Origin of the sequence: Kitasatospora sp. NPDC088861 (genome assembly GCF_044750105.1) — a bacterium.
Taxonomy (GTDB): Bacteria; Actinomycetota; Actinomycetes; order Streptomycetales; family Streptomycetaceae; genus Kitasatospora.
On the sequence record NZ_JBIVJF010000018.1, the window covers coordinates 1 to 56,224 of the forward strand.

A 56,224-nucleotide genomic window follows, 5' to 3' on the forward strand; every position below is an offset into this window, starting at 1 on the left:
CGCTCGGCTGGGAAACCCCAGCCGAGCGCCTGCATAAACTCATCGCGGCCTGATCAAACCGACCACGTGTTGCAACGACCCCTAGAAACCGCCCCCCGCTCCGGGGGCTCGCGCCTTTGCGCAGGTCGGGGCCGGGGTCTGTGACCCATGGCATACCGGGGTGCTTCATGGCATGAAAAGTCGAGGCGCTAGCGTTGACCTCAGCAGCCACCTGCTCCCCCGGGCGGCGTGGAGGGAGTACAGGCCTTGAACTTCGTGGCGGCGATCGGATCCTCGTGGATCTGCGCCCTGGCGCTCTTCGCCGTGCTCGGAGACGCCCTCCTCCCCTTCATCCCCAGCGGGACACTGGTCATCCTGGCGGTGCTCAAGACGGCGCGGATCGACGGCGCCCCGGTGCTGCTCGGCCTGGGCGTGGCAGTGGCCTCGTTCCTCGGCGACCTCCTCCTCCTGCACCTCGCCCGGCGCGGCGCCCCGCTGCTCCAGCGCCGGCTCGCCCAGCGCCCGGAACTGGCGGCCAGCGTGACCAGGGTCCAGCAGGCCCTGGTCGAACGCCCTCACGGGGCGGCCGCGGCCATGGTGGTGGTCGCCCGGTTCGTCCCGGCCGGGCGGACCGTCCTGGACGTGGCCATCGGCCACTCCCCCGCCCACCCGCACCGCTTCCTGCACTGGTCGGCACTGGCGGCGCTGGTCTGGGCCGCCTACATCGTGACGCTGGGCTGGCTGAACAGCCACTGGTTCGACACCGCCTGGCTGAGCCTCGCGGTGTCCTGCACCGCCGCCACCATCGTCAGCACCGCGATCGCGCGAATAGTGCGCCGCAACCGGCGGCTCGCCGCGCTCTGACCGCTGCGCCTCGGCCTGCACCCCCGGCCCCGGGCGCCCCGGCCGCCCCTCGCCGCGCCCCCGCGATCGGCGAGCTCTGCCCGGACGGGCGACGAGCCGTACCGAGCGATGACGAACTCTGACCCGCCCCGCCGGACCGGCGGTACCGTACTCCCCTGGCGGCGCGAGGAGCGAAGCGTCACAGGACGGCAACAGACCACGAATCCTTGCAGCCCAGCCCGGTCCTGCTGACGTGTTGACTCTCGTAGAGGGTCGACGGCCTTGGTGGCCGCTGCGGCCACATGGCATGCTAACGGCGGAAAATTCATCAATTGCCCGATTTGACCGGTGCGGCCCCGGGCCGCCCTCACCACCGGCATCGGCACCCAGGGGAGACCATGACCAGCATCTCGCGCAGGACGGTGCTCAGTGCGACCGCGGCGACCGCGGCCCTCGGCGCGGTCGCCGCCTGTTCCAGCAGCGGATCCGGTTCGAACCAGAACTCCTCCTCCCCCACGACCGGCGGCAGCCCCGGCACCACCCCGGCGGGCACGACCGACCCGACCAAGACGGGGGTGCCCAAGGGCACTCCGATCGGCGACGGCTCCAACGCCGACACCGGCCCGCAGCCGAACCAGCCGAAGCCCGAGAAGCTCAAGCCCGGCGAGCGGCCGCCGCAGTTCGTGGTGTTCTCCTGGGACGGCGCGGGTGGCACCGACGACGGCCAGTTCCCCCGCTTCCTCAAGCTGGCGGAACAGTACAAGGCCACGATGACCTTCTTCCTCTCCGGGATCTACGCCCTACCCAAGGGCAAGGCCGACCTGTACCACCCGCCGAAGCACTCGGTCGGCGCCTCCGACATCCCGTACCTGTCGGACGGCGCGGTCAAGAGCACGCTCAAGCTCGTCAGCCAGGCGTGGCTGGCCGGGCACGAGATCGGCACCCACTTCAACGGGCACTTCTGCTCCAGCCGCCCGGACAAGAACGGGGTCAACATGTGGACCCCGGAGGACTGGCAGAGCGAGATCGACCAGGCGATCGGCTTCGTGACCCAGTGGCGGACCAACACCGGCTTCACCGACGTCGACCCGCTGCCCTTCGACTACAAGAAGGAGCTCATCGGCGGCCGCACTCCCTGCCTGGAGGGCCAGAAGGCGCTCCTGCCGACGGTCGCGAAGCTGGGCTGGAAGTACGACGCCAGCTCCTCCGGCGGCCTGCAGATATGGCCGCAGAAGGTGCAGGACGGCAAGGTCTGGGACTTCCCGCTGCAGTCCATCCCGTTCCCCGGGCACACCTTCCAGGTGCTGTCGATGGACTACAACATCCTGGCCAACCAGTCCGCGGGCAGCACCAAGGGCGACCCGTCCAAGTACAACGACTGGCGCACCCAGGCCAAGGACTCCTACCTGGCCGGCTTCGACCGCGCCTACAACAGCAACCGTGCGCCGTTCTTCATCGGCAACCACTTCGAGCAGTGGAACGGCGGCATCTACATGGACGCCGTCGAGGAGACCCTCAAGACCATCGCGGGCAAGCCGGACGTCCGGCTGGTCTCCTTCAGGCAGCTGGTCGAGTGGCTGGAGGTGCAGGACCAGTCCACCCTGCGCAAGCTGCGCACGCTCAACGTCGGCCAGGCGCCGAGCGGCGGTTGGGAGACCTTCCTCGGCGCCGCGGGCTGAGACGGGCGGACCGAGCAGGGCAGAACGAGACAGGCGCGGCCGGCGGGGTGGACGGACCCCGCCGGCCGCCGTCGTCGGGGCCAGGCCCGTTACCCCGCGGCGGTGACGTCCGCGAGCAGGCCGCGGACGATGCGCTCGGCCCCCGGCTCTCCCCAGAGGATCGAGTAGTGGTTGGTGTCCGGCACGAGCGAGGCCGGCACCCGCTCCCGGTCCAGCCCGGCCAGTCCGATCCGCTGGTGGTCGTAGAGGCCCTGGGGCTCGTCGAGCAGGCCGCGCTCGGCCCAGAGCAGTTCGGCCGGGCAGGGCAGCCGGTGCACGGCGGTGGCCGCGTCCTGGTCCAGCAGGACCTGGGCACCGTCGGTCTGCACGGCCTCCAGCACGCAGGAGGAGCGCAGTTCGGGCTCGACGCCGACCAGGTCGCGCTGGGTGTAGGCGTCGATCTCCGCCGACCAGGCCGCCCCGAAGGCCGGGTGCCGCTGCCAGAACTCCCGGTACGCGTCCCGGTCCGGGAAGGTCATCGACAGCCGGGCCAGCGCGGGGCCGAGCACCGCGGCCAGCGCGTCCTCCTCACGGATGCCCTCCGGCAGCGGGAAGGTCAGCGCGCCGTCCACCAGCAGCACCCGGCGGACGAGTTCCGGGTGCCGGACGGCGGCCAGGGCGGTGACCCAGGCGCCCATCGAGTGGCCGACCACGGTGGTCGGGCCTGTGCCGAGGGCCGTGATCAGTGCGGCCACGTCGTCGGCGTGCCGGGCCAGCCCGTACGGCCCGGCGACCGCGCGGCTCCCGCCGCGCCCCCGCAGGTCGGGCGCGAGCAGGGTGACCCGCCCGGCGAGTTGGCGGGCGACCTCGTACCAGGCGAGGCCGTTGGCGGTGATGCCGTGCACCGCCACGACCGTCGGGACGTCCGGCTCGGCGGCGGGCCAGCGCAGGACCGCCAGCTCCCCTCCGGGCACGGCGACGGTCAACTCCTCGGGCTTCAGGGGCGACTGGCTCACGCGGGGGTACCTCCGGTGGGACGGGCGGTCCGGGCAGCGGCCGGGGTGCGGACCGCACGGGCGGATCGGGCGGCGCGGATGCGGGCAGGCAGTCTAGCCAGGCCACCGGGCAGCAGGTAGACCACCGCGACGAACAGGGTGCCCAGCAGGAACAGGGGTTGGGAGAGCGGCACCCGCAGGACCGCGGGCAGGTCCGCGATCGTCGTCGAGTTGGCGAGGTCGCCGAGCCGGTGGCCGGCCCAGGTGTAGAGGACACCGCCGAGCAGCGGACCCCAGCGAGTCCCCGAGCCGCCGAGCACCACCATCACCAGCAGGGCGAGCGTGGCGTCGGAGCCGGCGGCCTGCGGGGTGGCGCCGCCGGTCAGCAGCAGGTAGACCACCCCGCCCAACCCGGCGAGGCCGCCGGCGAGGACGAAGGCGACCAACTTGTAGCCGTAGGGCCGCAGTCCGAGCACCTCCACCCGGCGCTCGTTCTCCTTGATCCCCTCCCAGACCCGTCCGGCCGGCGAGTTGACGGCCCAGTGGACCACGGCGACCGTCAGCACCAGGTAGCCGACGGCGATCCAGTAGAGGTTGGCGGTGTTCTCGATCCCGAGCAGGCCGGAGGGCAGCAGGTCGGCCGGGGCGGAGCGGCCCTCCTCTCCGCCGGTGACGCCACCGGGGTTGCGCTGGACGAGGATCGAGCCGGCCTGGGCGAAGGCGAGGGTGACCATGGAGAAGCCGATGCCGGTGACGCGGAGGCTCACCGAGCCGAGCAGCAGGGCCAGCGCGACGGTGCAGGCGACGCCGAAGACCGCCGCGGCGGCGAACGGCAGTCGCAGTTCCAGCATGCCGAGGTCGGTGGCGTAGAGGCCGGTCGCGAAGTAGAGGGCGTGGCCGAAGGAGAGCAGTCCGGTACGGCCGAGCAGGAGGTCGTAGCCGGAGGCGAGGGCCCCGTAGAGCAGGCACAGGGCGAGCAGTTGCAGGCTGCCGGGGCTGCCGAGCGGGCCGTCGAGCAGTCCCGGGACGGGAAGCGCACTGTATGGGGCGACAAGGAGCGTGATCAGCAGGGCGATCGGCCACCAGCGTAGCGCTCTGTGCACCGGTGTCCAGCGATTAGTGACTGAATCACCTGTTCGAGGGATGGCGCCGAGGTCGGTCGTGTGTTCACAATGGGTCCCGGCAAGGCTGGTGTCAGTCCCCCTTGCCACAGTGACGGTGTTGGCGGAGCTGGTGTCAGTCCCCTCTGCCAGCATGGCGGTCATGGCAGGGCTGGTGTCAGTCCCCCCTGCCATGGTGGCGGCGCTGCGGTCGGCCGCGGGGCCACCGGTGCTCGTGATCGGAGTTTCGGCGCTCACGCGAGCCTCCCGGTGAGTCCACGGGGTCGGACGAGAAGCAGCACGGCGAGCAGGACGACGACCGAGAGGTCACCGAGCCCGGCGCCGGTGTAGTAGTTGGCGAACTGCTGGACGAGACCAACACCCACGGAGGCGACGGCGGCCCCGGTGACGGAGCCCATGCCGCCCATCACCACGACGACGAAGGCGAAGATGAGCAGCCCGGTCCCCTGGCCGGGATTGACCGAACCGAAGTAGAGGCCACCGAGGGCACCGCCGAGCGCAGCGGCCGCCCCGCCGATGGCGAAGACGAGGGTGAACGCCTTCCGGACGTCGATGCCGAGCGCCGTGACCATCGCCCGGTCCTCGACGCCGGCCCGGACGATCAGCCCGTAGCGGGTACGGGCGAGGAACAACCGAAGAGCGAGCAGCAGCAGCGCGGCCGCGGCCACGAGCACGAAGCGGTTGACCGGGACGGTCGCACCGAGCACGTGCCAGGTGCCGGAGAGCACGGCCGGCTGGGGGAAGGGGCGGGCGTCCGCGCCCCAGACCCCCATCAGGAGGGCGGGCACGGCGAGCCCGACCCCGACGGTGGCGAGGATCTGATCGCGCGGCCGGCTGTAGAGCGGGCGGATCAGGAAGAGCTCCAGCAGGACGGCGGCGGCCGTTCCGACCAGGGTGCCGAACGGCACCGCGAGCCAGAAGGAGAGGCCGGCCTCGGCGCCTGCCCACCAGGTGGCATAGGCGCCGATGGAGAGCAGGGCGCCGTGCGCGAAGTTGAGCACGTCCATCAGACCGAAGATCAACGACAGGCCGGAGGCGACCAGGAAGTACAGCGCACCAAGACCGAGTCCGGTACAGGAGAGGAGGACGACGGTGTCCATCAGGGCTTCACCTCCGCGGTGACGACAGGGGTGGCCGGAGAAGCGGCGGGCCGGGGTCCGCCGGCGAGCGGGTGACGGGAGCCGACGCCGAGCAGGCGGCGGGCGGCCTCCTCGTCGGCCAACAGCTCGGCGGTGTCGCCCCGGTGGGCGGTACGGCCGTCGGCCAGGACGGCGCAGGTGCCGGCCAGCCGTCGGACGAGGGCGAGGTTCTGCTCGACCAGGAGAACGGGCACGGCCTCGGCCGCTCGCGCCAGCACCTCGGCCACCTCCGCGACGATCTTCGGCGCCAGACCCTTGGTGGGCTCGTCGGCGATGATCAACCGGTTGCGGTTGAGCAGCGTCCGGCCTATCGCCACCATCTGCTGCTGGCCGCCGGAGAGCGTCCCGGCCAACTGGCCGGCCCGCTGCTTGAGTTCGGGGAAGAGCTCGTGGACGAGCGGATAGTTCGGCTCGTCCGCCTCGCCCCCGCCCCGGACGGCGCGCTCGGCGAGGCGGAGGTTCTCGGCAACCGTCAGGCCGGCGAAGATTCCCCGGTCCTCGGGCGCGTAGCCGATGCCATGACGGACCACCAGGTGTGTGGGAAGGGAGGCGAGTTCGACACCGGAGAAGCGGACGCTTCCGGTGCGCGGCACCAGGCCCATCACGGCCTTGACGGTGGTGGTCTTGCCGGCGCCGTTGCGGCCGAGGAGTGCGGTGACCCCGGCGGGGGCCACGTCGAGGTCGACACCGTGCAGGATGTGCAGCCCGCCGATGACCACCCGCAGATCGCGTACGGAGAGGAGAGGGACGGCAGGAGGCGTAGGCACGGCCGCAGAGGTGGAGGTGGAGGTGGAGACGGGCGAGGGGAGCGGAGAGGAGGTCACAGCGCCTCGCCCAGGTAGGCCTGTTGCACGGTCGGGTCGGCCATCACGGCCTCGGGGGTGTCCAGCGCGAGCAGCGTGCCGTGGTGCATCACCGCGAGGCGGTCGGCCAGCCCGAGCAGGACGTCCATGTGGTGCTCGACCATCAGGACGGTCCGGCCCAGGTCGCGGTGCACGGACCGGATCAGCTCGGTGAGGGCCGGTACCTCCTCGGCGCTGACCCCGGCCATCGGCTCGTCCAGCAGGATCAGCCGCGGATCGGAGACGAGGAGGACGGCCAGTTCCAGTTTGCGCTTCTCGCCGTGCGAGAGCGCGCCCGCCAAGGTGTCCGCACGGTGGGTGAGTTCGGTGCGGTGGAGGGTCTCGGCCAGCTGCTCCTGGTACCGGTCGGCACGGCGCCAGAGCCGGTACGAGGCGCGCGGTCCCGCCGCCGCCTGGGCGGCCAGTCGGACGTGGTCGGCGACCGTCATCCCCGGCCAGAGGGAGGAGGTCTGGAAGGTGCGGCCGAGGCCGCGGCGCGCCCGGGCGTGCACGGCCTCGACGGTGACGTCCACACCGTCGAGGTGGAGGCTGCCGTGGCTCGCCGGATAGATGCCGGAGATCAGGTTGAAGAGGGAGGTCTTGCCGGCGCCGTTGGGGCCGATGAAGGCGATGAACTCGCCTTCGCCGACCGAGAAGGAGACGTCCTCGACGATCGGCACCCCGCGGACGGACCAGCCGAGTCCGTCCAGCCGCAGCACCGGGGCGGGCGAGACCGTGGCCGAGGCCGGGGAACCGGCCGGGGAAGGAGTGGGGGCGGTGGGAGCGGGCATCGGGATCAGCCCGCCATCGGGGTGACCGGGGGCGCCACCTCGTCCGCGGTCAGGGCCTTCTCCACCGAGGGCTTGGCGGCGGCCCCGGTGCCGGTCAGCCGGGCCTGGAACATCGGCTGGAGGAGGGCGTGGTCCTCGGCACGCACCGTGGTACGCCCCTTCACCCCGTCGAAGCTCCAGCCCTCCAGCGCCTTGACCAGGTCCGACGTGTCGTCGGCGGAGCCGTGGTTGGCCTCGACGGCGTGCACGATCAGCTGGGCGGCGGTGAAGCCGTCGGGCGTGAAGATGTCGGTCTTCCCGCCGGCGGCGGTGACGGCTTCGTCCATGGCCTTCTCCACCGGGGTGCCGGCGGCTCCGCCGAAGTAGTGGTTCAGGAAGGAGATCTTCTCGGCCGCCGGGCCGAACAGCGGGTAGGAGGCGGCCAGGTCCAGGCCGGTGACGACCTTGGTGTCGGCGAACACGTCCTGCTGGTTGAGCGCCGTCCACAGCGCCGAGGAGGTGTCGCCGGCCCAGGCGACGAACAGCAGGTCGGGCTTGGCGGTCTTGGCCTGGGTGGCGAACGGGGTGAGGTCGGTGGCGCTCGGCGGGGCGAGCACCTGGTCGACCGTCGCACCCTGGGCGCCGAGCACGGCCTTGACGGCAGCCACGTTGGCCTGCCCGAAGGCGTTGTCCTGAGCAAGCACGGTGACCTTCTTGCCCTTGGCGTCACCGATGAACGAGGCCGCGGTGCGGATGTCCTGGAAGGACTGGCGGCCGGAACGGAAGGTGTACTTGTTCAAGCCGGTGACCTTGTCGGCGGCGGCAGGGCCGCTGATGAAGAGCACCTTGTTCTGGGCGGCGATCGGGCCGACCTGGAGGGCGACGCCCGAAGCGGTGGAACCGGCCAGGACCTTGTAGCCCTTGCCGATCAGGTCCTTGGCAGCGGACACCGCCTTGGCCGGGTCGCCCGCGTCGTCCTGCTCCTCGAACTCGACCTTGTGTCCGTCGACCGCGCCGGTGCCCTTGGTCGCGTAGCTCAGCCCCGCCTTGAAGCCCTCCAGGTACTGCTTGCCGTAGGCGGCCAGTGGTCCGGTCTTGGAGTACACCAGGCCGACCTTGACCGGGCTCTTCGCGCCACCGCCGTCCGCCGAGACCGTCCCGGCGGTGCCGGCCTTGGCGCAGCCCGCGGCGAGCAGGACGCACGCCGCGACGGCGGCGAGCTTCCGGGCCGGGCCGCCGGTCAGGGTCTCGCCCGGGCGGGCGCCGGAGGCGGGCCGAGTGGGGGCTGTCGAGCTGCGCATGGTGACCGACTCCTGAGGGTGCGGCGGGGTGGATGCCGGAACCGTAGGTGTGCGGTGGGACTGGCGACATGTGCCCGGGCGACGCATCGGCCCACCGTGATATGGCTCCGGCCGACATACCACCCGGGCGGCGCCGTTCCCCGGACGTTCGGGTGTGGCCAACCGACACGGGCTCGTACCCGCCCATGGCGGGAGCCGCCATGGCTGCGGCGGCCCGCGGCCGGTGACGGTGGAGGGGCTCGGCAGCCGTCCGGCGGCGGCCGCCGGGTCTTCCCGCCGAGCCATCCCGCCGGGCCTTCCCGCCGGGCCTTCCCGCCGGGCCCGGCCCGGGCGTGCTCTCTCCCGTATCCCACTCCTCACGAGGTGATCCCTTGGACAAGGTCCTGGACTCCCCCGCCGACGCGGTCGGGGACATCCCCGACGGCGCGGTGCTGGCCGTCGGCGGCTTCGGCCTCTGCGGCATCCCGAGCACCCTGATCGGCGCCCTGGCGGACACCGGCACCACCGGCCTCCAGGTGGTCTCGAACAACTGCGGGGTGGACGACTGGGGGCTCGGCCTGCTGCTGCGGGCGGGCCGGATCGCCCGGATGACGTCCTCGTACGTCGGCGAGAACAAGGAGTTCGCCCGGCAGTACCTCTCCGGCGAGCTGGAGGTGGAGCTCACCCCGCAGGGCACGCTGGCCGAGCGGCTGCGGGCCGGCGGCGCCGGCGTCCCCGCGTTCTACACCCCGGCCGGGGTCGGCACCCAGGTCGAGGAGGGCGGGCTGCCCTGGCGCTACGCGGCGGACGGCTCGGTGGCGCTGGCCTCACCGGCCAAGGAGGTCCGGGAGTTCGGCGGCCGCCGGTACCTGCTGGAGGAAGCCATCACGGCGGACTTCGCGCTGGTCCGGGCCGAGGTGGCGGACCGGCACGGGAACTGCGTGTTCCACGCCGCCGCCCGCAATTTCAACCCGCTCTGCGCGACGGCGGGCCGGATCACCCTGGTCGAGGCGGACCGGATCGTCGAGGCGGGCGAGCTCGCCCCGGACGCCGTGCACCTGCCCGGCGTGTACGTGGACCGGGTGGTGGCCGCCGATCCCGCGGACCGCCGCATCGAGCGCCGGACCGTCCGCCCCGCACTCCAGGAGGCCTGAACCGATGCCCACCCCGACCAGCACCCCGGCCCCCGCGCCCACCTCGCAGACCGCCCACCGACCGCAGGCCGTCCACCACCCGCACCCCGTCCACCGCCCGCAGCCCGGTCTCGACCCGCGCAACGCCCTGGCCGCCCGGGCCGCCCGCGAACTGCGCGACGGCCAGTACGTGAACCTGGGTATCGGCCTGCCCACCCTGATCCCCAGTCATCTCCCGCCGGGCGTCGAGGTGGTGCTGCACTCGGAGAACGGCATCCTGGGCGTGGGCCCCTACCCGGTCGAGGGCACGGAGCACGCCGATCTGATCAACGCCGGGAAGGAAACGGTGACGGTCGCCCCCGGGGCCTCGTACTTCGACTCGGCCTTCTCCTTCGGCATGATCCGGGCCGGCCGGATCGACGTCTCAGTGCTCGGCGCCATGCAGGTCTCGGCGGCCGGCGACCTCGCCAACTGGATGATTCCCGGCAAGATGGTCAAGGGCATGGGCGGCGCGATGGACCTCGTGCACGGGGCCCGCCGACTGATCGTGGTCATGGAGCACACCGCCCGGGACGGCTCCCCGAAGATCGTCGAGGAGCTCTCACTTCCCGCCACCGGCCGCGGAGTTGTCAACCGGATCGTGACTGATCTGGCCGTGATCGACGTGACGCCGGACGGGCTGCGGGTGGTGGAGACGGCCCCGGGCACGGGGTTCGCGGACGTCCAGGCCGCGACGGGCGCCGCCCTCCTTCCACGGCTCTGACCGGACCGGGTCGACCGGACCGGCCAGCACCAGCCGGACCGGACGCACCGGCCCCGCCCCGCGGCAGCGGCCGGACCTCCGTCGGGGAGGTCCGGCCGTTCGCTTTGCCTCCGAGGCGCCACTACCGCCGCCCCGCCCGCCGAATTCGCCGCATTAGCACCACCGCGGTGCGGATTGGCCGGGAACCGTGGGATCTTCACGCTTGCGCGGTGATCATTTCCCAGACAGGTTGCGATCACGGTTGCCCTCCGGGAGAGTTGGGGGCGCCGTGGATCCCGCGTGCCCGGAGGGGAAGCCGGGAGCGCACCGGGATCCGCATTCGAAGTCCCCGGCAGGCGCGCAATGAATTCCGCTCGCAAACGCCCACCGGCGCGAGCAGACGCATGACGCGAATGACGGCCCGAAAACCGCTTGGAAACAACGGCGGTCCACCGGGCGGTGTTTCACGGGGACGGCTTTCGAGGCAAGAGGCAAGGCGAAGCAAGGCTCCGGGGGGAGCGGACCAGCCCCGCCGAACGCGGCCGGCCAGGCGCGCCGCGGGACGGCGGATCGCATACCCCCGGTCTGAACACGCACCAACGGGCCCGCCGCCACGGCCGGGCCCCGGCCGGGGGGAGCAGACGATGACCATGCCGTTCGCGCGACAGAAGGACGCCGGGACGGCCCGCGGGCGAGGCGCCGGACGGCGGCTCGACGACGACCTGGCCGCCGTTCCCGTACCCGAAGCCCCGTACGACTACGGTCACTTCAGTCGGCTGGCCGGCCCGGCACACGACCCGGACGAGGAGGACGACCTCGGCGGCGGCGTCTACCGGCCCGAGCCCGCCCACCACGGAGCCCCGCCGACACCGTGGCACGCGCACCAGGCCGCACAGGAAACCATGCACCAGGCCACGCAGGAGGCCGCGCAAGAGGCCGACCCCACCGCCCCCTACCGCGTCCAGTACCGCAGCCTGCTGCGCCGCGAGCCGCACCGGATCCGCGCCGCCCTGCTGATGGTGGCGGCCCCACTGGTGGAGGTGGTGCTGCTGGTCTGGCTGCTGCTGCCGGAGCACTGGCCGGAGCGCCCCGGCGAGACGCACGCCCTGGTACTGCTGGGCGACAAGGTGATGATCGGGATCATCGCCGTGGTCGAGGTGTTCCGGCTGGTCAACGTCGTGTCCAACACCCACGCCACGCTCGTCGCCCGCGATCCGATACCGGTGACGCCGGAGTCCGGCACCCGGGTCGCGTTCGTCACCGCCTGCGTGCCGGGCAAGGAGCCGGCGGAGATGGTGCGGGCCACGCTGGTCGCGGCACGCGCCGTCCGGCACGACGGCCCGTACGACGTCTGGCTGTTGGACGAGGGAAACGATCCTGCGATGCGGGCGCTCTGCATCGAGCTGGGCGTCCGCCACTTCAGCCGCTTCGGCCGCCCGTACTGGAACCAGCCCAAGGGCCGGTTCCGCACCGGCACCAAGCACGGCAACTACAACGCCTGGTTGCAGGCGCACGGCGGCGACTACGACTTCTGGGTCTCGGTGGACACCGACCACGTCCCGCTGCCGGACTTCTGCGAGCGGATGCTCGGCTACTTCCGCGACCCCGACGTGGCATTCGTGGTCGGACCCCAGGTGTACGGGAACTACCGCAGCTCGGGATCGGCCGTCACCAAATTCTCCGAGAGCCAGCAGTACCTCTTCCACGCACTCATCCAGCGCGCCGGAAACCGTTACGGCGCGCCCATGTTCGTCGGCACCAACAACGCCGTCAGAATCCGTGCGCTCCAGTCGATCGGCGGGTTGTACGACTCCATCACGGAGGATATGGCGACCGGCCTGGAGTTCCACCGGAGCCGGAACGCCGAGACCGGTGAACGCTGGAAATCCGTGTACACCCCGGACGTGCTCGCGGTCGGCGAGGGCCCGTCCTCCTGGACCGACTTCTTCTCCCAGCAGCTGCGCTGGAGCCGCGGCACCTACGAGACCCTGCTCACCCAGTACTGGCGGGTGCTCTGGCGGCTGTCGCCCGGGCGGCTGCTCAACTACTCGCTGATGGTGGGCTTCTACCCGATGGCGGCGCTCACCTGGCTGCTCGGCGGCCTGTCCAGCGTGCTCTACCTGGTGTTCGGTGCCTCGGGGGTCCACGTGTCCTCCGAGATCTGGATGATGCTGTACAGCGACGCCGCCGCGCTCCAACTGCTGCTCTACACCTGGAACCGCAAGCACAACGTCAGCCCGCACGAGCCGGCCGGCTCCTCCGGGGTCGCGGGCATGCTGATGTCCGCGCTCTGCGGCCCGGTCTACGCGGCCTCGCTGGTGCAGGCGCTGCTGCGGCGGCGCAGCCGCTTCGTGGTGACGCCGAAGGGCCGTTCGGCCAGCGCGGACCGGGTGAGCACCTTCCGCTTCCACCTGTTCTGGACGCTGGTGTTCGGCGGCGCGATAGCGGCCTCCTTCTTCACCGGCTACGACCACGTCGCGATGCGCACCTGGGCCTGGATCGCCCTGGTCCTGACCGTGCTGCCGATCCTGGTGCTGGCCGGCGACGCTATCCGCCGCCGACGCGCCCGGCCCACGGCCACGCTCACCGTCACCGGCGGTCCGGCGGCGACCCCGAGGGTCGTCCTGGAGAAGCGCCGCCCCCGACACGCCCGCGATCCCCGGCGCGGCCCGACCGCACCGACCGCCCCGGCCGCGCCGCCGGGCGCCCCCGCAGTGCCCGACCGGGCGGAGCACACCACCACCCGCTGAAGCCGCCCGACCCGCCAGCACCCCCGAACCTCACGAGCTCCCGAACCTCACGAGGGGACCAACCACCGTGAAGATCCACAAGACCGGCCGGACCAAGCGCTTCGCCCTCGGCAGCACCGTCGCGCTGACCGTCGCCGGGATGAACGCGCCCGCCGTCCTCGGCTTCGCCGGCCAGCAGTACCACCAGTACGTGATCAACCGCCCCGATTACAAGGCGGAGTACGGCCACTGGCAGACCCTCACGCTCCCCGCCGAGTTCCGGGTCAACGCCGTCCACGCCACACTGCTGCGCACCGGCAAGGTCCTCATCGTGGCCGGCTCCGGCAACGACGAGAAGCGCTTCGACGCGGGCAGCTTCCGCAGCCTGCTCTGGGACCCGGCCGCGAACACCTACAAGCTGATACCCACCCCGGCCGACATGTTCTGCGGCGGCCACGCCTCGCTGCCGGACGGCCGCGTCCTGGTGGCCGGCGGCACCCAGCGGTACGAGAAGCTGGCGGGCGTGGTGAAGAGGGCGGCCGGCGTCATGCGGGTACGCAACGAGAGCCCCGAGCGCGCCAGGACGTTCCCCAAGGGCACCGTCTTCGTCGGCCCGAACGGGCGCGAGTACGCCTCCACCGTGCCGGTGACCGTCCCGGCCGCGGTGAAGACGGGCGCCGGCAAGCAGACCGTCGTCACCGCCGGCGAGCAGCACGTGTTCGTCGAGGCGGTCGGTGAGGGCGCCGGCTACGTCACCGACTCCCCCGCCCAGTACCGGATCAAGGGCCTGGCCGGGGTCGACGCCCACAACCTGTACGGGCAGAGCGCGAAGCTGACCCTGGACAAGCAGGAGTACCAGGGCATCCGCTCCGCGTTCGAGTTCAACCCGGACACCGAGCTGTACGAGCAGGTCACCGACATGGCGTACGCCCGCTGGTACCCGACGCTCACCGGGCTGGGAGACGGACGGGTGGTCACCGTCTCGGGCCTGGACGACACCGGGGAGATCCTCAACGGCAACGACAACGAGATCTACGACCCGAAGAACAAGACCTGGTCCAAGGGCCCGGACCGCTACTTCCCGACCTACCCGTCGATCTTCCTGACCGCCTCCGGCAAGCTCTTCTACTCGGGCTCGAACGCCGGCTACGGCCCGGCCGACAAGGGCCGGGACCCCGGGGTGTGGGACCTGTCGAACAACGGCTTCCAGCCCGTCCCCGGCCTGCGCGACCCCGCCCTCACCGAGACCTCGTCCTCGGTGCTGCTGCCGCCCGCGCAGGCGCAGAAGGTGATGGTGCTCGGCGGCGGGGGCGTCGGCGAGTCGCCGCTGTCCACCGCCCGCACCGACATCGTCGACCTCTCCGCCGCCGAGCCCGCCTTCACCCCGGGCCCGGACCTGCCGGCCGGCGGCACCCGCTACCTGAACAGCGTGATCCTCCCGGACGACACCGTGTTCACCACCGGCGGCTCCAGCGGCTACCGGGGCCGGGGCGCCAGCGACCTGCTCAAGGCGCAGGTGTACCACCCGGACACCAACAGCTTCAGCACCGCCGCCGAGCCCGCCGTCGGCCGCAACTACCACTCCGAGGCGCTGCTGCTGCCGGACGGCCGGGTGGCCGTGCTCGGTTCCAACCCGCTGTTCGCGGACAAGGCCGAGACCACACCGGGCGGCTTCGAGCAGCGCATCGAGATCTACACCCCGCCGTACCTGTTCCACGGCGACCGCCCGCAGGTGGCCGCCGCGCCGGGGGCCGCGAAGCTCGGCACCACCGTGCGGATCGGCACCGCCCGGCCGGACGCGGTCGCCACCGCCAAGCTGATCCGGCCGAGTTCGGTCACCCACGTGACCGACGTCGAACAGCGGTCGGTGGCCCTGGACATCAGCGGTCGCACGGCCGACGGGGTCTCGCTCACGCTCCCCGCCAACCCCAACCTGCTGCCGCCCGGCTGGTACATGCTGTTCCTGACCGACGCCGCCGGCACCCCGTCGGTCGCGCGCTGGATCCAGGTGACCGGCTGAGCGAACCGGTGCGTCACGGCCTGGCGCGGAGCCGCACTGGTGCGGACCGGCACTGGTGCGGAGCGGCCCCCTCAGCGGGCGGCCTGCGCCAGGCCGAGCGCGTACGGCAGCCAGAACTCGCCCGCCCGGGGCTCGCCGCGCCCGCACTCGCCGTCCGACTCCCCCGGGTTCTTGATCCACAGGTAGGCGTCGACACCGTCCCGGCCGGTGTCGGCGGTCGGCCGCTCGCCGAGCGCACGGCCGGGCGGGTTGCACCAGGCGTCGCCGCCCAGCGGTCCGTTGCCGTTGCGGCTGGTGTCGATGACGAAGTGCTTCCCGCCCAGGGCGGCGGAGAGCTGGCCGCCGTAGGCCGTGTTGCGGCCGGTGTCGTAGAAGTTGGCGACGTTCACCGCGAAGCCGTCCGCCGCCGCGATCCCCGACTTGCGCAGCGCGGTGGAGAGTTCGGCCGGGTCCTGCGACCAGCCGGGATTGCCCGCGTCCAGGTAGACCCGCACCTGCGGACGCTTCTTCAGCTCCTGCACGGCGAAGGCCAGCAGGCCGTACCGCTCAGCGGCCAGGTCACCCTTGATCCCGCAGCTGTCCAGGGTGTGCGCGACGGCGTCCGGCTCCAGCACCACCCAGGCCTTGCGGTCGCCGAGGGCCTCCGCGACACCGCTGATCCAGGCCCGGTAGGAGGCCGCGTCGGCGGCGCCGCCGGCCGAGTACAGGCCGCAGTCGCGGTGCGGGATGTTGTAGGCGACGAAGACCGCCGTCCGGTCCGCCTCGGCGGCCCGGCGGCTGACCTGTTCGGCGATCTCCTTGGCGCCCTGCTCGCCCAGCCACTGCGAGGAGGGCTGGGCGGCGATCCGCAGCAGCGTGTCGGCCTCCGCCGGCCGGCCCTGGCCGCGCAGAGCGGTCACCTGCCGGGCGGCGTTGGTCTGGTCGGAGACGTAGAAGGCCTGGCCGGGGAGCTGGGCGAGGCTCGCGGGGCCGGTGCCCGGGTTCGCGGCGGAGGCGGTGGGCGCGGCTGTGGGCCCGCCGGCCGCGGCACCGGCCGAGGCACCGCCGCCCGGGCCGCCGGGTGATCCCTTGGCCGATCCGGCGGTCGAACCGCTACAGCCCGCGGCCCCCGCCAACAGCACGACCAGGGCCACCCCCACGGCCCGTCGGATTGCCACTACCCGTCCCACCCGGCGCACGTACCGCCCCTCCCCCAGAGCCGGTCCGGCGACCGGTCGGCACCAGCTAAGCACACCGGCCACCGGCCGCCCGCGACGGGCGGTGAACGCCGGGTGGCCGTGAGCGGGCGGACGGGCGACCCCGCCCGCCCGGACCACCCCTCACCCAACCCCCGGACGCTCAGCCCCGGGTGCTCAGCCCTGCTTCAGGTTGGGCACCTGCCAGTCGATCGGCTCGCCGCCGAAGCCGTCCAGCGCCGTGTCGATCTGCGAGAACGGGCGGCTGCCGAAGAACAGCTTGGCCGACAGCGGCGACGGGTGCGCGCCCTGCACGACCACGTGCTTGGACGTGTCGATCAGCGGCAGCTTCTTCTTCGCGTAGTTGCCCCACAGCACGAAGACCACCGGCTCCTCGCGCTCGCTCACCGCCTTGATCACGGCGTCGGTGAACTTCTCCCAGCCCTTCGCCTTGTGCGAGTTGGCCTCGTGCGCACGCACCGTGAGCACCGCGTTGAGCAGCAGGACGCCCTGCTCGGCCCAGTGCATCAGGTAACCGTTGTCCGGGGCGGGGACGCCGAGGTCGGCGTCCAGCTCCTTGAAGATGTTGCGCAGCGAGGGCGGCGTCCTGGTGCCGGGCAGCACCGAGAAGCTCATGCCGTGGGCCTGGCCGTCGTCGTGGTACGGGTCCTGCCCGAGGACCAGCACCCGGACCTTCTCGTACGGCGTGGCCTCCAGCGCGGCGAACTCCTGGCCGCTCGGCGGGAACACCTGGTGCTGCGCACGCTCGGCCGCCACGAAGGCCGCCAGCTCGGCGAAGTACGGCTTCTCCGTCTCGGCGCCCAGCACCGGGCGCCAGGACTCGGGCAGCTCCAGCCCGCCGCCCTCGCCGGCCTCCACCACGCCCGCCTCGACCGTGTCCGTCACGACATCTACCTCCCACACCGCGGCTGTTGTGCCGCACGCCCTCTTTCACCCCGAACGCTACACAGCCCCACCGACAACTCACTCCGCCGAAGCCGCAGAAGCCGCCGGAGCCGCAGAAGGCAGCGGGGACCCAACAGGCAGCGCGGACCCGGCAGGCGGCACCGGCGCGGGGTCCGCACCGACCGCCCGCACCACCCGGACGTGCTCCACCACGTTGAGCGCCACCAGCAGCACCGCCAGTGCCACCAGCACCGCCAGCGCCGGCAGCCGCACCACCGCCGGCGCCAGCCCCAGCACCACCGCCGCCGCACCGACCCGGGTCGTCGCCACCTTGCGGAACATCATCCAGCGGGTGTACCCGAAGGTCAGCAGGTACAGCCCGCACCCGCCGTACAGCAGCGCCACCGACCCCGGGCCCAACGCCTGCCACGGGTCCGCGACGGTCTCCCCGAAGCCGACCGCCACCCCGATCACCCCGGCGGCCAGCGCCAGGTGCCCGTACTGGAAGATCCGCCGGACGACGTCCCGCCGGGAGTCGGCGACCTCCACGGCGTACCGCATGGCGTCCGCCGCGTACACGAAGTACTGCCACCACAGCCCCGCCGAGATGGTGAACGCGGTGGCCACGGCCGCGAGTTCGGCCACGTCGAGCCGGGCGCCGGCCGCCGTCCCGCCGATCCCGACGATCGACTCGCCGAGCGCCACCAGCAGGAACAGCGCGAACCGCTCCGGCATGTGCGAGGGGTGGTACGCCACCGCCGCCAGCCGCCGCCGGAACACCAGCGGCGCGGCCAGGTCGCAGAGCGCGGCCGCCGTCCACAGGGCCAGCCGCGGCCCGGCCGGCAGCAGCCCGCCCACGACCAGCAGCGGCCCGCTGACCAGCACGCCGACGCCGTACTGGCCGCGCCAGACGCCCGGCAGGCGGATCAGCAGGAGCAGCAGCACCAGCCGGGCCAGCCAGTACGCGGCGCCGAGCAGCACGCCCCGCCCGCCGTACGCGCCCGGGACGGCGAGCGCCATGAACAGGCCGGCCAGCCCGACCGCCAGGATGCCGAGGCGGTCCCGCAGGTTGTCCACGTCCCGGATGTTGGCCTGCACGGTGGTGCCCACCCAGCACCAGTACACCGGCACGAACACCACCAGCGCCCGGACCAGCCCGGTGGCGTCGTGGTGGTGGTGCAGCAGCCCGGAGACCTGGGTGATCGCGAAGACGAAGACCAGGTCGAAGTAGAGCTCGGCCCAGGTGACCCGCTTCTCGTCGGCCTCCCCGCCAACGCCCCCGGCATCCCGCCGCGCCTCCGGCGGCCCCGCATCCCCCGTCGCGCTCATTGCGCCGGCGCCTCCCCACAGGTACGAACCACAGGTACGAAACGGGCCCCGCTCCGGCGACCGGCCGGAACGGGGCCCACGACAGCACCGCAGAGGCTAGACCAGTTCGACCAGGTCCGCGATCGACTTGACCACCCGGGTCGGCCGGTACGGGAAGCGCTCGACGTCGGCGGCGGCGGTCAGGCCGGTGAGCACCAGGATGGTCTCCATGCCGGCCTCCATGCCCGCGACGATGTCGGTGTCCATCCGGTCGCCGATCATCACGGCGGTCTCGGAGTGGGCCCCGGCGGTGTTCAGCGCCTCGCGCATCATCAGCGGGTTGGGCTTGCCGACGAAGTACGGCTCGACGCCGGTCGCCTTGGTGATCAGGGCCGCGACCGAGCCGGTGGCCGGCAGCACGCCCTCGGGGGACGGGCCGGTCTCGTCGGGGTTGGTGCAGATGAACCGGGCGCCCTGGTTGATCAGGCGGATCGCCTTGGTGAGCGCCTCGAAGCTGTAGGTGCGGGTCTCGCCGAGGACGACGTAGTCCGGGTTGTTGTCGGTCAGCACGTAACCGGCCTGGTACAGCGCGGTGGTGAGCCCCGCCTCGCCGATCACGTAGGCGGTGCCGCCCGGGCGCTGGCCCTTGAGGAACTTGGCGGTGGCCAGGGCGGAGGTCCAGATGCACTCCTCCGGCACCTCCAGGCCCATCCCGGCCAGGCGGGCGCTGAGGTCGCGCGGGGTGTAGATGGAGTTGTTGGTGAGGACCAGGAACGGCTTGCCGGACTCCCGCAGTCTGCGCAGGAACTCCTTCGCACCGGGAATCGGCGTGCCCTCGTGGATGAGGACGCCGTCCATGTCGGTCAGCCAGGACTCGATGGGCTTGCGGTCTGCCACGTAGGTGTCTCCTTGGTCTTGCAACGGTTCTGAACGATTTCGCACATCGCTCCGGACCGGACACCCTCGGCCGGCCGGGCGCCACTGGCTGCCCCAACACGGACCAGCCTAGAGCCTGCCTCCTCGGGCCGACCCCGGCCCCGGACGGGAACGGCCACGACGTGCCGGCAGCAACATCATCCGCGTGCGCCACTTCCTCCCGGGCACGGCCGCGGTGCGAACGGAGGCAGTCGGCCGGTGGACGGGTTCGTCCACGCAAACGCGCTACGCCGATGAGGGGACCACCGGGCAGTTCGTACCGGACCTTCCCGCACGCTCCTGACCAGCGAAGTCGCACAGGAAGTCGGACAGTTCCGGTCCGGCTTTCGGCACGTCGGCGCGATGATCGAAGGGACAGGCGGGCCGCTCGGTGTTCTTGTTCTGGTGGGAGCCGGTTCGGCTCTCGTCACCGTGGCATCCGTGTTCGGCTGTGCTGCCGGGCACGTGAGCCCATCCTTCCCAGAACAGGGACCCATGAAGATCCATCGCATAGCCGTCGCAGCTCTTGCCATCGGCACCTTGCTGGCCGGAGGCACGGCTGCGGCCGAGGCCAACATCTCGACGAACACACCGAGTTCGGCGTCGACCGGTCAGGCCCGCAGGGACGCCGTGGCCTGCGCGGCCGCCACCGTCTCCTCGTCGGTCGCCGCCGCCAACGCCTCCACCGCGGCAGCCGCGGCGCAGGCCGACGCCGCGTCGGCCGCCGCCGCCCTCAAGACCTTCATCGCGGCGACCCAAGCCGTGCCACCCAACGCCGCCGCAGAGGCCGCAGCCGCCACCAGCGCCGCCGCCGCCGAGGCCGCCGCGGTCACCTCCTCCACCGCTGCCGCCACCGCGGCCGCCACCGCCGCCACCGCCAGCACCGCCGCCGTGAAGGCCTGCGCCGTTCCGCCGGTTCTCACCACCTGAGACGGACGCGCGGCATCGCTCGGCCGCCGGGCCAGGCCGTGGCGCGAAGCCTCCACGGCCTGGCCCGGCCCGGTCTGCTCGCGCGGGCCGATCCGGGCCCGCGCCCGCAGCAGCTGCTGCTGCTGCTGCTGGCACGGCACCACGAACACGGGGGTCTCCATCAACCCGAAGGGAGCGTCATGCGACGCATCCGCACCATTCCGGTCCTCGCCGGTTCCGTCGTCCTGACCGCCGTGCTGGCCGCACTGGCCCCCACCTCCGCACAGGCGGCCGTGGCCTGCAACGAGACGGCGCTGGTCGCGGCGATCAACGCCGCCAACAGCGCCGGCGGGGGCAACGTCGTGCTCGCGACCGACTGCGTCTACACCATCGCCTCGTCGCACAGCAGTGACACCGACGGCGCGAACGCGCTGCCGATCATCACCACCGCCATCACCCTGACCGGTGACAACGACACCATCACGCGCTCGACGACGGCCGGTACGGCCGGCTTCCGCATCGTCAAGGTGGCCGCGGGCGCCAGCCTCACCCTCAAGGGCAACGTCACCCTCAGCAACGGCTCCGCCGTCACCGACGGCGGCGGCATCCTCAACTACGGCGCGGTGACCCTCACGGCCAGCGCCCTGACCGGCAACACCGCCCAGGGCAGGGGCGGCGGCCTGGCCAACGAGGACATCGGCGCCCCCCAGAAGGGGGCGGTGGCGACCTTCACGAACAGCACCGTGGCCGGGAACAGCGCCACCGGCCAGGGCGGCGGGATCTACAACGGCCTGCGCGGCTCGCTCACCACCACCAGCAGTTTCATCGACGCGGGCAACAGTTCCGGGTCCCAGGGCGGCGGCATCGCCGCCATCGGCTCCACCTCCACCACGCTGACCAGCACCCAGATCAGCGCCAACCATGCCGTCATGACGGCCGGCGGCATCTACCGGCAGAACGGCACCATGACACTCACCACGACACCGGTCAGTGGAAACACCCCCGACAACTGCGTCGGCAGCTCCCCCTCGGTACCCGGCTGCGTCGGCTGACCCGTCAACTGCCCTGAGACGTCTCGCCCCCATGCCGTCCGACGAGCGAGGACGCGAACCGACGTCCGCCCCGCCTCCCGGCTCCGCCACTGCGAAACCGGGAGCAACCGGGCGCCTCGTGATTGAGTGGGCGCATGAGCGCCTCGACCCCCTCGTCCTCTCCGGACCGCCCGTTCCGCGTCGGCCTGATCGGCTACGGCCTGGCCGGCTCCGCCTTCCACGCCCCGCTCATCGCCACCACGCCGGGGCTGCGGTTGGACGCCGTGGTCACCGCCAACCCCGAGCGCCGCGAGCAGCTGCGCCGCGAACACCCCGGTGCCCGCGCCGTCGACACCCCCGAGCAGCTGCTCGCCGACCCGGACGCGCTCGACCTCGTCGTCGTCGCCTCTCCCAACCGCACCCACGCGCCGCTCGCCCGCGCCGCCCTGCGCGCCGGGCTGGCCACCGTCGTCGACAAGCCGCTGGCCGGCACCGCCGCCGAGGCGCTGGAGCTGTGCCAGCTCGCCGAGGCCGGGGGCACCCTGCTCTCCGTGTTCCAGAACCGGCGCTGGGACGGCGACTTCCTGACCGCCGCCCGGCTGGTCCGGGGCGGCGCGCTCGGCCGGGTGCACCGCTTCGAGTCCCGCTTCGAGCGGTTCCGCCCGAAGCCCAAGCCCGGCTGGCGCGAGCTCGCCGACCCGGCCGAGGTCGGCGGCACGCTGTACGACCTGGGCAGCCACCTGGTGGACCAGGCGCTGACCCTGTTCGGCCCGGTGGAGACGGTGTACGCGGAGGTCGACGTGCGCCGGGACGGCGCGGTCGTCGACGACGACGCCTTCCTCGCCCTCACCCACGCCTCCGGCACCCGCTCGCACCTGTGGACCAGCGCCATCACCCCGCTGATCGGCCCCCGGCTGCGGGTGCTCGGCGACGCCGCCGGGTACGTCAAGCCCGGCATGGACCCGCAGGAGGCGGAGCTGCGGGCCGGGCACCGACCGGACGGCGCCCGCCCGTGGGGTGCCGACCAGCCCTCGCAGTACGGCACCCTCGGCACCGACGAGTCCTCGATCGCCCTGCCCACCGAGCCGGGCGACTACCCCGCCTTCTACGCGGGCATCGCCGCCGCCCTGGCCTCCCCGGGCACCCCGCCCCCGGTCGACCCGCGCGACGCGGTGGCAACCCTGGCCGTCCTGGAGGCCGCCCGGGCCTCCGCCGCCACGGGCACCGCGGTCCGCCTGGGCTGAGCAGCTGCCGGGCCTGCCACCCCCCTCCATCCCCCAATTCCACTTCTAAGCTGCTTAGATGACCAGCCAGCGGGGCGGGGGCGGCAGGCCAGCGGCACGAAGAGCGAGAGCACCGCTCCACCGGCGAGCGGCGGCCGTCACACCCCGATGATCTCCACCGCCGAGCCCAGGCCCCGGAAGTCCGCGACGTTGCGGGTGTACAGCGGCAGTCCGTGGGCCGAGGCCACGGCCGCGATCATCAGGTCGATCCGGCGCGGGCGCGGCTGCCGCCCGGCGGCGATGGTGAGGGTCACCAGCGTGCCGTAGCGGGCGGCCGCCGCCGCGTCGAACGGCAGCGGGTCGAAGTCGGCCATCGCCGCGCCCAGCACCTCCAGCCGGGCCGCCCGGCTGACCGCGTCGCGGGCCATCGACACGCCCTGTTGCAGCTCCGCGAAGGTGATCGCGGTCAGCTCCGGCACGGCCGGCAGGTTCGCCGGGGAGAGCAGGGCCAGATCGATGTAGACACAGGTGTCGAGCACCCCGGCCGGCCGCCGCCGGGCTGCCCGCCTGCGCTCAGCCACGCCGCCGCTCGAACGGGTCGTCGCCGTCGTCGCCCACCAGCTCCTCCGGCCCGAAGTACTCCTCGGCCTCCTTGCGCATCTGCTGGTAGTCCACCCGCGGCAGCTTCACGTGCCGCGCCACCAGCTCCTCCGCCGTGAGCCGCCGCCGTCCGGACACCGGTCGCAGCTCCGCGACCTCAACCCCGTTCCTGGTGATGTGGAAGGTCTCCCCGGCCTCCACCGCGTCCATCACCGCGGCGGAGTTGTTCCGGAACTCCCGCTGGGTAATCGTCTTCATCCCTCCACGGTAGCCCCGTGTAGCACCTGCGGCTACGCCCCTGTACCGCCTCGCGAAGCACCTCGGCGCGGCGGGTACGCTACGGGGAATTCCGCGCCCGGGCGGGAACTCGGCGGGCTCGGCGATCGTCCTGAACGTCTGAAGTCCGGCCCTGAGTCCGTGGGGCCAGAAGCCCGTGGGCCCAAAGCCCGCAGGACCGAAGCCCGAGGGCCGCGAAGTCCGTGCAGCCCCGAGTCCGTCACGCCGAAGGAGGAGCAGCGCATGACCGTCGTCGCGATGCTGCTCGGGCTGCTCCGGGTGCTGACCGGGGAGCTGGTGACCGAGGGCGGGACGGTCGCGTCGGTGGCGGCGGTCGCCGCCGTGGCGCTGCTGGCCGGTGCGGTCGCGGGCACGCTGGCGGGGGCGCGGCTGCTGGGCGCGCGGGCGCCCACGGCGGTGCGCAGCGGGGTGTTGCGGCGGCGCGCGTTCCGTACGGCCTTCCTGCCGCAGCGCGATCCCGATGCCCGGGGCAGGCGACGCCCGAGGGCACCGGGTGCGGCCCCGGCGGCCGCGTAGCTTCGTCGTCTTCCGCCGTTCCACGCGGCCGTCCTCCGTCGACCACTCGTTTTCCGAGACCCCCGGAGGGCTCGCTCCACCATGTCCGTTCTCACTGTTCTCGACCCGGCCGTCGCCGTCGCCCATGCCGCCGTCGCCGCGCTGGCCCAGGTACTGCCGACCGCGCTGGCGATCGTCCTGTTCACCGTCGCCGTCCGGCTGGCGTTGCATCCCTTCGCGCGCGCGGCGGCGCGGGGGGAGAAGTCGCGGGCGCGGCTGGCGCCGAAGGTCGCCGAGGTGAACCGGCGGTTCAAGGACCGCCCGGAGAAGCTGCGGGAGGCGCTCGCCGAGCTGTACCGGGAGGAGCGGGCCTCGCCGTTCGCGGGGTGCCTGCCGATGCTGGTGCAGATTCCGTTCTTCTCGGTGATGTACCGCCTGTTCACCACCCCGAACGGCCTGCTGGACCACACCCTGTTCGGCGTGCCGCTCGGGCTGCACGTCGGGAGCGCGCACGGTGCCGGGCAGTTGGCGGTGTTCGGCCTGCTGTACGCCGGGCTGGCGGCGGTCGGGTACGTCAACTTCCGCCGGGCCAGGCGGGCGGCGGCCGCGCAGCCGACCCCTCAGCCGGGGGCGGGGCTGCTGCCTTACCTGTCCTTCGGGTCGGTGCTGTTCGCGATGCTGGTGCCGGTGGCCGCCGCGCTCCACCTGGTGACGACGAGCACGTGGACGGCCGCGGAGCGGGCCTGGTTGCACCGGGGCGGCGCACCGGCGCCGGCGACGGCGCTCGCGCTGTGAGCGCCGCCGCCGATCCCGCTGACCCCGGCGACCCCGGCGATCCTGCCGACCCCGCCGGTCCGTGTCAGAAGTGCCGCAGCAGCTCGGAGAAGGCCGCCAGTCGCAGGGTCGCCTCGTCGGGGCCGAGGTCCTGGTGTTCCAGGACCCAGGTGTGCTCGTGCGGGATGAAGACCGTGCGCAGGCCGGCCTGGCGGGCCGGGGCGATGTCGGACTTGGGCGAGTTGCCGATCATCCAGGTCCGGTCGGGGTCGAGGCCGAGCTCGGCGCTGAGCCGCCGGTAGGTGTCCGCCGACTTCTCGGCCACGATGTGGACGCCGCGGAAGTGGTGGTCGATCGTGGAGGCCGTCACCTTGCGCTGCTGCTCGTCGAGGTCGCCCTTGGTGAGCAGCAGCAGGTGGTGGCGTCCGGCGAGGTCGGCGAGGGTGTCGGCGACGCCGGGGATCAGCTCGATCTCGCGGCTGCTGAGCGGAGTGAGGAGGCCGTCGATCCGGGCTTCTTCGGCCGGGGTGGGGGTGCGGTCGCCGTTCAGCCGCCGCAGGCAGTCGGTGAGGCTCTGCCGGAACACGGCGGCACCGTAGCCGAGGGCGGCGGAGTTGGCGGCTTCGATCTCGTCGAGGACGGCCCTGGCGGGCTCGCGGTCGGCCGGGGTGGCGGCCCAGTCCAGGAAGCCGTCGATGACGCGCTCGAAGAGGACGTTGTTCTCCCAGAGCGTGTCGTCGGCGTCGAAGATGAGGGTCTGGTCGGTGTGCATCCGGGTGTGCTCCAGCGGGGTTCGAAAGGTCAGGCGGGGGCGTCGAGCAGGCGGCCGGCCCGGTCGAGCGTTTCGCGGAGGTTCTCCTCGGTGGTCCGCTGCCGGGCCTCGGCGATGGTGAGCCACTCCAGCGGGGCGGCGGGGTTCTCCGGCCGCGCCCGCTCCGGGGTGGCGGTGGCCAGCAGGAAGCGCAGGTCGGCGTGTTCGTGGGCCGGTTCGACGGGCGAGGCCGGGACGGGCACGACGGCGAGGTGGACGAGGGCGGCGTCGGGCCACGGGGTGAGGTCGGCGAGTCCGGTCTCCTCCAGGCCTTCGCGCAGCGCGATGTCCAGCGGCAGGGTCTCCCCCGGGTCGCCGTGGCCGCCGACCTGGAGCCAGGCCTGCTGGCGCACGTGCCAGCGCAGGAGGACGCGCCGGGTCGGCGGGTGGACGATCAGCGCGGAGGCGGTGAAGTGCAGCGGCGTCCCGCGGTCCCAGGCGTCGGCGGCCCCGGTGAGGTGGCGGACGCGCTCGTGGTCGGCGGTCTCCGTCGGGCCCTGCGGCCGGTGCTCGGCCAGCAGTTCGGCCAGGCCCGGGCTATGCGCCGCGCCGCCTGTGGTCGCCATGATCAGCACTCCTCGTTGCGCTCCGGACCACGTCAACCGGCTTGCGGGGGCGGGTGATCGGGGCCGGGGCTTCCGGTTCCGACGAACCCGCGAAGCCTAGCCCGGGGCCTTCCGGCGGCCCAGCGGTTTTCCTCCCGGAGCGGCCCGGCAGGCGGCTCCCCCGCCTCCGGACGGCGACGAGGGACCGGTCGGGGCGGGGTCCGGGAGGCCGTAGCCTGTGGTGATCGTTTCGGGACAGGTGGAGGGATGTCGTCATGGTGGCTGCTCCGGCGCTCGCGGACTTGCGCGAGGTGTGCCAGCCGCAGGCCAAGCTGCAGAGCCGCAACGGTGAGCACTGGGCGGGACGGCTGTACATGCGCCGCATCTCGCTGCGCACGACCCGGCAGTTGGTACGCACCTCGGTGTCGCCGAACACCCTCACCTGGGTGATGGTGGTCTGCGGGGTCGGCGGCGGGGCGGCCCTGCTGATCCCCGGCCTGACCGGCGCCGTGCTGGCGGCGGTGCTGTTCCAGCTGTTCCTGCTCTTCGACTGCGTCGACGGCGAAGTGGCGCGCTGGAAGCGCCAGTTCAGCATGGCCGGGGTCTACGTGGACCGGCTCGGCGCCTATCTGGCGGACGCGGCGCTGATGATCGGCGCGGGCGTGCGGGCGGCCCGGGGCGGGTCGGAGCTGTGGGTATCGGTGGGCCTGGCGGCCGCGCTGGGCGTGGTGCTGCTCAAGGCCTCGACGGACCTGGTGGACGTGGCCCGGGCCCGCAGCGGGCAGGCCCCGGCGGACGAGGAGTCCACCCAGCCGCGCTCGCAGGGCATCGCTACCGCGCGCCGGCTCGCCTCGGTGTTCAAGATCCACCGGGTGACGAACGGCATCGAGGCCTCCCTGGTGCTGCTGGCGGCGGCCGTGGCGGACGCGGCGCTCGGCAACCTGGACGCGACGCGGGCGGCGGTCGCGGGGATCGCGGTGATCACCTGGGGCATGGTGGTGGCGCACCTGGCGTCGATCCTGTCCTCCTCGCGCCTGCGCTGACGGGCTGCGCCACCGCGCGCGGGCGGCTGCCTACGCGCGGGCTTCGGCCCGCGCGTGGGGCTCGGCCTGCACGTCAGCTTCGGCCTGTGCGTCGGCTTCGGCCCGTGTGTGGGCGGCGAGGATGGTGTCGAGGAGGCCGGGGAAGCGCTGCTCCAGGTCGACGGCGCGCAGGGCGGAGAACTTGCGGTTGGCCTCCTCGCGCTGGCGGATCAGGCCGGACTCGCGCAGCACCTTGAAGTGGTGGCTGAGGGTGGAGGGGGCGACGTCCACCGGGAAGGTGCCGCAGGCCCGCTCGGGTTCGGCGCGCAGGATGCGCACGATGGTCATCCGGGTGGGGTCGGAGAGCGCGTGCAGGACGTCGAGCAGGTCGATCTCCCCGGTCGCGGGGTGGGCGAGCGCCGGTCGGCGCCGGGTACTGCGGGGCATGATCCGACCTCCCTGATCTGCGGTTGATTCAAGCGCTTAATCTGCGCTTGATCTGCAATGTTCGACAATCATCGAAACTACGTGGTACCACTACCCCACGTCAATTTCGCCGTTCGTCGAAAATCGTAGTCGAGGGGGACCGACATGCGCGCATTGGTGATGACCGCACCCGGTGGGGCCGAGCACACGGAGATCCGGGAGGTCGAGGCCCCGAACCCCGGCCCCGGCCAGGTGGCGGTCGACGTCGCCTACGCCGGGCTGAACTTCGTCGACGTGATGGGCCGCCGGGGCGACGCCGGCTACGTCACCGCCTGGCCGTACCGGCCGGGCAAGGAGGTGGCCGGCACCGTCCGGGCGGTCGGCGAGGGCGTCACCGGACTGGCGGTGGGCGACCGGGTGGCGGCCGCGCCCGTCGGCGGCGGCCTGGCCGAGGTGGTGCTCGCCGAGGCCGCGCTCACCGTGCCCGTCCCGGACGGGCTGGCGCTGCGCGAGGCCGCCGCCGCCCCGCTGGGCCTGGCCACCGCCGTGCTGCTGCTCACCGACGCCGGCCGGCTCACCGCCGGGGACACCGTCCTGGTGCACTCGGCCGGCGGCGGGATCGGCCACGCCGTCGCCCAACTGGTCCCGCTGATCGGGGGGGGCGGTCGGCTGATCGGCACGGTGGGCCGCCCGGAGAAGGCGGCGTCCGCCGTCGCCTCCGGCTACCACCACGCCTTCGCCCGCGACGAGGCACTGCCCGAGGCCGTCCGGGCCGCGACCGGGGGCCGGGGCGTCGACCTCGTGCTGGACCCGCTGGGCACCGAGGCCCTGGAGCTCGACCTCGAACTCACCGCACCCGGCGGCCGGATCGTCCTCTTCGGCAACGCGGGCGGCGGCGCCGTCGCCGACCTGCCGCCGCTCGGCCGCCTGATGGCCGGGAACCTCACCATCACCGGCTTCAGCCACCGCGCCCTGGCCGCCACCGCCCCCGAACGGCTCGCCCGCGCCATCCGCACGGTCCTCGACCTGCTCGCCGCCGGTGACCTCACGCTGCCGGTCACCGAAGTCCCCGGCCTGGCCTCCGTCCCCGCCGCCCACGACGCCATGGCGGAGGGGCGGGCCACCGGCAAGTACGTGGTGCGCGTGGCTGGTTGAGGCCTGCTCGGGGCGGCGCCCCTTGCGCAGGAAGTCGGGTGGGCCGACTTCCTGCGCGGAGCGCGGAGCATTGGAGGCCGGGCGGGTCAGGGGTTGTAGAGACCGCCGGCCTCGCCGGGGTCGCCGGCGTAGTTGTGGTTCTGAGGACGGCCCTGGTTCCGCGTCCCGGGCCTGTTGGTCTCGACGAAGCGGCAGGCCGCGAAGTGCACGTCGCCCATGCCGGGCCGCAGGATGTCGCTCAGCAGCACGTCGCCGTCGAAGACGATCGAGCGGCCCGCGAGTTGGGGGTCGATCAGCGTGGCGACGTTGATGACGGTTGCGGCCGGCGTCCCCGGATCGAGTTCGACGTCGTACCCGCCGCCAACCGGGCTGGCGATCGCCGGGTTTCCCCGGATGGTGAGGCCGCTGGGGTAGGAGATGGTGTAGTTCTGCAGGCTCCGCCCGCCCACCACGGTGCGCGCGGCGCCACGCTCTTGCCCCTGTTCCACGCTGCCGCCCCGGTTGGCGCCGTTCTCCACCTGCCCGCCCAGGTCGTCGGGGAGGACCATCCCGTGCTGCGTGTAGAAGTGCACCCGCGTCCCCGCGGGCACCCGGAAGCTGCCGTTCGCGGCCTCCCAGGCGCCGTGACCGCTGAGGACGAGACCGTCCGTACGCGCGGGCGCGGTGTTGTCGGCCTCCCAGTCGTCGTCCGGGTTCTGGTGATTGATCATGGGCCGGTTCTGGTCGGACGCGCGCTGGATCCCGGTCGCGCGGAGCATCTGCACGACGGCCGCGTTGCCGTGGGTGCTCTGGAGACCGAGCAGCGACTGGGCGGCGGCCTGCGCCCGGTTCGGGTTCCTGGTCGTCGGCTCCGAAGTACGGGCCGGCGTGCGGGCCTTGCCGGCGGCGGCAGCCTTGGTCCTGTCGTGGGCGTGCATCGTCCCCCTCTCGACTCGAAAGCTCACTCTCCTGGATATCGGTGACGTCGACCCGGGCGCCAGGTCCCTACGGGCAGTGCCCGCTGCCTGAAGGCGCACCGCGCGGTGCCCCGGCGGCGCGACACCCCGGGCGGAGGTCAGGCCGCCGGTATGCCCGCCGCGTAGAGGCCGGCCCGGCTGCCGCGGTAGGCGACGCCGCCGAAGGCCGTCAGCGAGAGCCCGGTGTACTCGGTGCCGAACTTGGCCGGATCGTCCTGCCATTGAAGCCGGCCGGTGGCGAGGTCGAGGGCGTGCAGCCGACCGTCGTTCAGCGCCACGTAGACCCGGCCGTCGGCGACGGCCATGGTGCTCATGCCCCGGCCCAGGCCGTCCGGCACCGAGGACGTCCACCGGCTGCGGCCCGTACCCGCCTCGACGGCGATGACCCGGTCGTTGTCGAGGAGGCAGAGCGTCCCGTCGGCGACCGGGGCGGGCTGGACAACGGGGTGGCCGAGGTCGTCACGCTGCCAGAGCACCCGACCGGTCGCCGCGTCCAGGGCGGAGACGGTCGAGGCCGAGACGGTCGAGGCGGCGCCGGCGGAAGCCGACAGGTAGAGGACGCCCTCGTGGACCACGGGCCGGTCGACGAGCTTGCCGACGGCGGGTTGCTCCCAGCGCCGCTCACAGGTCTTCGCGTCGAGGGCGGAGACCCCACCGGCGGGGGCGGCGAGGTACACGGTGCCGCCCGCGACCGCCGGTACGCAGGCGGCCTCCAGCGGGCTGCTCCACCGGGCTTCGCCGGTGGCCGCGTCGTAGGAGTGGACGCGGCCGTCGTAGCTCGCGAACACGTCCCCGCCGACGATGGGGCCGTCCGTCCATCCGGACAGGTAGCCCACCGGCGCGGGCACGGCCCACCGGACGGCCCCGGACGCGGCGTCCAGGGCGTGGACGTGGGAGTCGGTGGTCACGCAGACCAGTCCGTCACCTGCGGCGATCGGCCAGCCGAAGTTACTGTCGGCGGGGTTGCGCGAGGCGACCTCGGCACTCCAGCGCGGGGTGCCGGTCCGCACGTCGAGGGCCCTGACCGTGCCGTCGAAGTCCGCGACGTAGAGGTCGGGCTGCGGGGTGGCCGACAGGGCGACCCGGCTGCCGGTACCGGTCCTGCTCCAGACGCGGTGGCCGGTGTCGGCGTCCCGCCGCGCCCACCAGCCGACGCCCCCCACGGTGGCGGCGGCCGCCGCCACGCCGGCGACGCCCAGCAGCATGCGCCTACGGCTGACGTGGGGGCGGACGGGATCGGTCTGCGATTCGTTCGAGGTCACACCGAAGGTGACCGTCTGCGCCTGCCGCCGGTTCCACCGCGCGGGCGAGCTTCACAGAAGGCGCCGACAAGGGCGGCCAGGATGCGGCCGGGATTCTGAAGGCCCCGCGCAGGAAGTCGGCCGGGCCGACTTCCTGCGCGGGGGCTCAGGCCAGGTGCCCGAGGGTTCGCGGCTGGGTCATCCGATCAGGTTGCCGGGCTCGTCGAGCCACACGTGCTGTTCGCCGGTCGGCGTCATCGTCACGCCGAAGCGGGTGAGGTCCGGTTCGCCGTCGGCAAGCCATCGTCGGCGGGCGCGGACGATCTCGTCCCACAGGCGGCGGGGCCCGGCCTGCTGGACTGCGTCGGCGGCGCCCCAGTCGTGGTGGCGGACGGATGCCCAGGAGCCGGCGCCGTCGGAGAGTCGCATGCGATAGGTGCCGCCGGGGTCCGTGTCGTCCCAGGTGTGTTGATACCGAACGCCAGGCACCCGGAGGCCGATGGCGAACGCCACGTCCACGTTCTCCAGCGCCAGCTCCGGGTCGATCGGCGACGAGCCCCGGTGGATCGGCCGGTCGGTCGGTTCGGCCACCGGGTGGGGGCGCTGGCTGCGAACCCACATGAAGCTCACGTTGTCCACGAACCTGCCGTGGGAGGGCGCCCCCGGGTCACCGACCACCACGCGCAGGAGTCCCGCGTTGGCGTAGGGCGTGCCCCAGGGGGTGACGATCACGCCGCCGGGGCGGGTCTGTGCGAGCCAGGCACGCGGTAGCCGGCGAACCGCCGCCGTGGAATGGACGCGATCGTAAGGCGCCCGGAGGGACTGGCCTTCGAGGCCGTCGCCGGTCGAGCAACTGGGATGGAAGCCTGCTGCGGCGAGGCGTCGGGCCGCTGCGGCAGCGACCGCTCGATCGACCTCGACGGTGGTCACGTGGGCGTCGCCGAGCCTGGCGGAGAGGAGCGCGCTCGTCCATCCGGTGCCGGTGCCGATGTCGAGCACGGTGTTCCCATCGGTCACGTCCAGATGCCGGAGCATCCTCGCGACGAGGGACGGCATGGAGGCCGAGGAGGTGGCGATGCCCGGCCCGGTATCGAGGCCGTCATCGATCTGGGTGACCACCACCTCGTCGGCGTTCACCAGCGCCCACCAGGTGTCCGGGTGGTCGGCCCGGGTGATCCGGCCGTAGCCGGTCGGGCTGTCGCCGTCCGGCGCCCAGACGGAGTCCGGGACGAAGGAAGAGCGCGGGGCACGCTCGAACGCGCCCCGCCACCCCTCGCCCAGCGCCCCCGCCGATTCCAGCCGGGTCAGCAACTGTGCGTAGTCGTCCATCAGTTGGCGCTCACTTCTTCGGCGGCTTCACGGGCTTGGTCCACTGACCGTCGGACTCCTTCGGGGACTGCTTCTTGTCCCCGTCCTCGCCACCCTTGCCGTCTCCGTGCTCGCCCATTCCGGCTCCTCTCGATCGGTGCCGGTCATTCGGGTGCCGGCAAGGTCCTGTCCAGCACGGTAGAGGCCCAACCAAGCTGGCGTGAGTCGCATTTCTCCGCATTTCTCCTGTGCGCGGCGAGGCTTCCGCAGGTTTCTCAGGTGGCTGCCAGTGCCAGCGTCGAGCGCGCGCGGGCGATCAGCCGGTGTGCCGTAGGGCCGTACACCGCAGCATCGTGCAGCTTTCCCCAGACCTTCCGGTACAGCGCGATGTCGGCGGGTTCGTCGAGCCGCAGCTCAGCGTTCCACGTCTCGACGATCGCGAGCCTGTCGTCGTAGATCCAGAAACCGTGCTTGGGAATGACTGTCACCGGAGCCCCGAGCGGAACGATCCCCAACTCAACCGTGTCGAGCCCCAGCAGGCCGCCCAGCCGGTCGAGTTGAGCAGCCAGGATGTCAGGCGAACAGATCTGCACGTACAGTGCGGCCTCGGACATGATGAAGCGGAAGCGCTTCCCTCGCTGGTAGAGGGACTCCTGACGCTTCAGCCGGGCACACACTCCTTCCTCGATGTCACGTGGCCCGTCATCCAGATCGGTTGCGTGAGTCAGGACGTGGCGGGCGTATTCCGCGATCTGGAAAATGTCCGGGATGATGGCAGGTTCGTAGCCGATGGTCACCGCCGTCCCCCGGCCGTGCCTGACTCCGGCTTCCTCGCGCACCCGGTGCCCGCCGGCCAGCACCCGCTTCCATCCCCGATAGCGGGACTCCAGGCCTTGCAGCCTGCCTTTCAACTCGACAGCGGCCTCCGGACGCCCCAACGCTTCGGCCCACGCCTGAAGATCCGCGGGAGTGGCCGTCTGCTTGCCGTTCTCCAGCTTCGAAATCTTCGACGCCGACCAGCCCAGTCGTCCGGCGAGGTCGCGGCCGTTCACGCCCGCCTCGGTGCGCAACTCCCGTAGCCGAACACCGAGGGACAGCCGGGCCTGCTGAAAATCGGTACTCACCACCCGGAGGCTACCTGCCGACTGAACTCGCACATCGGAACCGCGAAGTGCCTTGCGGCATCGCAGGCTTGGCATGAGGAAAGCACTGCGCGGGTGTCCTCGCGGCCCTGGAGGTGACGGGCGCGGGTTTCGCAGAGGGTGCCGAGGAGGGAGGCCAGGAGGTTGAAGGTCAGGAGGCCTAGCATCGGCGGCGGTCCCGCTCGCGCTTGTACTCGCGGAGGAGGGCGAGGAGGTTGATGAGGGTGCTGGCCGGGATGTTGCCGAGGGAGACGAGGGCGCGGCCGTCGAGGTTGGTCTCGCCGGGCTGGGCGGAGGGCCAGAGGAGCCCGAATTCGCGACCCTCGATCCGGAGTTCGACGATGAGTCCGGTGATCTGGCGGGCCGTGAGGTGGCGCAGCGCCGGATCGGCCGGGTGGATGGGGTGGTGGGCGATCACGCGACACCGTCCAGCTCGAACCAAACGATTTTGCCCAGCTTCAGGGGGTCGACGCCCCACCGGTGGGTGAGGCCGGCGACCAGCTGGAGGCCCCGGCCGGACTCGGCGAGCGGGCACGGCGTTCGCTGCTCGGGGAGGGTGGAGGAGCGGTCCGCGACGGTGACGCGGAGAGTATTCGAGAGGAAGTGGATGAGGACGACGGGGGAGGTCGTCTCGCCGTGACGCCAGGCGTTGACGATCAGTTCGACGAGGGCGAGCTCGGCGTCCGCGATGGAGGAGGGCGACCAGCCGACGCGGGTCATGCCGTCGCGGAGGGTGTCGCGAGCGAGGGTGAGGGAGGGGGAGTTGAGGTTACGCACGATGTCTCCCAGTGACGGAGATGGGTGCTCTTCAGTGCCCGAGCGGCACTACCGACAATCCGCTCGGTGAGCGGTGCATCACAGACTGTAGGGCATGCGATAGCAAATTTGCTAGCGAAGCCAGGAAGATATGCCTATCTGCTCGCTGGACTCGTCACACACCGACGATGGATGCTGGGGAGATGCCACCTACCCCAACCGCACGCCGCAAGCGCGTCGGCATCGAGCTGCGAAAGATGCGAGAGGCCGCCGGACGCACGGCTGGCGACGCTGCCGCCGTTCTCGGACTGGACCGGAGCAAGGTCACGCTGATCGAGCAAGGCGCCTACCCGGTAAGCGCTGAACGGGTGCTTGCGCTCGCCGCCGAGTACGAGGAGGCCGACTCTGCGTACGTCGACGCCGTCGCTGAGATGGCCGCCGACCGCACCAAGGGGTGGTGGGAGGAGCACAGAGGGCTCGTCCCAGCAGGGATTCTTGAGATTTCCGAAGTTGAACACTATTCCAGCGCGTTGGTGACGTATCAGATCTGCCATGCGCCCGGTCTCATGCAGACCGAGGAGACAGCTCGCGCGATCTTCCGAGAGGTCTATCCTCCGCTGCGGCCACTGAACATCGAAGCGCGAGTCGAGAACCGGATGCGGCGAGCAGAGCTCCTGACACGCAGCGATCCGCTGGAATACGAAGCAATCGTGCACGAGGCCGCGCTGCGCATGGAGTTCGGGGGAACGACTGTCGCCAGAGAGCAGCTGAAGCAGTTGCTCGTGCTCTCGGAGGCCCCCAACGTGACGCTGCGCGTATTGGAGTTCAGGGCCAGCGGATTCAAGGGTGCGGGCCACGCCGTGCTGTATGCGAGCGGGCCGGCACCCCGCCTCGATACGGTCCAGCTTGACTCCGTAGGATCGCCAGCGTTCCTGACCGAGATGAACCAGCTGGAGAACTACCGGAACATCATCGGGGCGATGCGTGATCGCGCGCTCGATCCATCGGCCTCCCGTGACGTGATCTCCAGCATCATGAACAGCCTGTGAGGGATCCCGTGGAATGGCGAAAGCCCAGTGCCTGCGGCGACGGCAATAACTGCCCAGAGGTCGCCATCACCTCCGACGCCGTCTACGTCCGCAGCACTCTTCTACCCGACGCCATCGCCCAACTCACCCCCGCCGAATGGCGCGACCTCCTCTCCGCCATCCGCGCCGGCGAGTTCGACGTCTGATCCACAGCACCGGGCGGGCCGTTCGTCGAACGGCCCGCCCTCCGCACACCCAATCCTGGCCGTCCCCCTTGGGACCCTTCCGCCTCCACTGACCCAGCCGTCCGATAATCACAAGACGGCCTGATCCTGCCGCTCCCCAACCACCCCCGAACCGACGCCGGTTTGCCGCCGACGAGGGCCGGGGTAGTGCCGAGGAGTTCGCACTCCCACGGACTCCAAGTCCGGTGCGGGCACTGATGCTTAGACATTGCGAAGGGATCGATATCCATGAACAGGACCCTCCGGAACGCCCTCGTGGCAGTCGCCGCCGCCGGCGCCCTCGGCGCCGCCGCTGCCGCTCCCGCCATGGCCGCAGGCACCGCGCCGGCCCAGCCGACGGCCCGGGTGCAGGCCCAGCTCAGCAACCCGAAGACGGTCAAGGCCGACGACTTCAACAAGGCCCGCGACATCCTGATCAAGGCGGGCAGCAAGACGGCCGAGAAGACCCACCCGTCCCACGGTGTCAAGGACGTCCCCGTCTCCTACGGCACGAGCCTGCTCGCCGAGGCCCGCGACGAGTTCCGCGCGGCGGACAAGAACCTGCCCGAGAAGGACAAGCAGTCCGGCATGTCGCACGCCCACTACAAGGCCGTCCACGACGCGGCCAAGAAGATGGGCATCGACACCTGGTAACCCGGCCCGGGCCCTCGCACGGCCTCCCCGCCGTGCGAGGGCCTGCCGCCCCCCAGCTCTACCGGCCTCCCGGCCTACCGGGGCATCAGACCCTGCCTGATCGGCCGGCCGTCCGGGTCGAGGGTGAACACCGCGGTCTCGGTCCCCTTCACCCCGGTCACAGCGATCCGGTCCGGCCCGGACCAGTCGATCCTGCCGAACTCGCCGCCACGGATGTCCCATTCGCCCAGTTCCCAGTGGCGGGCGGACCAACCGCTGCCGGTCAACAGCTCGACCCGGTAGATCGGGTCGATCGAGAAGGCGACGTCGGTCACGGTCAGCACGCGGTCCGGGTGCTCCGGGTGGCTCTTCCGGCTGACGGGCTGCCCGTCGCGGTCGAGCAGCAACGACAGGAGCACGGCCACCCCAGCGAGGAAGACGAGCGACACCAGGGCGGCCGCGCAGCCGACCTGCGACCACCAGGTGCGGAACTCGAACTGGATCACCAGCGAGACCACGGCCAGCACGACGGTGGCGCCGAGCAGCGGCAGCGGATGGTTGAGCCAGCGCTCGACCTCCACCAGCCCGCCTGAGAACGAGGCCTGATAGCCCGGCAGATAGACCAGGAACGCCGCCAGCGCCACACCTCTGAGCCACCACACGATCCGCTTGCGACGTGCCGCCGTCATGCGCCCCTCCCCAGGGTGAGCCTTTGCCCGGACTTTACTACCGGATGTCCGGCGGTTGGGGCTCCGATCGGCTCCGGCCCAGGCCCTGGGCGTCCACCACCACCGGCCGCGACTCGGTACCGGCCAAGACTCAGGACCGGCCACGACGCCGGGAGGCCCGGGCGGACATCGCTGTCCTCCCGGGCCTCCCGCTACCGGCCGCACCCCCGTCACCGCCGGTAGAAGACGCTCCTCGACCAGAAGTAGCCGATCAGCGTCAGCCCGGTGCACCACGCCAGCGCGCTCCAGGCGCTGTTGCCGATCGGGGTGCCCATCAGCAGCCCCCGCAGGGTCTCGATGATCGGCGTGAACGGCTGGTACTCGGCGAACCACCGCAGGGCGGTCGGCATCGAGTCGGGCGGGACGATCGCGCTGCCGATGAAGGGCAGGAACTGTATCGGCATCGGCAGGTTGCTGGCGCTCTCCACCGTCTTGGCGACCAACCCGATGCCCGCCGATATCCAGGTCAGCGCGACAGTGACGAACAGCAGCAGTCCGACGGCCGCCAGCCATTCCACCAGCCCGGCGTTGGGCCGGAAGCCCATCGCGAGCGCCGCGCCGACCACCAGGACCAGGCCGAGCATGGTCTGTATCACGCTGCCGACCACGTGCCCGGCCAGGAAGGCCGAGCGTGAGATCGCCATCGTGCGGAAGCGGTTGACGATGCCTTCCGTCATGTCGACGCAGACCCCGATCGCCGTGACCAGCGACCCCGAGGCGGCCGCCATCAGCAGGATTCCGGGTGTCACGTAGTCGATGTAGCTGCCGCCGCCGATGCCCGCGCCGAGCGCGCCGCCGTAGGCGTAGTTGAACAGCAGCAGCATCATCACCGGCATGATCACGACCGCGAAGGTCAGCGACGGGTACCTCAGCGCGTGCTTGAGGTTGCGCCGCAGCATGGTCAGCGAGTCGCTGACCGCGTAGCTCACCGAAGCGCTCATCGGGCACCCTCCCCGGTCAGAGTGAGGAACACGTCGTCCAGATCGGCCGTCTCCACGACCAGCGACTCGGCCTGGACCGAGGCGTTGTCGAGCGCGTCCAGCACCGCCTTCACGGTGACCACGGAGTTGTCCCCCGGGATGTCCAGCCGCAGCGCCTCGGTGTCGACCGCCGCGTAGTCGAACAGCCCGGCGGCAGCCCCCAGTTGGGCGGCGTCCGCGAACTGGAGCCGGATCCGCCCGCCGGGGACGATCCGCTTCAGCTCGTCCGCCGTGCCCTCGGCGACGATCCGCCCACCGTCCAGGACGGCGATCCGGTCGGCGAGTTCGTCGGCCTCCTCCAGGTACTGGGTGGTGAGGAAGATCGTCACCCCGTGGTCGGCGACCAGCCCCCGGATGATCTCCCACATCGTCCGCCGGCTGCGCGGGTCCAGCCCGGTGGTCGGCTCGTCGAGGAAGATCACCCGCGGATCGCCGACCAGCGTCATCGCCAGGTCGAGCTTGCGCCGCATACCGCCGGAGAAGGTGACGACCGGCTTGCGCGCCGCCTCCGTGAGGTCGAACCGCCGCAGCAGATCCTCGGCCCGCCTCCGCCCCTCCCGACGGGGGAGGTGGTTGAGGTCCGCCATCAGCAGCAGGTTCTCCTCGGCGGTGAGCAGGTTGTCCACCGCCGAGAACTGGCCGGTGACACCGATCGCCGCCCGCACCCCGGAGGCCTGCTCGACCACGTCGTGCCCGGCCACCCGGGCCACCCCGCCGTCGGCCGGGATCAGGGTGGAGAGGATCTGCACGGTGGTGGTCTTGCCGGCGCCGTTCGGCCCGAGCAGAGCGAACACGCTGCCCGCCGGGATCTCCAGGTCGATGCCTTTCAGCACGGCCTTGTCGCCGTAGGACTTGGTCAGTCCGACTGCCGAGATCGCCGCCATCACGCCCTCCGGATCACGACGTCGCCGAGCTGGGTGCGGCCGCGGACCTCGACGGTCTCCCGGGCGTCGCCCGGGCCCTGCGCCGCGCCGAGGGCGTTGCGCACGGTGCCGACCTTGCTGTGCACGTCGAGCCAGGCCGCCGTGCCCTCCGCGATGCCGACCTCCAAGTCCCCCAGGGAGGTCTGCATGGTGACCTGGCCGCGCACCACCCGGCCGATCCGGATCGGGCCGTGCGCCGTCTTGGCGTCCACCCCGGCGTGGGCGGTGCCGACCTCGATCCGGCCGAAGGAGGAGCTGGCCTTGAGCGCCCCGTGGACCTCGCGGACCTCCGTGTCGCCGTTGCTGTTCTTGACCGTCAGCGCGCCCCCGACCGTGCCGACCGCGACCCGGCCGAGCCCGGAGACCTCCGCGTCCCCGTCGACCGAGTCGACCCGGACCTCCCCGTGGTCGGTCTTGAGCCGCGCGCTCGCGGCCTGCTCGACCTGGATCCGGCCGAGCGAGGTCTTCAGCCGGCAGTCGCCGAGCGGGCCCTCGGCGACGAAGGTGGCCATCGGGGCGTCGGCGTTGATCTCCGAGCCCGCCGGCAGCTCGATCAGGATGTCGATCGAGCCGATCCGGCCGAACGGCGAGCGCTTCTTCGGGCCTTTGAGGGTGAACCGGCCGCCGGCGTAGTCGACCTGGGTCTGCTGGGCGGCCTTGACGTCCGCCTCCTCGGCGGGGTTGGCGGGCTTGACCTCGACCACGGTGTCGGTGCGCTTGCTCGCGCTGATCCGCACCGAGCCGATCTCGAATTCGAGGGTGGCGGAGATCGGTCCGTCGGTCTCGTACGTAGGCATGGCTGTCCCGTCCTCTTGACTCTGATGGGTGTTCCCGCTGGTCGGAGCGGGGGTGACGTCGTTGCGGATGGAGCGCGGATGGAGCGGATGGAGCGGGTCTAGCAGGCGGAGCGGGTCGAGCGGGCGGAACGGATGGAGCGGGTCTAGCGGGCGGAAGCGTCAGTGGACCCAGCCGGTGAAGCCCTGGCCTCCGCGGCGCGGGCGGACCGCGGGCTGGGGGGCCGGTGTGGCGGCCGGGCGGGCGGCCGGCTCGCCGGCCTCCAGCGCGCCGGCGACGGCCCGGACCAGCCAGGCGTTGAGGGAGAGGCCCTCCTGCCCGGCGGCCTCCTCAGCCCGGGCCTTGAGGTGAGCGGGCAGGCGCAGGTTGATCCGGGCCGTGCCCGTCTCGTCCGACTCCGGCACCACGGGCGGCGCCACTGGTGCCACCGACGCCACCATCGGCGCCATCGGTGGTACCACGGGCAGCGCATCGCCGTGGAAGGTGTCGGCGCCGGGCGGTACGGTGACGACGAACTCGGGATCGAGCCCGCGCAGCCGCACGTCCACCGAGCCGGGGGCGAGCTCGCGGGTCACTTCGCCCATCGCGGCCGAGAGCGCGTTGAGCAGGGTGAGCCGCACGGCCGAATCCAGCGGCAGCGTCAGCCGCTCGGCCAGCGCGCGGGCTTCGTCCCCGCCCGCGCCCGCGGCCACCGCGAGCTCGTTCCGAAGGTTTTCGACGTACGGCGTGAGGTCCATGGCTTCAGCATGGCACAGCAGTGGTGCCATGTCGAGCCATTAATGGCGCCACTTTGGCACCACCTCCGGACGGAAACAGCGAACCGCCCCGCCGACAGCTGCCGGCGGGGCGGTTCAGGGGCGCTTCACAGGGCACTTCGGGGGGCACCCCGCGGGGCGTCCACCAGGGCGGACGCCGGGAATCAGGCCTTCCAGCCCGCCAGGTACGCGTCGATCTCGCCGGCCAGCCGCGCCTTGCCCGCCACGTCCAGGAAGGACGCCTCGACCGCGTTGCGCGCCAGCGCCGCCACCCCGGACTCGTCCAGGCCCAGCAGCCGCGCCGCGACGGCGTACTCGGTGTTGAGGTCGGTGCCGAACATCGGCGGGTCGTCGCTGTTGATCGTGACCAGCAGCCCGGCGTCCACCATCCGCTTGATCGGGTGCTCCTCGATCCGCTCCACCGCCCGGGTGGCGATGTTGGAGGTCGGGCAGACCTCCAACGGGATCCGGTGCTCACCCAGGTGGTCCAGCAGCGCCGGGTCCTTCACCGACTGCGTGCCGTGCCCGATGCGCTCGGCGCCGAGCACCCGGATCGCGTCCCAGACCGTCTCCGGCCCGGTGGTCTCGCCCGCGTGCGGGACGCTGCGCAGGCCGGCCGCCCGCGCCCGGTCGAAGTAGGGCTTGAACTGCGGGCGCGGCACACCGATCTCCGGGCCGCCGAGGCCGAAGCTGACCAGGCCCTCGGGGGCCAGGTCGACGGCGAGCCGGGCGGTCTCCTCGGCGGCCTCCAGACCGGCCTCGCCGGGGATGTCGAAGCACCAGCGCAGTACGACCCCGAGCTCCTTCTCGGCGCGCAGCCGGGCGTCCTCGATCGCCTCCATGAAGGCGACGTCCGGGATGCCCCGCTTGACCGAGGAGTACGGGGTGATGGTCAGTTCGGCGTACCGGATGTTCTGGCGCGCCATGTCCTCGGCCACGCCGTAGGTGAGCGCGCGGACGTCCTCGGCGTCGCGGATCAGGTCCACGACGCTCAGGTAGACGTCGATGAAGTGCGCGAAGTCGGTGAAGGTGAAGTACTCGGCGAGCGCCGCCGGGTCGACCGGCACCTTCGACCGGCCGCGGTGGCGGGCCGCCAGCTCGGCGACGACGCGCGGCGAGGCCGAACCCACGTGGTGGACGTGCAGCTCCGCCTTGGGCATCCCGGCGATGAACGCCTCGATGCCCCCCTGGCCACTGGGGTTTCCGATCCGACTTCCGTCCGGCTGGACCACGGTGGTTCCCTACTTCCTCTACGCGCGTACCGACAGGTGCTGGCAAGGATAGGCCGCCCCGGGGTCAGCCTCCGAGGGCGGTCGCGACGGTGTGGATGAGCAGCCCGGCCATGGCGCCGACCACGGTGCCGTTGATCCGGATGAACTGCAGGTCGCGGCCCACGTTGGCCTCGATCTTGCGGGAGGCGTCGTCGGCGTCCCAGCCCGCCACCGTCTCGGAGATCAGCGAGGTGATCTCGGCGCGGTAGGTGTCGACCAGGTACTGGGCGGCGTCCTGGAGCCAGCCGTCCACCTTGGCCTGGAGCTTGGCGTCGGTGGCCAGGCGTGCACCGAAGCTGCCCACGCCCTCGCGGATGCGCCGGCGCAGTTCGCTGTCCTCGTCTCCGGCCGCGTTCACCACCAGGGTGCGGACGGCCGCCCAGGTGGAGGCGATCAGGTCCTGCACCTCGGGCCGGGCCAGCAGTTCCACCTTGGCCCGCTCCACCCGGGCGATGGTCTCCGGGTCGGTCTGCAGTTCGGTCGCGAAGTCGGCGAGGAAGTTGTCGATGGCACCGCGGGCCGGGTGGTCCGGGTCGTCCCGGATGTCGGTGACGAACCGCATCAGCTCCTTGTAGACCCGCTCGCCGACCTGGTGGTCGAGGAACTTGGGCGTCCAGCCCGGGGTCTTCTGGGTGACCCGCTGGACCACCTCCTCGTGGTTGGCGGTCAGCCAGCCGTGCGCCCGGACGGCCACCAGGTCGACCACGCCGTGGTGCCCGCCGTCCGCGACCACCTTGCCCAGCATCCGGCCCATCGGCTCGGCCACCGAGGTGGCCGCCGCACGCCTGGTCACCGCCTCGGCGACGACCGCCTGCACGTCGTCGTCCCGGAGCACCGCGAGCACCCCGCGCAGCGCCGCCGAGGCCTCCTTGGTGACCCGCTCGGCGCTGCCCGGCGCGGCCAGCCACTCCCCCAGCCGCCGGGCGATGCCCAGCGCCGCGAGGCGCCCGCGCACCACGTGGCCGGAGAGGAAGTTGTCGCCGACGAAGTCGCCGAGCGAGCGCCCGAAGGCGTCCTTCTTGGTCGGGATGATCGCGGTGTGCGGGATCGGCAGGCCGAACGGGCGGCGGAACAGCGCCGTCACCGCGAACCAGTCGGCCAGCGCGCCGACCATGCCCGCCTCGGCGGCCGCCGCCACGTACCCGGCCCAGGCGCCGGCGCCGGCCGCCTTGGCCCAGGTGGCGAGGGCGAAGACCAGGCTCGCGAAGGCCAGCAGGCCGGTCGCGATGGTCTTCATCCGGCGGACGCCATGTCTCTTCTGCTCGTCGGCGGCGGTGAACCGGACCCCGGGGCCCGTACCGCTGAAGGCTTCGTCACTCACCCCGCCAGTCTGCCCGCTGCCCGGCGCGGGCGAGGGCGCGCCCCGCGATCACGCGCCTGGTTGCGCGCCCGGGCACGCCTCGCGCGCAGCTGGGCGCACGCCCCGTACCCGCCCCCTCACGCCGTGTGCGGTCCACCGTGCCCGCCGACGCGGCGCCCGCACGCCCGTCAGAGCCTGAAACCGCACCCCCTCGGGCTCCGCCCAGCACGATCACGCCCCGCCCAGCACGATCCGCCGCACCCCCTCGACCGCCCACGCCGCCGGATCCGTGCACCGCCGCCCGTCCAGCAGCACCCGCACCCCCGGCAGGTCCTCCGGCGCCAGCTCCCGGTACTCCGGGTGGTCCGCCTGGAGCACCGCCGCCACCACCGGCTCCCCGTCGTACGGGGGCAGCCCGAGCGCCGCCAGTTCCCCGCCCCGGTACAGCGGATCGCTGACGTACGGCCGCGCCCCCGCCGCCCGCACCGCCTCGACCAGCGGGAACACCCCGGAGTACGCCGTCTCCTTGACCCCGCCCCGGTACGCCGCCCCGAGCACCAGCACGCCCTGCCCGGCGATCCCGCCCGCCAGCGCGCCGTCCAGCACCCCGACCGCGTACCCGGGCATCTCCAGGTTGGCCTCCCGGGCGGCCCGCACGACCGTCGCGCCCGGGTCGTTCCACAGGTACAGCCGCGGGTACACCGGGATGCAGTGCCCGCCGACCGCGATGCCGGGCCGGTGCAGGTGGCTGTACGGCTGCGAGTTGCACGCGTCGGCGATCTCCGCGAAGTCCACCCCGACCCGGTCGGCGTACCGGGCGAACTGGTTGGCCAGCGCGATGTTGACGTCCCGGTAGGTGGTCTCGGCGAGCTTGGCGAACTCCGCCGCCTCCACCGAGGCCAGCTCCCAGACGCCGTTGGGCCGGGGCAGGTCGGGACGCGGGTCGAAGTCCAGCGCGGCCCGGTAGAACTCGGCGCCGCGCCGGGTCGAGGCCGCGTCCACGCCGCCGACCAGCTTGGGGTAGCGCCGCAGGTCGGCGAAGACCCGCCCGGTGCGGACCCGCTCCGGGCTGAACACCAGCGCGAAGTCCGCCCCGGCGGCCAGCCCGGAGCCGGCCGCCAGCCGGGGCGCCCAGCGGCCCCGGGTGACGCCGACCGGCAGGGTGGTCTCGTAGCTGACCAGGGTGCCCCGGCGCAGCCCGGCGGCGACGGCGTCGGTGGCCGCGTCGAGCAGGCCGAAGTCCGGGGTGCCGTCGGCGGCGGTGACCAGCGGGACGACCAGCACCACGGCCTCGGCGGCGGCGACGGCGGCCGTGGTGTCGGTGGTGGCCCGCAGCCGCCCCTCGGCGACCACCTGCTTCAGGGCCTCGTCCAAACCCGCCTCCCGGGGGAACGGCGGCACGCCCTGGTTGACGCTGCGGACGACCCCGGGAGCGATGTCCGCCCCCGTCACCCGGTGACCCTTCAGCGCGAACTGCACGGCCAGCGGCAGGCCCAGCTTGCCCAGCCCGACCACGCACACGTCCATCGTCCGGCTCATCCCCGCACCCCGTTCATCCCCGCACCCCGTTCATCCTCGTGTCCCCTTTCCTCCGGGGCCCCCAGCCTCCGGCGGCCCCGGCCTCCGGGGCCCCCGCTCACCCCCGGCCCCCGTTCACCGTGTTGGCGAGCCGGCGCCACACCGGGTAGCGCCGCAGCCCGCGCCGCAGCTGGGCCGGCACGGCGCCGCGCCACAGCTGCTGGGCCAGGTTGAGCGGCGGGACCTCCGGTGGCAGCCGCACCGGCTCCTCGCCCAGCAGGAACAGCTCGTCCGGCAGCCCCAGCCGGGCGTCCCGGAACGCCGGGTAGCCCGCGTAGTGCCGCCGCCCGTCGACGACCACCGGCGGGTCGCCGTGCGCGGCCTCGTACCGGATCAGGTCCCGCAGCGCCTCCGGCCGGACGGCGGCGGCGAGTTCGAGCCGCAGCCGCTCGGCGACGGGCAGCCGCGGGTAGACCGCGCGGGCGTCGAAGCGCTCGATCAGCCGGCCGACCTCGGCGCAGACCTGCTCCTGGACGGCGTCGTCGAGCAGCAGGAAGTCGTCCTGGAGCAGCCGCGGCACGTCCCAGGCGAAGCTGCGGGCCCGGATCGCGTCCAACTCCCCTCCGGGCGCGGCCAGATCGGCGGCGACCTGCTGCAACGCCGCGATCCCGCGCAGCCGGTCCAGCACCCCGGCCCGCTGGGTGACGTTGCCCAAGTCCTCGCGCAGCACCAGGAAGTAGCAGTCGTAGTCGGCGAGGACGGACACCCGGGCCGCCCGCAGGCAGGCCTCCAGGGTGAACGGCTGGTCCGAGAAGACCTTCAGCTCCTCGTCGCGGCGCAGCCCGTGGCGCCGGACGAGGTCCATCCGGAACAGCTTGGTGTCGGACAGCGCCCAGGCCAGCGCCGAGTCGGTGAAACCGACGGACTCGGCGTTGGCGTGGAAGATCCCCTGCGGCACCAGCCGCCCGTTCACCCCGACCTGCTTGGGCACCAGCACGTCCGAACCCCAGGCGTCGGCCGCCGTGACCAGCCGCTCCAGCGCCTCGGCGCCGAGCCAGTCGTCCGCGCCGAGGAACAGCACGTAGCGGCCGCGGGCCAGCGCCAGGCCCCGGTTCGTGGGGGCCGCCGGGCCGCCCGAGTTGGGCTGGTGCACCACCCGGAACAGCCCGGGGTGGCGGGCGGCGTAGTCGTCCAGGACGGCCTCGCCGCCGTCCGTGGAGCCGTCGTCGACGACCACCACCTCCAGCCGCCCGGGCGCCAGGGTCTGCCCGACCAGCGAGTCCAGGCAGGCGGTGAGGTAGGGCATGGTGTTGTAGACCGCGACCACCACGGTCACATCGGGTCCGGTCATCGAGAAGCGCTGCCCTCCGGTGTGCTGTTCGCCGAGCGATGCAACGTCAACTCGGCTGCCCGCCGGGGAGTCACGTGCCCTCCCCGGACGGGTGACAGCGCCCGAACGGACGTTTCAGGGCGTCCAAGGCGTCCAAGGCGTCCAGGCCGTCCCGGCCGTCCAGGAGGCTCAGCCGATCGCCGCCTCCGTGTACATCCGCGCGATCACGTCCTCGATCGCCGGCTCGCGCACCGACAGGTCCACCAGCGGATAGCGCGCGGCCACCGCCGCCACGATCGGCGCGGCGCTCTGCTGCGCCGGGAAGGCCAGCCACTGCCGGGGCCCCTCGACCTTCACCACCCGGGCCCCGTCCACCTCGATCTCGGGCCTGGCCTCGGCCAGGTCGACCACCAGGGTGCGCTCGCTGCGCCCGGTGGCGTGCAGGCCGTCCAGCCCGCCGTCGTAGACGACCCGGCCGTGGTCGATCACCATCACCCGGCCGCAGAGCTGCTCGATGTCGGTCAGGTCGTGCGTGGTGAGCAGCACGGTGGTGCCCCGGTCCCGGTTCACCTCGCGCAGGAACTCGCGCACCTTCCCCTTGCTGACCACGTCCAGGCCGATGGTCGGCTCGTCCAGGTAGAGCACCTGCGGGTCGTGCAGCAGCGCCGCCGCGAGGTCGCCGCGCATCCGCTGGCCGAGCGAGAGCTGGCGGACGGGGGTGTCCAGCAGTCCTTCCAGGTCGAGCAGTTCGACGCAGCGGGCGAGGTTCTCGCGATATCGGCGGTCGGGGATGCGGTAGATCCGGCGGGCGAGTTCGAAGGAGTCGCGGAGCGGGAGGTCCCACCAGAGCGTGGTGCGCTGGCCGAAGACGACGCCGATCCGGCGGGCCAGCGCGACGCGTTCGCGGGCCGGGTCCGCTCCGGCGACGCGCAGCCGCCCGCCGCTGGGCACGAGGATGCCGGTGAGCATCTTGATGGTGGTCGACTTGCCGGCGCCGTTGGGGCCGATGTAGCCGACGCACTCGCCGGCCTCGACGGTGAAGCTCAGCCCGTCCACCGCGCGCACCTCGCGCCTGACCCGGCTGAAGCGGCCGGTGCGGACCCGCACGGTGAAGGTGCGGCGGACGTCCTCGAGTTCGATCAGTGCCATGGGGGTTCCTTGCGTAGGAGGGGGGTTCGGCTGCCGGTGCCTCGGTAGCTTCAGCTGCCGGTGCCGCGGTAGGCGCGCAGCCCGGCCCGCCAGGCGAGCCCGGCGGCGGCGACGCAGAGCGCGGCGGCGAGCGGGGAGGCGTACTGGAAGGCGGTGGGCAGGCCGAGCGGGTCGGGCCGGCCGAGGACGTGCAGGGCGGGCAGCCAGTTGACGAAGGCCAGCGGGACGCCGAAGACGACGCCGGCCACCAGTTCCTTGGCGAAGATGGTCGGCGGGTAGTGCAGCAGGGTCGCGCCGCCGTAGGTGAAGGAGTTCTGGATCTCCTTGGACTCGCCCCACCAGAACTGCACGGTCGCGCCGCCGACGTAGATCGCACCGAAGATGACGCTGCCGCAGACCAGCAGGGCGGGCACCAGCAGCACGCGGTCCCAGGTCCAGTGGACGTCCAGGGTGGCCAGTGACCAGGCGAGCACCGCCAGGGCCTGGATGGGGCGGCCGAGCCGGCGCAGCGAGAAGCGTTCGGCGCACAGTTGGGCGAGCGCGGGCGCGGGCCGGATCAGCATGGTGTCCAGCGACCCGTTGACGATCCGCACGCCGAGGCCCTCGACCGAGCCGACCAGCAGGTTGGCCACGCCGAGGGCGAAGGTCGCGGTGCCGTAGAGGAAGGCGATCTCCGGCAGTCGCCAGCCGCCCAGCTGGTCGGTGTGCCGGAACATCAGCACCAGGACGACGAAGTCCAGCGAGTGCGTGGCCAGGCTGGCCACCAGGTTCAGGGCGAAGGAGGCCCGGTAGGCCATCATCGAGCGCATCCACATCCGGGCGCACAGCCACCAGGAGCGGACCGCCCACGCGGTGCGGGGCACGATCGGCTCAGCCACCCTGCACCACCACCTTGCGGGTCGCCAGCCACTGGGCGCCCCGGCCCGCGGCGAGCAGGGCGACGGCCCAGGCGAGCTGGAAGCCGAGCGCGCCGAGCAGGCCGGTGCCGGTCGAGCGCTCCAGGAAGACGTCGGTCGGCACCTTCACCAGCGCCGCCCAGGGCAGCACCGCGGCGAGGTCGCCGAGCAGGCCGGGGAAGAGCACGATCGGCAGCAGCATCCCGGAGAAGAACATCGAGACCACCAGCATCACCGAGCGCACCCCGTCCGAGTCGTGCAGCCAGAAGCCGGTGATCGAGACCAGGAAGCGCAGCCCGAAGCTGACCACCAGCGCGAGCAGCACCGAGAGCAGGAAGACCGCCCAGGTCAGCGGCTGCTCGGGCATCCGGGTGCGGAACACCAGGGCGCCGACCAGCAGCGGCACGGTGCCGCGGACCAGCAGTTGGAAGGCGGCCCGGCCGAGGTCGGTGGCCAGCCACCAGCCCTGGAAGTCGACCGGTCGGTAGAGGTCGACGGCGATGTCCCCGCTGCGGAAGCGGTCCTGGAGGTCGTCCTGGAAGCCGCCGCCCCACACCGCGACGGTGACCAGCAGGGCCTGGCTGACCCAGATGTAGGTGACGGCCTGGCTCTGGTCGTAGCCGCCGAGGCTGGGGCGGGCCTGCCAGAGGGCGAGGAAGGAGGAGGCCAGGATGATGCCGAAGACGGTGTTGGTGAAGGTGCCGGCCACGGTGGCGGCCCGGTAGGTGGAGTAGCGGCGGAAGGCGCCGCGGGCGACGGCCGCGTAGAGCCCGAGGACGGGGAGCGGCCCGGTGGGATCAGGAGGGCGTGCGGTCCGCGTCTCCGGGGGCGCGAGATTCAGCATATTGTCTCCTTGTCGACAAATACGGGCAGGTGGATGCCCGCCGACGTCCGCGCACACCCCAGCGGCTCCGACCGGCCGCACCCGGGGGTACCGGGCCGAACGCGCGGAGCTGACGGAACTGGGTGCGCTATGCGAGTGCGCCACGTGAGGCGCTACCTGGTTTGCACCTTTCACCGTAGCGCCGAGGACCAGCCGCCGCACCCGGTTTCCCCGAGCACGCCAACCCCCCGACCAACCCCTGATCGGCCATCAAATAGCACATAATCGCGGCATGACCTTGAGCACCCGACGCCAGGCCAAACGAGCCGCCCGCCGCGCGGCCCGCCGAGCCCTCCCCCGCTGGCGCCGGCTCCTGCCCACCTGGCGCATCACGCTCGGCGCCCTCACCGCCGCGCTCCTGCTCACCGTCGGCGCCTTCGCCGTGCTCTACGTCATCGTCCCGGTGCCCGATCCCAACGCCCACGCCGTCGCCCAGAACAACATCTACCTCTACGCCGACGACACCACCGAGATCGCCCGCACCGGCGCCGTCAACCGCACCGACGTCACCATCGACCAGATCCCCCCGCAGACCCAGCACGCCGTCGTCTCCGCCGAGGACCGCACCTTCTACCGCAACCGCGGCATCGACCTCAAAGGCATGCTCCGGGCCGGCTGGAACACCCTCACCGGCAAGGGCACGCAGGGCGGCTCCACCATCACCCAGCAGTACGTCAAGAACTACTACCTGACGCAGGACAAGACCATCGAACGCAAGGGCCGCGAACTCTTCATCGCCCTCAAGGTCGACCAACAGCGCGACAAGCCCGAGATCCTCGCCGGCTACCTCAACAGCAGCTACTTCGGCCGCGGCGCCTACGGCATCCAGAGCGCCGCCCACGCCTACTACGGCGTCGACGTCTCCGCCCTCACCCTCGCCCAGGGCGCCTACCTCGCCTCCCTCCTCCAGGCGCCCAGCAGCTACGACGTCAAGACCGCCACCCCCGCCAACCGCGAGAAGGCCATCGCCCGCTGGCACTACACCCTCGACGGCATGGTCCAACTCGGCTTCCTCACCGATGCCGAACGCACCGCCACCACCTTCCCCGAACCGATCGACCCCCAGCCCGCCACCGGCCTCTCCGGCCAGGCCGGCTACCTCGTCGGCGTCGCCGACGACTACCTCGTCTCCGCCGGCATCATCGACACCGCCACCCTCAAGGCCGGCGGCTGGCGCATCACCACCACCTTCGACAAGCCCAAGCAGGACGCCTTCCACAAGGCCGTCCAGGACGAACTCACCGACGAACTCGACCCCCAGCGCCGCCCCGCCACCGACACCGACGTCCGGGTCGCCGGCGCCTCCGTCGAAGCCGCCACCGGCCGCGTCGTCGCCGTCTACGGCGGCCCCGACTACGCCAAACAGCCCTACAACGACGCCCTGCGCCAGGACAACCAGATCGGCTCCACCTTCAAACCCGTCGACCTCGCCGCCGGCCTCATCGCCCAGCACACCCTCGACGGCCGGCAGATCACCCCCGACACCCGCTACGACGGCACCAGCGAACGCCCCGTCACCGGCGGCCCCACCCCCTACGCGCCACCCAACGAGGACGACGTCGACTACGGCAACATCACCCTGCGCTACGCCATGGTGAAGTCCGTCAACTCCGTGTACGCGCAGGAGGGCGTCGACGCCGGCCTCGCCCGCGTCCGCGACACCGCCGTCAAACTCGGCATTCCCGACAGCGTCCGCGGCATGGACCCGGCCAACACCTCGATGACCCTCGGCACCGCCACCCCCAGCGCCCTCGACCTGGCCGGCGCCTACGCCACCCTCGCCAACCACGGCCAGGCGAACGCCCCGTGGTCCGTCCTCAAACTCGCACGCGTCCACACCGGCGGCGCCGTCGACGCCCCCAAGATGCCCGACCACACCCCCGTCGACGCCATCGACCGGCCCTACGCCGACACCGTCACCGACGTCCTGCGCGACGTCATCGGCCCCCGCGGCACCGGCGCCGCCGCCCTCGACCTCGGCCGCCCCGCCGCCGGCAAGACCGGCACCACCGACTCCAACCTCTCCGCCTGGTTCGCCGGCTACACCCCCGAACTCGCCACCACCGTCGGCCTGTTCCGCGAGAACCCGAAGACCCACGCCAAGGAACCACTGGCCGGCACCGCGGGACTCGCCCGGATCAACGGCGGCACCTTCCCCACCCGGATCTGGACCGCCTACATGAGCGCCGCCCTCGACGGCACCGCCACCCAGCAGTTCGACCTCCAGACCGGCCGCGACACCCCCGCCCCCGGATTCAGCCCCAGCAGCAGCGCCACCACCACCCCCAGCCCCACCGCCACCGCCCCCACCACCGGCGGCGGCAGCAGCGAGGAACCCCCCAGCAGCACCCCCGTGCCCGACACCCCCACCCACGCCCCCAGCGCGCCCGCCCCGCAGCCCACCACCACCCAGGAACAGCCCAGCCCGCAGGCACCCCAGCCCACCGCCACCCAGGAGCAGTCCAGCCCCACCCCCCGACCCACCCAGACCCGGCCCACCCACCCGACCACGCCACCCAGCACCACCGGCGCCGCCACCAACCCGGCGACGAGCGCGACACCACCGGCCCAGCGAGCCACCCCGCCCGCCCAGTGAGCAACCCCCTGAGCGGTGCCCCCCCCCCCCGAGCGGTGAACCACCCCGCCGGCCGGTGAACTACCCCGCCACCAACTCCCGCTCCAACGGCGACCGGAACCGCGGCGTCACCCGCACCTCCCCCAACCAGCCCGCCAGGCGCGCCGCCTCCGCCGCGATCGCCGCCCCGGCCTCCGCCCCCACATCACCGAACAGCCGCCACACCACCTCACCGTCCGGCCGCTGCGCCCAGCCGCCCACCACCCGGCCGCACCACCACACCGTCGGCCCGGCGTTGCCCGCCCGGTCGAACAGCGCCGGCACGTCCTCCGGCCGCAGGTACCAGTCCCGCCCCCGCCAACCCATCACCGTCGGATCCAGCCCCGGCAGCAGCGCCGCCCACGGCTCCGGCTCCGCCACCGGCCCGGCGTCCCCCGGCAGCACCAGCGCCGCCGCCCCGCCCGCCAGCTCCACGTCCTCGGCGCCCACGTCCGCCAGCGCCCGGCGGGTGTCCCCCAGCGTCCAGCCCGTCCACCACTTCACGTCCTCGACGGTCGCCGGGCCGTACCCGGCCAGCCAGCGCCGCACCACCTCCGCCTTCGCCTCCCGCACCGGCGCCTCCGGCCACTGCGGCACCGGCGCCCACGGATAGACGTTGCTCAGCCACGACCCGCGCGGGCGGCCCCGCCGCACGTGCCCGTCCGCGGCCAGCAGCCGCAGCAGCCGACTGCCCACGCTCTGCCGGTTCTCGTACGGCTTGCCCGCCGACATCAGCATCGTCTCGCGCAACTCCGGCACGTCGTCGCCGAGTTCCTTCGTCGTCGCCTCGCCGCGCCGGGCCACGGCGGCCAGCACCGCGCGCTCCGCCCCGGCCAGCCGCGCCTCGTCCCAGCCGTCCGCGTGGTCCCGCAGGTGCTTGAGCAGCGTCGCCCGCTCCCTCGCCGCGATCGCCCGCGCCGTCGACGAACTCACGTGCGGCGCGAAGCCCTCCGTCACCGCGAACAGCGTCCGCCGCATCGACAGCAGCTTCACCAGCGTGACGTCCTCGTACAGCGCCCGGTCCACCTCCGCCACCGACGGCTCCACCAGCCGCGCGCACGCCGACAGGTACACCGTCGCCGGGTCCGACGCGTGCAGCCCCACCAGCGCGTCCGCCACCTGCTCCACCCGCGCCACCCGCACCGACGGCGCCAGCAACTGCCGCCGCCCCACCCGGGCCCGCCGCTCACCCTCGCCGATCACCGGCACACGCCTCGTCATGCCCGGACCCTAGCCCCCACCACCGACAGGCCCGGACGCAAGGAGCCGGCCGGGGCACCGCCCCGACCGGCTCACGCCACGTCCGTGCTCAGAGGTTCAGAGGTAGAGCCCGGTCGAGCCCTCCGTGTCGCCGAAGCGGGTCGCCGCCACCGCGTGCAGGTCACGCTCGCGCAGCAGCACGTAGGTGGCGCCGCGGACCTCGACCTCCAGCTTGTCCTCCGGGTCGTACAGCACCCGGTCGCCCGGCTCCACCGAGCGGACGCTCTGGCCCACCGCGACGGCCTCCGCCCAGGTGCAGCGCTTGGACAGCTCCGCGGTCGCGGGGATCAGGATGCCGCCGGTCGAGCGGCGCTCGCCCTCGCTGCCCTCGATCCGCACCAGCACGCGGTCGTGCAGCATCCGGATCGGCAGCTTCTCGCCCAGCCGGTCGTGCCGCGCCGCCTCGTACTCGGGTGCGGCGGAGGAGGCCTGCGGGGTCGGTTCGTCGTTCGTACTCACGATCCCGAAGGTACCGCCCCCGGGCGCGCGGCGTGACGCTGGCCCGGCATGCGGGAAGCCGCGGCGCCCGCGGGGCCGGACACGCACCCGGGCCCGGGCACACCCCCCAGAGCCGGGCGCACCTCCCGGGCCCGGGCACACCGAAGGCCGGACGCCTCCCGCGCCCGGCCCTCACCCCGTGCCCGTTCAGCCCTTGCGGCGCTTCCGGGCGGAAGCCACCAGCAGCAGCACGCCCACGCCGACCAGCGCGGCCGGGACGATCCGCTCCGTGCGCGGCTGCCCCTTCTCGTCCACGAACTGCGCCCGCACCTTCTCCACCACGCCGTTGGCGGCCACGTACGCCCGGCCGGCCTTCTCCTCGACGGCGGCCACGGCCTTCGCCTTCACCTGGGCGCTGATCGTGCTCGGGTGGACGCGCACGGCCAGCTCGTCCAGGGTGGCCGCCAGCTGGGTGCGGGTCCGGGAGATGTCCGCCTCGATCTGGGCGGTCGTCCGCGCCGACTTGTCCTTCGTGCTCGCCTCGCCCACTCGGGCCACCCCATTCACTTGCTGATGTTGTCCTGTGCGACTGACCCAGTCTGTCAGTTGCCGAGCAGGGCCGCGCGACCCCACCCACCATCGGGGGTAAGTTTGCCGTGCTATGACCGCCCGCCCCAGCAACAGGAGATTTACCCGTGAGTGAGCGTCTCCAGCCCGGCGACACCGCGCCCGCCTTCAGCCTGTCCGACGCCGACGGCAACCAGGTGTCCCTCGCCGACCACCTGGGCCGCAAGGTCATCGTCTACTTCTACCCAGCCGCGCTCACCCCCGGCTGCACCAAGCAGGCCTGCGACTTCACCGACAACCTGGAGGTCCTCGCCGGCGCCGGCTACGACGTCATCGGCGTCTCCCCGGACAAGCCGGAGAAGCTCGGCAAGTTCCGCGAGGCCGAGAACCTCAAGGTCACCCTGGTGTCCGACCCGGACCACCAGGTGCTGGAGGCCTACGGCGCCTACGGCGAGAAGCAGAACTACGGCCGCACCTACGTCGGCGTGATCCGCTCCACCGTGATCGTGGACGAGCAGGGCAAGGTCGAGCGCGCACTGTACAACGTGAAGGCCACCGGGCACGTCGCCAAGCTGCTGCGCGACCTCAAGGTCGAGACGGCCTGATGCTCGAAGGCCTGGCGCTCGACGGCCCGGTGCCTCGCTCTCCCGGCACCTCGCTCTCCCGGCACCTCGCTGAACGAAGCGGTGGCGGCACACCCCCCGACCGGGTGCACCGCCACCGCCGTCTCTCACCTCAGGGCGCCGTCAGCAGGCCCCGAGGTCGCTCCAGACGCCCCACGAGCCGCTGGCCGCGGGGTCGTCGCCCTTGGTCCACCACTTGTTCTGGTAGTAGTGGCCCTTCCACGACACCTTGGTGGTGGCCGCGTAGGTGGTGCCCGCGTCCCAGCTCGGGGCGGCCGTGCAGGCCCCCGTCGTCGGGGTGGCGGTCGCGGTGGCCGTCGCGGTCGGCGAGGCCGTGGCGGTGGGCGAGGCGGTCGCCGTCGGGGAGGCGGTCGCGGTCGGCGAAGCGGTGACGGTCGCGGTCGGCGTCGGGGTCGGGGTCGGCGTGCCGCCGTCCACCGTGCCCCGGGTCAGGTCGCCCTTGAGCCCGTACAGCGTGCCGTTCACGTTGACCGTCCAGTTCGACGGGGTCGAGACCGGCAGGTAGTAGACGAAGTCCAGGTCCACCGAGGCGCCCGGAGCCAGCGACTGCCAGCCCGGCAGCTTGACCGACACCCGGTTGTAGGTGCCCTTCAGGCCGCCCACGTTGCCCGGACCGGGGTTGTCCTGCCGGATGACCTGGAGGCCGAAACCTGACTGGTCCTTGGCGTTGCCCGGAGCCGAGTTGCTGTAGTCGAACTGGAACTCGGTGCCGCCCGGCAGGGTCGTCGTCGAGTTGTTGACGATGTGGATCTTCGGGTTGATCGGGTAGTTCGAGTCACCCAGCGCGAAGTTGGTGAACGACACGTCGATCGGCAGGGTCTGCTGCGGCAGCGGGACCGTCGAACGGGTCGCGCCGTACGGCGTGGCCGCCTTGAACTTGTCGTACATCAGCGAGGTCAGCGTCGAACCCGGCACGTACTCGCCCTTGCCGCCGTTGGCGCTCGCGTCCCACTTGTAGTCGCCCGCGAGCTCCCAGATCATCGCGCCGCCGGCGCCCTGGTTGACGATGTAGTCCGCCTTGGCACCCACCGACTGCTCGTCCTCGGTGGAGAGGAACACCTTCTTGGCGTCGTTCCACAGCCACGGCGCCACCAGGCTGCTGCTGTAGTTGCGGGCGTAGGTGCCCTGCAGCGCGGTGTCCTTCACGCCGTACTTGGCCAGGTAGTCGGGCAGGATGCCCTTCTCCAGGTTCTTCGCGTGCCACATCGGGTTCGACCCGGCCGGGGACTCCTTGCCCGCGTCGTCCTTGTCGTTCCAGATGTTGTCGATGCCGACCGCGCCGTCACCGCAGGAGGTCAGGCCGGAGCCGACCGGGCAGGTGGTCGCCGCCGCGGCGCCCCACAGGCCGTTGGTGCCGCCCGTGACGTTCTTGAAGCCCCGGGTGTAGTACGGCAGGCCGACGTTGATCCGGCCGCCCGGCATCGCACCGCGGAAGTAGTGGTACGACCAGTCGGCGTTCAGGTAGCCGATGCCGCCGTACTGGCCGGTGCCGTACACGTTGGCCGCCGCCAGCTCGCCGTCCTTGCCGTCGTCGAACAGCGAGGCGTTCGGGCCGACGTACTTGTTCCAGGCGCCGTGCAGGTCGTACGACATGATGTTGACGTAGTCCAGGTACTGCGCCACCTGGAAGGTCTCCATGCCGCGCAGCAGGTAGCCGGACGACGGGGCCGCGACCGACAGCAGGTAGTGCCTGCCGTCGGCGGCGCCGGCCCGGTCCAGGTTCTCGCGCAGCGTCTTCATCAGCGCCGCGTAGCCCTTCGCCAGCGAGCCGCGCTTGGAGTTGGCGAGCTGCCAGTCCAGCGGGTTGCCGGCGTCCTTCATCGAGGTCGGGTACTCGTAGTCGACGTCGACGCCGTTGAAACCGTACTTGCGGATGAAGTCGACGGACGAGGCGGCGAAGGTGTCGATGCCGGCCTGGTTGACGCTGCCGTCCGGGTTGACGGTCATCGAGTAGAAGCCGCCGGAGTTGACGCGCTTGCCGTCGTCCCCGAAGTATCCGCCGGTCTCGGTCCAACCGCCCACCGAGATCAGGGTCTTGACGT

Annotated in this window: 55 protein-coding genes (1 of these 55 cut by a window edge); 18 read left to right on the forward strand and 37 right to left on the reverse strand. The window is 72.4% G+C overall.

Translation table 11 applies throughout. The features are described 5' to 3' along the window. Positions 1–255 precede the first annotated feature (255 nt). The gene (locus ACIP37_RS25785; protein ID WP_350882667.1) at positions 256–843 is read left to right on the forward strand and encodes a VTT domain-containing protein; all 588 of its coding nucleotides are present in this window, start codon (positions 256–258) and stop codon (positions 841–843) included. Positions 844–1,220: 377 nt separating this feature from the next. Continuing rightward, on the forward strand, positions 1,221–2,501 hold the full coding sequence (locus ACIP37_RS25790) for a hypothetical protein (protein ID WP_363583656.1): 1,281 nt from the start codon (positions 1,221–1,223) through the stop codon (positions 2,499–2,501). Between the two features lie 89 nt (positions 2,502–2,590). Here ACIP37_RS25790 and ACIP37_RS25795 read toward each other — a convergent pair whose 3' ends face one another. From ACIP37_RS25795 to ACIP37_RS25820, 6 genes are all read right to left on the reverse strand, one after another. After that, positions 2,591–3,496 carry an alpha/beta hydrolase gene (locus ACIP37_RS25795; RefSeq protein ID WP_363583658.1) on the reverse strand — a complete coding sequence of 302 codons (906 nt, stop codon included), beginning with the start codon at positions 3,494–3,496 and terminating at the stop codon, positions 2,591–2,593. Then, positions 3,493–4,578: a branched-chain amino acid ABC transporter permease gene (locus tag ACIP37_RS25800; protein ID WP_363583660.1), complete on the reverse strand. Its 1,086-nt coding sequence runs from the start codon at positions 4,576–4,578 to the stop codon at positions 3,493–3,495. The genes ACIP37_RS25795 and ACIP37_RS25800 overlap by 4 nt, the downstream gene beginning before the upstream one ends. A 251-nt stretch (positions 4,579–4,829) precedes the next feature. Beyond that, positions 4,830–5,696: a branched-chain amino acid ABC transporter permease gene (locus ACIP37_RS25805; RefSeq protein ID WP_363583662.1), complete on the reverse strand. Its 867-nt coding sequence runs from the start codon at positions 5,694–5,696 to the stop codon at positions 4,830–4,832. Then, positions 5,696–6,502 carry an ABC transporter ATP-binding protein gene (locus ACIP37_RS25810; protein ID WP_363583664.1) on the reverse strand — a complete coding sequence of 269 codons (807 nt, stop codon included), beginning with the start codon at positions 6,500–6,502 and terminating at the stop codon, positions 5,696–5,698. The genes ACIP37_RS25805 and ACIP37_RS25810 overlap by 1 nt, the downstream gene beginning before the upstream one ends. Positions 6,503–6,555: 53 nt before the next feature. Beyond that, positions 6,556–7,368: an ABC transporter ATP-binding protein gene (locus ACIP37_RS25815; RefSeq protein WP_363583666.1), complete on the reverse strand. Its 813-nt coding sequence runs from the start codon at positions 7,366–7,368 to the stop codon at positions 6,556–6,558. A gap of 5 nt (positions 7,369–7,373) precedes the next feature. Further along, the gene (locus ACIP37_RS25820) at positions 7,374–8,648 is read right to left on the reverse strand and encodes a substrate-binding domain-containing protein (protein ID WP_363628141.1); all 1,275 of its coding nucleotides are present in this window, start codon (positions 8,646–8,648) and stop codon (positions 7,374–7,376) included. Between the two features lie 371 nt (positions 8,649–9,019). Here ACIP37_RS25820 and ACIP37_RS25825 point away from each other — a divergent pair, with 371 nt between their 5' ends. The 4 genes from ACIP37_RS25825 (at position 9,020) to ACIP37_RS25840 (ending at position 15,251) form a co-directional block, all read left to right on the forward strand. Then, positions 9,020–9,781, forward strand: coding sequence for a CoA transferase subunit A (locus ACIP37_RS25825; RefSeq protein WP_363583670.1), 762 nt, complete (start codon positions 9,020–9,022; stop codon positions 9,779–9,781). Positions 9,782–9,785: 4 nt separating this feature from the next. Next, positions 9,786–10,523 carry a 3-oxoacid CoA-transferase subunit B gene (locus ACIP37_RS25830; RefSeq protein ID WP_400810251.1) on the forward strand — a complete coding sequence of 246 codons (738 nt, stop codon included), beginning with the start codon at positions 9,786–9,788 and terminating at the stop codon, positions 10,521–10,523. A gap of 623 nt (positions 10,524–11,146) precedes the next feature. Continuing rightward, the gene (locus ACIP37_RS25835) at positions 11,147–13,252 is read left to right on the forward strand and encodes a glycosyltransferase family 2 protein (RefSeq protein ID WP_400810253.1); all 2,106 of its coding nucleotides are present in this window, start codon (positions 11,147–11,149) and stop codon (positions 13,250–13,252) included. Positions 13,253–13,319: 67 nt separating this feature from the next. Further along, complete coding sequence (locus tag ACIP37_RS25840; protein ID WP_400810254.1) at positions 13,320–15,251, forward strand: galactose oxidase-like domain-containing protein; 1,932 nt, start codon at positions 13,320–13,322, stop codon at positions 15,249–15,251. A gap of 71 nt (positions 15,252–15,322) precedes the next feature. On the opposite strand, the gene ACIP37_RS25845 is transcribed toward ACIP37_RS25840, so the two are convergent. The 4 genes from ACIP37_RS25845 to ACIP37_RS25860 all read right to left on the reverse strand — a co-directional run bounded on the left by ACIP37_RS25845 (position 15,323) and on the right by ACIP37_RS25860 (position 19,537). Then, positions 15,323–16,408: a glycoside hydrolase family 6 protein gene (locus ACIP37_RS25845; RefSeq protein ID WP_400810256.1), complete on the reverse strand. Its 1,086-nt coding sequence runs from the start codon at positions 16,406–16,408 to the stop codon at positions 15,323–15,325. 195 nt (positions 16,409–16,603) lie between these two features. Continuing rightward, positions 16,604–17,332, reverse strand: coding sequence for a uracil-DNA glycosylase (locus ACIP37_RS25850; protein ID WP_363583676.1), 729 nt, complete (start codon positions 17,330–17,332; stop codon positions 16,604–16,606). A gap of 78 nt (positions 17,333–17,410) precedes the next feature. Further along, entirely contained in the window at positions 17,411–18,661 is a 1,251-nt protein-coding gene (locus ACIP37_RS25855; RefSeq protein ID WP_400844586.1) for a low temperature requirement protein A, read from the reverse strand. Between the two features lie 96 nt (positions 18,662–18,757). Further along, positions 18,758–19,537 (reverse strand): HAD-IIA family hydrolase, encoded by a 780-nt coding sequence (locus ACIP37_RS25860; RefSeq protein ID WP_063349252.1) that lies wholly within the window; start codon positions 19,535–19,537, stop codon positions 18,758–18,760. A 513-nt stretch (positions 19,538–20,050) separates the two neighbouring features. On the opposite strand from ACIP37_RS25860, the gene ACIP37_RS25865 reads away from it, so the two are divergent. From ACIP37_RS25865 to ACIP37_RS25875, 3 genes are all read left to right on the forward strand, one after another. Continuing rightward, positions 20,051–20,485, forward strand: coding sequence for a hypothetical protein (locus tag ACIP37_RS25865; RefSeq protein ID WP_363628136.1), 435 nt, complete (start codon positions 20,051–20,053; stop codon positions 20,483–20,485). 38 nt (positions 20,486–20,523) lie between these two features. Further along, positions 20,524–21,516 carry a hypothetical protein gene (locus ACIP37_RS25870; RefSeq protein WP_400844589.1) on the forward strand — a complete coding sequence of 331 codons (993 nt, stop codon included), beginning with the start codon at positions 20,524–20,526 and terminating at the stop codon, positions 21,514–21,516. A gap of 134 nt (positions 21,517–21,650) precedes the next feature. Then, positions 21,651–22,739 (forward strand): Gfo/Idh/MocA family oxidoreductase, encoded by a 1,089-nt coding sequence (locus ACIP37_RS25875; RefSeq protein ID WP_363583684.1) that lies wholly within the window; start codon positions 21,651–21,653, stop codon positions 22,737–22,739. A 137-nt stretch (positions 22,740–22,876) separates the two neighbouring features. Here the strand turns inward: ACIP37_RS25875 and ACIP37_RS25880 are convergent, their stop codons facing one another. Together ACIP37_RS25880 and ACIP37_RS25885 are read right to left on the reverse strand one after the other, a co-directional pair. Continuing rightward, complete coding sequence (locus ACIP37_RS25880; RefSeq protein WP_350882649.1) at positions 22,877–23,299, reverse strand: type II toxin-antitoxin system VapC family toxin; 423 nt, start codon at positions 23,297–23,299, stop codon at positions 22,877–22,879. Continuing rightward, positions 23,292–23,576 carry a type II toxin-antitoxin system Phd/YefM family antitoxin gene (locus tag ACIP37_RS25885; RefSeq protein WP_363583686.1) on the reverse strand — a complete coding sequence of 95 codons (285 nt, stop codon included), beginning with the start codon at positions 23,574–23,576 and terminating at the stop codon, positions 23,292–23,294. The genes ACIP37_RS25880 and ACIP37_RS25885 overlap by 8 nt, the downstream gene beginning before the upstream one ends. 261 nt (positions 23,577–23,837) lie before the next feature. Here ACIP37_RS25885 and ACIP37_RS25890 point away from each other — a divergent pair, with 261 nt between their 5' ends. Further along, positions 23,838–24,131, forward strand: coding sequence for a DUF6412 domain-containing protein (locus ACIP37_RS25890; RefSeq protein WP_063349248.1), 294 nt, complete (start codon positions 23,838–23,840; stop codon positions 24,129–24,131). 81 nt (positions 24,132–24,212) lie between these two features. Next, positions 24,213–24,905, forward strand: coding sequence for a YidC/Oxa1 family membrane protein insertase (locus ACIP37_RS25895; protein WP_400810263.1), 693 nt, complete (start codon positions 24,213–24,215; stop codon positions 24,903–24,905). Positions 24,906–24,969: 64 nt separating this feature from the next. Here the strand turns inward: ACIP37_RS25895 and ACIP37_RS25900 are convergent, their stop codons facing one another. Both ACIP37_RS25900 and ACIP37_RS25905 read right to left on the reverse strand, forming a co-directional pair. Continuing rightward, positions 24,970–25,656, reverse strand: coding sequence for an HAD family hydrolase (locus ACIP37_RS25900; protein WP_363583690.1), 687 nt, complete (start codon positions 25,654–25,656; stop codon positions 24,970–24,972). Between the two features lie 29 nt (positions 25,657–25,685). Beyond that, the gene (locus tag ACIP37_RS25905) at positions 25,686–26,261 is read right to left on the reverse strand and encodes an NUDIX hydrolase (RefSeq protein WP_400810265.1); all 576 of its coding nucleotides are present in this window, start codon (positions 26,259–26,261) and stop codon (positions 25,686–25,688) included. Between the two features lie 254 nt (positions 26,262–26,515). Here ACIP37_RS25905 and ACIP37_RS25910 point away from each other — a divergent pair, with 254 nt between their 5' ends. Then, a complete protein-coding gene (locus ACIP37_RS25910; RefSeq protein ID WP_363628133.1) occupies positions 26,516–27,283 on the forward strand; it encodes a CDP-alcohol phosphatidyltransferase family protein in 768 nt (255 codons plus the stop codon). Between the two features lie 30 nt (positions 27,284–27,313). Here the strand turns inward: ACIP37_RS25910 and ACIP37_RS25915 are convergent, their stop codons facing one another. Further along, positions 27,314–27,709 carry a helix-turn-helix domain-containing protein gene (locus tag ACIP37_RS25915; protein WP_363583696.1) on the reverse strand — a complete coding sequence of 132 codons (396 nt, stop codon included), beginning with the start codon at positions 27,707–27,709 and terminating at the stop codon, positions 27,314–27,316. 144 nt (positions 27,710–27,853) lie between these two features. On the opposite strand from ACIP37_RS25915, the gene ACIP37_RS25920 reads away from it, so the two are divergent. Continuing rightward, complete coding sequence (locus ACIP37_RS25920) at positions 27,854–28,843, forward strand: zinc-binding dehydrogenase (protein WP_363583698.1); 990 nt, start codon at positions 27,854–27,856, stop codon at positions 28,841–28,843. A gap of 86 nt (positions 28,844–28,929) precedes the next feature. Here ACIP37_RS25920 and ACIP37_RS25925 read toward each other — a convergent pair whose 3' ends face one another. From ACIP37_RS25925 to ACIP37_RS25950, 6 genes are all read right to left on the reverse strand, one after another. Continuing rightward, positions 28,930–29,760, reverse strand: coding sequence for a putative adhesin (locus ACIP37_RS25925; RefSeq protein ID WP_363583700.1), 831 nt, complete (start codon positions 29,758–29,760; stop codon positions 28,930–28,932). Between the two features lie 137 nt (positions 29,761–29,897). Continuing rightward, on the reverse strand, positions 29,898–31,061 hold the full coding sequence (locus ACIP37_RS25930) for a PQQ-binding-like beta-propeller repeat protein (protein ID WP_400810268.1): 1,164 nt from the start codon (positions 31,059–31,061) through the stop codon (positions 29,898–29,900). Positions 31,062–31,238: 177 nt separating this feature from the next. After that, entirely contained in the window at positions 31,239–32,369 is a 1,131-nt protein-coding gene (locus ACIP37_RS25935; RefSeq protein ID WP_400810269.1) for a methyltransferase domain-containing protein, read from the reverse strand. A gap of 254 nt (positions 32,370–32,623) precedes the next feature. Further along, a complete protein-coding gene (locus tag ACIP37_RS25940) occupies positions 32,624–33,472 on the reverse strand; it encodes a helix-turn-helix domain-containing protein (RefSeq protein WP_400810271.1) in 849 nt (282 codons plus the stop codon). A gap of 178 nt (positions 33,473–33,650) precedes the next feature. Beyond that, positions 33,651–33,908, reverse strand: coding sequence for a hypothetical protein (locus ACIP37_RS25945; RefSeq protein ID WP_400331555.1), 258 nt, complete (start codon positions 33,906–33,908; stop codon positions 33,651–33,653). Further along, positions 33,905–34,267 carry an ATP-binding protein gene (locus ACIP37_RS25950; protein ID WP_363583708.1) on the reverse strand — a complete coding sequence of 121 codons (363 nt, stop codon included), beginning with the start codon at positions 34,265–34,267 and terminating at the stop codon, positions 33,905–33,907. The genes ACIP37_RS25945 and ACIP37_RS25950 overlap by 4 nt, the downstream gene beginning before the upstream one ends. 167 nt (positions 34,268–34,434) lie before the next feature. On the opposite strand from ACIP37_RS25950, the gene ACIP37_RS25955 reads away from it, so the two are divergent. From ACIP37_RS25955 to ACIP37_RS25965, 3 genes are all read left to right on the forward strand, one after another. Continuing rightward, positions 34,435–35,295, forward strand: a complete 861-nt coding sequence (locus ACIP37_RS25955; protein WP_400844594.1) for a helix-turn-helix domain-containing protein — start codon at positions 34,435–34,437, stop codon at positions 35,293–35,295. Between the two features lie 8 nt (positions 35,296–35,303). After that, a complete protein-coding gene (locus tag ACIP37_RS25960; RefSeq protein WP_363583712.1) occupies positions 35,304–35,480 on the forward strand; it encodes a DUF397 domain-containing protein in 177 nt (58 codons plus the stop codon). Positions 35,481–35,747: 267 nt separating this feature from the next. Further along, on the forward strand, positions 35,748–36,152 hold the full coding sequence (locus tag ACIP37_RS25965) for a hypothetical protein (protein WP_363628127.1): 405 nt from the start codon (positions 35,748–35,750) through the stop codon (positions 36,150–36,152). A 74-nt stretch (positions 36,153–36,226) separates the two neighbouring features. Here the strand turns inward: ACIP37_RS25965 and ACIP37_RS25970 are convergent, their stop codons facing one another. The 12 genes from ACIP37_RS25970 to ACIP37_RS26025 form a co-directional block, all read right to left on the reverse strand. After that, positions 36,227–36,820 (reverse strand): hypothetical protein, encoded by a 594-nt coding sequence (locus tag ACIP37_RS25970; protein WP_363628126.1) that lies wholly within the window; start codon positions 36,818–36,820, stop codon positions 36,227–36,229. 209 nt (positions 36,821–37,029) lie between these two features. Next, the gene (locus ACIP37_RS25975; protein WP_063349237.1) at positions 37,030–37,800 is read right to left on the reverse strand and encodes an ABC transporter permease; all 771 of its coding nucleotides are present in this window, start codon (positions 37,798–37,800) and stop codon (positions 37,030–37,032) included. Further along, a complete protein-coding gene (locus ACIP37_RS25980; RefSeq protein ID WP_363628125.1) occupies positions 37,797–38,723 on the reverse strand; it encodes an ATP-binding cassette domain-containing protein in 927 nt (308 codons plus the stop codon). The genes ACIP37_RS25975 and ACIP37_RS25980 overlap by 4 nt, the downstream gene beginning before the upstream one ends. Continuing rightward, a complete protein-coding gene (locus tag ACIP37_RS25985; RefSeq protein WP_350881231.1) occupies positions 38,723–39,559 on the reverse strand; it encodes a DUF4097 family beta strand repeat-containing protein in 837 nt (278 codons plus the stop codon). The genes ACIP37_RS25980 and ACIP37_RS25985 overlap by 1 nt, the downstream gene beginning before the upstream one ends. Positions 39,560–39,718: 159 nt before the next feature. Continuing rightward, positions 39,719–40,294, reverse strand: a complete 576-nt coding sequence (locus ACIP37_RS25990; RefSeq protein WP_363628124.1) for a YlcI/YnfO family protein — start codon at positions 40,292–40,294, stop codon at positions 39,719–39,721. 182 nt (positions 40,295–40,476) lie between these two features. After that, the gene (locus ACIP37_RS25995; RefSeq protein WP_363583724.1) at positions 40,477–41,544 is read right to left on the reverse strand and encodes an adenosine deaminase; all 1,068 of its coding nucleotides are present in this window, start codon (positions 41,542–41,544) and stop codon (positions 40,477–40,479) included. Between the two features lie 64 nt (positions 41,545–41,608). Next, entirely contained in the window at positions 41,609–42,904 is a 1,296-nt protein-coding gene (locus ACIP37_RS26000) for a DUF445 domain-containing protein (protein ID WP_363620046.1), read from the reverse strand. A 210-nt stretch (positions 42,905–43,114) separates the two neighbouring features. Beyond that, a complete protein-coding gene (locus ACIP37_RS26005) occupies positions 43,115–44,410 on the reverse strand; it encodes a nucleotide sugar dehydrogenase (RefSeq protein ID WP_363583767.1) in 1,296 nt (431 codons plus the stop codon). Between the two features lie 109 nt (positions 44,411–44,519). Then, positions 44,520–45,752, reverse strand: coding sequence for a glycosyltransferase (locus tag ACIP37_RS26010; RefSeq protein ID WP_363583728.1), 1,233 nt, complete (start codon positions 45,750–45,752; stop codon positions 44,520–44,522). Between the two features lie 168 nt (positions 45,753–45,920). Continuing rightward, positions 45,921–46,880, reverse strand: a complete 960-nt coding sequence (locus ACIP37_RS26015; protein WP_363583730.1) for an ATP-binding cassette domain-containing protein — start codon at positions 46,878–46,880, stop codon at positions 45,921–45,923. Positions 46,881–46,930: 50 nt separating this feature from the next. Beyond that, the gene (locus ACIP37_RS26020) at positions 46,931–47,758 is read right to left on the reverse strand and encodes an ABC-2 family transporter protein (RefSeq protein WP_363583732.1); all 828 of its coding nucleotides are present in this window, start codon (positions 47,756–47,758) and stop codon (positions 46,931–46,933) included. Then, positions 47,751–48,620: an ABC-2 family transporter protein gene (locus ACIP37_RS26025; RefSeq protein WP_363583734.1), complete on the reverse strand. Its 870-nt coding sequence runs from the start codon at positions 48,618–48,620 to the stop codon at positions 47,751–47,753. Before ACIP37_RS26025 ends, ACIP37_RS26020 begins: the two co-directional genes overlap by 8 nt. Before the next feature lie 271 nt (positions 48,621–48,891). Between ACIP37_RS26025 and ACIP37_RS26030 the strand changes: the two genes are divergently transcribed. Then, on the forward strand, positions 48,892–51,255 hold the full coding sequence (locus ACIP37_RS26030; RefSeq protein WP_400810277.1) for a transglycosylase domain-containing protein: 2,364 nt from the start codon (positions 48,892–48,894) through the stop codon (positions 51,253–51,255). Positions 51,256–51,315: 60 nt separating this feature from the next. Here the strand turns inward: ACIP37_RS26030 and ACIP37_RS26035 are convergent, their stop codons facing one another. From ACIP37_RS26035 to ACIP37_RS26045, 3 genes are all read right to left on the reverse strand, one after another. Continuing rightward, the gene (locus ACIP37_RS26035; protein ID WP_400810279.1) at positions 51,316–52,494 is read right to left on the reverse strand and encodes a winged helix DNA-binding domain-containing protein; all 1,179 of its coding nucleotides are present in this window, start codon (positions 52,492–52,494) and stop codon (positions 51,316–51,318) included. Between the two features lie 96 nt (positions 52,495–52,590). Further along, entirely contained in the window at positions 52,591–52,893 is a 303-nt protein-coding gene (locus ACIP37_RS26040; protein ID WP_079136310.1) for a co-chaperone GroES, read from the reverse strand. 285 nt (positions 52,894–53,178) lie between these two features. Further along, on the reverse strand, positions 53,179–53,520 hold the full coding sequence (locus tag ACIP37_RS26045; protein ID WP_063349226.1) for a DUF3618 domain-containing protein: 342 nt from the start codon (positions 53,518–53,520) through the stop codon (positions 53,179–53,181). Positions 53,521–53,666: 146 nt separating this feature from the next. Between ACIP37_RS26045 and bcp the strand changes: the two genes are divergently transcribed. Beyond that, complete coding sequence (gene bcp / locus ACIP37_RS26050) at positions 53,667–54,143, forward strand: thioredoxin-dependent thiol peroxidase (RefSeq protein ID WP_063349225.1); 477 nt, start codon at positions 53,667–53,669, stop codon at positions 54,141–54,143. Between the two features lie 141 nt (positions 54,144–54,284). On the opposite strand, the gene ACIP37_RS26055 is transcribed toward bcp, so the two are convergent. Then, positions 54,285–56,224 carry the 3' portion of a chitinase C-terminal domain-containing protein gene (locus ACIP37_RS26055; RefSeq protein ID WP_400810346.1) on the reverse strand. It continues 538 nt past the right edge of the window, so only the last 1,940 of its 2,478 coding nucleotides appear in the window; its start codon lies off the right edge, out of view; it ends in the stop codon at positions 54,285–54,287.

Excerpts from the sequence above, each read along its gene's own strand:
- ACIP37_RS25790 (WP_363583656.1), top strand. The coding sequence starts at position 1,221 with ATGACCAGCATCTCGCGCAGGACGGTGCTCAGTGCGACCGCGGCGACC.
- ACIP37_RS25805 (WP_363583662.1), bottom strand. The coding sequence starts at position 5,696 with ATGGACACCGTCGTCCTCCTCTCCTGTACCGGACTCGGTCTTGGTGCG.
- ACIP37_RS25815 (WP_363583666.1), bottom strand. The coding sequence starts at position 7,368 with ATGCCCGCTCCCACCGCCCCCACTCCTTCCCCGGCCGGTTCCCCGGCC.
- ACIP37_RS25820 (WP_363628141.1), bottom strand. The coding sequence starts at position 8,648 with ATGCGCAGCTCGACAGCCCCCACTCGGCCCGCCTCCGGCGCCCGCCCG.
- ACIP37_RS25830 (WP_400810251.1), top strand. The coding sequence starts at position 9,786 with ATGCCCACCCCGACCAGCACCCCGGCCCCCGCGCCCACCTCGCAGACC.
- ACIP37_RS25835 (WP_400810253.1), top strand. The coding sequence starts at position 11,147 with ATGACCATGCCGTTCGCGCGACAGAAGGACGCCGGGACGGCCCGCGGG.
- ACIP37_RS25855 (WP_400844586.1), bottom strand. The coding sequence starts at position 18,661 with ATGAGCGCGACGGGGGATGCGGGGCCGCCGGAGGCGCGGCGGGATGCC.
- ACIP37_RS25865 (WP_363628136.1), top strand. The coding sequence starts at position 20,051 with ATGAAGATCCATCGCATAGCCGTCGCAGCTCTTGCCATCGGCACCTTG.
- ACIP37_RS25875 (WP_363583684.1), top strand. The coding sequence starts at position 21,651 with ATGAGCGCCTCGACCCCCTCGTCCTCTCCGGACCGCCCGTTCCGCGTC.
- ACIP37_RS25885 (WP_363583686.1), bottom strand. The coding sequence starts at position 23,576 with ATGAAGACGATTACCCAGCGGGAGTTCCGGAACAACTCCGCCGCGGTG.
- ACIP37_RS25890 (WP_063349248.1), top strand. The coding sequence starts at position 23,838 with ATGACCGTCGTCGCGATGCTGCTCGGGCTGCTCCGGGTGCTGACCGGG.
- ACIP37_RS25895 (WP_400810263.1), top strand. The coding sequence starts at position 24,213 with ATGTCCGTTCTCACTGTTCTCGACCCGGCCGTCGCCGTCGCCCATGCC.
- ACIP37_RS25900 (WP_363583690.1), bottom strand. The coding sequence starts at position 25,656 with ATGCACACCGACCAGACCCTCATCTTCGACGCCGACGACACGCTCTGG.
- ACIP37_RS25905 (WP_400810265.1), bottom strand. The coding sequence starts at position 26,261 with ATGGCGACCACAGGCGGCGCGGCGCATAGCCCGGGCCTGGCCGAACTG.
- ACIP37_RS25910 (WP_363628133.1), top strand. The coding sequence starts at position 26,516 with ATGGTGGCTGCTCCGGCGCTCGCGGACTTGCGCGAGGTGTGCCAGCCG.
- ACIP37_RS25915 (WP_363583696.1), bottom strand. The coding sequence starts at position 27,709 with ATGCCCCGCAGTACCCGGCGCCGACCGGCGCTCGCCCACCCCGCGACC.
- ACIP37_RS25920 (WP_363583698.1), top strand. The coding sequence starts at position 27,854 with ATGCGCGCATTGGTGATGACCGCACCCGGTGGGGCCGAGCACACGGAG.
- ACIP37_RS25925 (WP_363583700.1), bottom strand. The coding sequence starts at position 29,760 with ATGCACGCCCACGACAGGACCAAGGCTGCCGCCGCCGGCAAGGCCCGC.
- ACIP37_RS25935 (WP_400810269.1), bottom strand. The coding sequence starts at position 32,369 with ATGGACGACTACGCACAGTTGCTGACCCGGCTGGAATCGGCGGGGGCG.
- ACIP37_RS25955 (WP_400844594.1), top strand. The coding sequence starts at position 34,435 with ATGGATGCTGGGGAGATGCCACCTACCCCAACCGCACGCCGCAAGCGC.
- ACIP37_RS25965 (WP_363628127.1), top strand. The coding sequence starts at position 35,748 with ATGAACAGGACCCTCCGGAACGCCCTCGTGGCAGTCGCCGCCGCCGGC.
- ACIP37_RS25970 (WP_363628126.1), bottom strand. The coding sequence starts at position 36,820 with ATGACGGCGGCACGTCGCAAGCGGATCGTGTGGTGGCTCAGAGGTGTG.
- ACIP37_RS25975 (WP_063349237.1), bottom strand. The coding sequence starts at position 37,800 with ATGAGCGCTTCGGTGAGCTACGCGGTCAGCGACTCGCTGACCATGCTG.
- ACIP37_RS25980 (WP_363628125.1), bottom strand. The coding sequence starts at position 38,723 with ATGGCGGCGATCTCGGCAGTCGGACTGACCAAGTCCTACGGCGACAAG.
- ACIP37_RS25985 (WP_350881231.1), bottom strand. The coding sequence starts at position 39,559 with ATGCCTACGTACGAGACCGACGGACCGATCTCCGCCACCCTCGAATTC.
- ACIP37_RS25990 (WP_363628124.1), bottom strand. The coding sequence starts at position 40,294 with ATGGACCTCACGCCGTACGTCGAAAACCTTCGGAACGAGCTCGCGGTG.
- ACIP37_RS26005 (WP_363583767.1), bottom strand. The coding sequence starts at position 44,410 with ATGGACGTGTGCGTGGTCGGGCTGGGCAAGCTGGGCCTGCCGCTGGCC.
- ACIP37_RS26010 (WP_363583728.1), bottom strand. The coding sequence starts at position 45,752 with ATGACCGGACCCGATGTGACCGTGGTGGTCGCGGTCTACAACACCATG.
- ACIP37_RS26015 (WP_363583730.1), bottom strand. The coding sequence starts at position 46,880 with ATGGCACTGATCGAACTCGAGGACGTCCGCCGCACCTTCACCGTGCGG.
- ACIP37_RS26025 (WP_363583734.1), bottom strand. The coding sequence starts at position 48,620 with ATGCTGAATCTCGCGCCCCCGGAGACGCGGACCGCACGCCCTCCTGAT.
- ACIP37_RS26030 (WP_400810277.1), top strand. The coding sequence starts at position 48,892 with ATGACCTTGAGCACCCGACGCCAGGCCAAACGAGCCGCCCGCCGCGCG.
- ACIP37_RS26035 (WP_400810279.1), bottom strand. The coding sequence starts at position 52,494 with ATGACGAGGCGTGTGCCGGTGATCGGCGAGGGTGAGCGGCGGGCCCGG.
- ACIP37_RS26040 (WP_079136310.1), bottom strand. The coding sequence starts at position 52,893 with ATGCTGCACGACCGCGTGCTGGTGCGGATCGAGGGCAGCGAGGGCGAG.